Annotated in this window: 50 protein-coding genes and 3 pseudogenes (2 of these 53 only partly in view); 29 read left to right on the top strand and 24 right to left on the bottom strand. The window is 33.1% G+C overall.

Features of this window, described 5'->3' with window-relative positions; translation table 11 throughout:
• The 7 genes and pseudogenes from secA to ABWU65_RS07635 all read left to right on the top strand — a co-directional run.
• A protein-coding gene (gene secA, locus ABWU65_RS07665; protein ID WP_353280602.1) for a preprotein translocase subunit SecA crosses the window boundary here: on the top strand, positions 1–415 show its 3' portion. 2,237 nt of this gene lie to the left of the window's left edge; the window shows 415 of its 2,652 coding nt (coding positions 2,238–2,652); its start codon lies off the left edge, out of view; the stop codon is at positions 413–415.
• Positions 416–635: 220 nt separating this feature from the next.
• Positions 636–944, top strand: coding sequence for a transposase DNA-binding-containing protein (locus ABWU65_RS07660; RefSeq protein WP_038227401.1), 309 nt, complete (start codon positions 636–638; stop codon positions 942–944).
• Between the two features lie 15 nt (positions 945–959).
• Positions 960–1,378 (top strand): annotated as a pseudogene (tnpA, locus tag ABWU65_RS07655) (IS200/IS605 family transposase).
• 130 nt (positions 1,379–1,508) lie between these two features.
• Complete coding sequence (locus ABWU65_RS07650) at positions 1,509–3,335, top strand: phage terminase large subunit family protein (protein ID WP_353280601.1); 1,827 nt, start codon at positions 1,509–1,511, stop codon at positions 3,333–3,335.
• Position 3,336: 1 nt separating this feature from the next.
• The gene (locus tag ABWU65_RS07645; protein ID WP_213863749.1) at positions 3,337–3,570 is read left to right on the top strand and encodes a gpW family head-tail joining protein; all 234 of its coding nucleotides are present in this window, start codon (positions 3,337–3,339) and stop codon (positions 3,568–3,570) included.
• Positions 3,571–3,681: 111 nt separating this feature from the next.
• Positions 3,682–3,897 (top strand): hypothetical protein, encoded by a 216-nt coding sequence (locus ABWU65_RS07640; protein ID WP_353280599.1) that lies wholly within the window; start codon positions 3,682–3,684, stop codon positions 3,895–3,897.
• Positions 3,898–4,076: 179 nt separating this feature from the next.
• Positions 4,077–4,777: pseudogene (locus ABWU65_RS07635) on the top strand (IS6 family transposase).
• 187 nt (positions 4,778–4,964) lie between these two features.
• Here ABWU65_RS07635 and ABWU65_RS07630 read toward each other — a convergent pair.
• Positions 4,965–7,589: a hypothetical protein gene (locus tag ABWU65_RS07630; protein WP_353280597.1), complete on the bottom strand. Its 2,625-nt coding sequence runs from the start codon at positions 7,587–7,589 to the stop codon at positions 4,965–4,967.
• A gap of 492 nt (positions 7,590–8,081) precedes the next feature.
• Here ABWU65_RS07630 and ABWU65_RS07625 point away from each other — a divergent pair, with 492 nt between their 5' ends.
• Both ABWU65_RS07625 and ABWU65_RS07620 read left to right on the top strand, forming a co-directional pair.
• The gene (locus ABWU65_RS07625) at positions 8,082–9,098 is read left to right on the top strand and encodes an ankyrin repeat domain-containing protein (RefSeq protein ID WP_353280595.1); all 1,017 of its coding nucleotides are present in this window, start codon (positions 8,082–8,084) and stop codon (positions 9,096–9,098) included.
• Positions 9,099–9,574: 476 nt separating this feature from the next.
• Positions 9,575–11,269, top strand: coding sequence for an ankyrin repeat domain-containing protein (locus tag ABWU65_RS07620; RefSeq protein WP_353280593.1), 1,695 nt, complete (start codon positions 9,575–9,577; stop codon positions 11,267–11,269).
• 486 nt (positions 11,270–11,755) lie between these two features.
• Here the strand turns inward: ABWU65_RS07620 and ubiA are convergent, their stop codons facing one another.
• The 5 genes from ubiA to ABWU65_RS07595 form a co-directional block, all read right to left on the bottom strand.
• Entirely contained in the window at positions 11,756–12,643 is an 888-nt protein-coding gene (ubiA, locus tag ABWU65_RS07615; protein WP_007302787.1) for a 4-hydroxybenzoate octaprenyltransferase, read from the bottom strand.
• A 3-nt stretch (positions 12,644–12,646) separates the two neighbouring features.
• Complete coding sequence (locus ABWU65_RS07610) at positions 12,647–12,997, bottom strand: ribosome-binding factor A (protein ID WP_006015187.1); 351 nt, start codon at positions 12,995–12,997, stop codon at positions 12,647–12,649.
• Between the two features lie 9 nt (positions 12,998–13,006).
• Positions 13,007–15,328: a translation initiation factor IF-2 gene (gene infB / locus ABWU65_RS07605; RefSeq protein WP_007302788.1), complete on the bottom strand. Its 2,322-nt coding sequence runs from the start codon at positions 15,326–15,328 to the stop codon at positions 13,007–13,009.
• A 7-nt stretch (positions 15,329–15,335) separates the two neighbouring features.
• Positions 15,336–16,889, bottom strand: a complete 1,554-nt coding sequence (nusA, locus tag ABWU65_RS07600; protein WP_149168891.1) for a transcription termination factor NusA — start codon at positions 16,887–16,889, stop codon at positions 15,336–15,338.
• Positions 16,890–16,976: 87 nt separating this feature from the next.
• Complete coding sequence (locus tag ABWU65_RS07595) at positions 16,977–20,051, bottom strand: efflux RND transporter permease subunit (protein ID WP_353280646.1); 3,075 nt, start codon at positions 20,049–20,051, stop codon at positions 16,977–16,979.
• A 161-nt stretch (positions 20,052–20,212) separates the two neighbouring features.
• Here ABWU65_RS07595 and ABWU65_RS07590 point away from each other — a divergent pair, with 161 nt between their 5' ends.
• A complete protein-coding gene (locus ABWU65_RS07590) occupies positions 20,213–20,863 on the top strand; it encodes a hypothetical protein (protein WP_007302791.1) in 651 nt (216 codons plus the stop codon).
• A 3-nt stretch (positions 20,864–20,866) separates the two neighbouring features.
• Here ABWU65_RS07590 and ABWU65_RS07585 read toward each other — a convergent pair whose 3' ends face one another.
• On the bottom strand, positions 20,867–21,604 hold the full coding sequence (locus ABWU65_RS07585; protein WP_007302792.1) for a glutamine synthetase: 738 nt from the start codon (positions 21,602–21,604) through the stop codon (positions 20,867–20,869).
• Between the two features lie 325 nt (positions 21,605–21,929).
• Here ABWU65_RS07585 and dnaA point away from each other — a divergent pair, with 325 nt between their 5' ends.
• Together dnaA and secF are read left to right on the top strand one after the other, a co-directional pair.
• On the top strand, positions 21,930–23,312 hold the full coding sequence (dnaA, locus tag ABWU65_RS07580; protein WP_213863681.1) for a chromosomal replication initiator protein DnaA: 1,383 nt from the start codon (positions 21,930–21,932) through the stop codon (positions 23,310–23,312).
• 157 nt (positions 23,313–23,469) lie between these two features.
• Positions 23,470–24,345, top strand: coding sequence for a protein translocase subunit SecF (gene secF / locus ABWU65_RS07575; protein ID WP_007302794.1), 876 nt, complete (start codon positions 23,470–23,472; stop codon positions 24,343–24,345).
• A 5-nt stretch (positions 24,346–24,350) separates the two neighbouring features.
• On the opposite strand, the gene ABWU65_RS07570 is transcribed toward secF, so the two are convergent.
• Positions 24,351–24,875: a TIGR02281 family clan AA aspartic protease gene (locus tag ABWU65_RS07570; protein WP_007302795.1), complete on the bottom strand. Its 525-nt coding sequence runs from the start codon at positions 24,873–24,875 to the stop codon at positions 24,351–24,353.
• A 113-nt stretch (positions 24,876–24,988) separates the two neighbouring features.
• On the opposite strand from ABWU65_RS07570, the gene yidC reads away from it, so the two are divergent.
• From yidC to nusB, 3 genes are read left to right on the top strand one after another with little or no spacing between them, the layout of a single operon-like run.
• On the top strand, positions 24,989–26,698 hold the full coding sequence (gene yidC / locus ABWU65_RS07565) for a membrane protein insertase YidC (protein WP_007302796.1): 1,710 nt from the start codon (positions 24,989–24,991) through the stop codon (positions 26,696–26,698).
• On the top strand, positions 26,676–27,104 hold the full coding sequence (locus ABWU65_RS07560; protein ID WP_007302797.1) for a 6,7-dimethyl-8-ribityllumazine synthase: 429 nt from the start codon (positions 26,676–26,678) through the stop codon (positions 27,102–27,104). The genes yidC and ABWU65_RS07560 overlap by 23 nt, the downstream gene beginning before the upstream one ends.
• Complete coding sequence (gene nusB / locus ABWU65_RS07555; protein ID WP_353280590.1) at positions 27,104–27,586, top strand: transcription antitermination factor NusB; 483 nt, start codon at positions 27,104–27,106, stop codon at positions 27,584–27,586. The genes ABWU65_RS07560 and nusB overlap by 1 nt, the downstream gene beginning before the upstream one ends.
• 268 nt (positions 27,587–27,854) lie before the next feature.
• Here the strand turns inward: nusB and ABWU65_RS07550 are convergent, their stop codons facing one another.
• From ABWU65_RS07550 to ubiH, 3 genes are all read right to left on the bottom strand, one after another.
• The gene (locus tag ABWU65_RS07550; RefSeq protein ID WP_007301972.1) at positions 27,855–28,211 is read right to left on the bottom strand and encodes a transposase; all 357 of its coding nucleotides are present in this window, start codon (positions 28,209–28,211) and stop codon (positions 27,855–27,857) included.
• A gap of 107 nt (positions 28,212–28,318) precedes the next feature.
• Positions 28,319–28,795, bottom strand: a complete 477-nt coding sequence (locus tag ABWU65_RS07545; RefSeq protein ID WP_019236989.1) for a transposase — start codon at positions 28,793–28,795, stop codon at positions 28,319–28,321.
• A gap of 250 nt (positions 28,796–29,045) precedes the next feature.
• Positions 29,046–30,203: a 2-octaprenyl-6-methoxyphenyl hydroxylase gene (ubiH, locus tag ABWU65_RS07540; RefSeq protein WP_264685463.1), complete on the bottom strand. Its 1,158-nt coding sequence runs from the start codon at positions 30,201–30,203 to the stop codon at positions 29,046–29,048.
• Positions 30,204–30,364: 161 nt separating this feature from the next.
• Between ubiH and ABWU65_RS07535 the strand changes: the two genes are divergently transcribed.
• A complete protein-coding gene (locus tag ABWU65_RS07535; RefSeq protein WP_019236334.1) occupies positions 30,365–31,000 on the top strand; it encodes a hypothetical protein in 636 nt (211 codons plus the stop codon).
• A gap of 225 nt (positions 31,001–31,225) precedes the next feature.
• Here the strand turns inward: ABWU65_RS07535 and ABWU65_RS07530 are convergent, their stop codons facing one another.
• A complete protein-coding gene (locus ABWU65_RS07530; RefSeq protein WP_012481726.1) occupies positions 31,226–31,894 on the bottom strand; it encodes a septal ring lytic transglycosylase RlpA family protein in 669 nt (222 codons plus the stop codon).
• Between the two features lie 26 nt (positions 31,895–31,920).
• Here ABWU65_RS07530 and ABWU65_RS07525 point away from each other — a divergent pair.
• Positions 31,921–32,749, top strand: a pseudogene (locus ABWU65_RS07525) (Mur ligase domain-containing protein); the annotation flags it as partial.
• A gap of 440 nt (positions 32,750–33,189) precedes the next feature.
• Here the strand turns inward: ABWU65_RS07525 and ABWU65_RS07520 are convergent.
• Positions 33,190–34,350: a multidrug effflux MFS transporter gene (locus ABWU65_RS07520; protein ID WP_007302830.1), complete on the bottom strand. Its 1,161-nt coding sequence runs from the start codon at positions 34,348–34,350 to the stop codon at positions 33,190–33,192.
• 16 nt (positions 34,351–34,366) lie between these two features.
• Between ABWU65_RS07520 and ABWU65_RS07515 the strand changes: the two genes are divergently transcribed.
• Together ABWU65_RS07515 and ABWU65_RS07510 are read left to right on the top strand one after the other, a co-directional pair.
• Entirely contained in the window at positions 34,367–34,924 is a 558-nt protein-coding gene (locus ABWU65_RS07515) for a GNAT family N-acetyltransferase (protein ID WP_007302829.1), read from the top strand.
• Positions 34,925–35,177: 253 nt separating this feature from the next.
• Positions 35,178–36,107: an AEC family transporter gene (locus tag ABWU65_RS07510; RefSeq protein ID WP_007302828.1), complete on the top strand. Its 930-nt coding sequence runs from the start codon at positions 35,178–35,180 to the stop codon at positions 36,105–36,107.
• Between the two features lie 99 nt (positions 36,108–36,206).
• Here ABWU65_RS07510 and ABWU65_RS07505 read toward each other — a convergent pair whose 3' ends face one another.
• The 3 genes from ABWU65_RS07505 to prfA all read right to left on the bottom strand — a co-directional run bounded on the left by ABWU65_RS07505 (position 36,207) and on the right by prfA (position 38,125).
• The gene (locus tag ABWU65_RS07505) at positions 36,207–36,335 is read right to left on the bottom strand and encodes a hypothetical protein (protein WP_353280588.1); all 129 of its coding nucleotides are present in this window, start codon (positions 36,333–36,335) and stop codon (positions 36,207–36,209) included.
• Positions 36,336–36,471: 136 nt separating this feature from the next.
• Positions 36,472–36,915 (bottom strand): hypothetical protein, encoded by a 444-nt coding sequence (locus ABWU65_RS07500; protein WP_012481725.1) that lies wholly within the window; start codon positions 36,913–36,915, stop codon positions 36,472–36,474.
• 118 nt (positions 36,916–37,033) lie between these two features.
• The gene (gene prfA, locus ABWU65_RS07495; RefSeq protein WP_353280586.1) at positions 37,034–38,125 is read right to left on the bottom strand and encodes a peptide chain release factor 1; all 1,092 of its coding nucleotides are present in this window, start codon (positions 38,123–38,125) and stop codon (positions 37,034–37,036) included.
• Positions 38,126–38,238: 113 nt separating this feature from the next.
• Between prfA and yihA the strand changes: the two genes are divergently transcribed.
• Together yihA and argB are read left to right on the top strand one after the other, a co-directional pair.
• Positions 38,239–38,832, top strand: coding sequence for a ribosome biogenesis GTP-binding protein YihA/YsxC (yihA, locus tag ABWU65_RS07490; protein ID WP_007302825.1), 594 nt, complete (start codon positions 38,239–38,241; stop codon positions 38,830–38,832).
• Positions 38,833–38,836: 4 nt separating this feature from the next.
• Positions 38,837–39,745, top strand: a complete 909-nt coding sequence (gene argB, locus ABWU65_RS07485; RefSeq protein WP_012481724.1) for an acetylglutamate kinase — start codon at positions 38,837–38,839, stop codon at positions 39,743–39,745.
• A 371-nt stretch (positions 39,746–40,116) separates the two neighbouring features.
• Here the strand turns inward: argB and ABWU65_RS07480 are convergent, their stop codons facing one another.
• The gene (locus ABWU65_RS07480; RefSeq protein ID WP_265025419.1) at positions 40,117–41,640 is read right to left on the bottom strand and encodes a hypothetical protein; all 1,524 of its coding nucleotides are present in this window, start codon (positions 41,638–41,640) and stop codon (positions 40,117–40,119) included.
• Positions 41,641–41,819: 179 nt separating this feature from the next.
• Here ABWU65_RS07480 and ABWU65_RS07475 point away from each other — a divergent pair, with 179 nt between their 5' ends.
• The 4 genes from ABWU65_RS07475 to ABWU65_RS07460 all read left to right on the top strand — a co-directional run bounded on the left by ABWU65_RS07475 (position 41,820) and on the right by ABWU65_RS07460 (position 46,269).
• On the top strand, positions 41,820–43,097 hold the full coding sequence (locus ABWU65_RS07475; RefSeq protein WP_007302822.1) for an adenylosuccinate synthase: 1,278 nt from the start codon (positions 41,820–41,822) through the stop codon (positions 43,095–43,097).
• A gap of 158 nt (positions 43,098–43,255) precedes the next feature.
• Entirely contained in the window at positions 43,256–45,346 is a 2,091-nt protein-coding gene (locus ABWU65_RS07470; RefSeq protein ID WP_264684793.1) for a hypothetical protein, read from the top strand.
• Positions 45,347–45,445: 99 nt separating this feature from the next.
• Entirely contained in the window at positions 45,446–45,682 is a 237-nt protein-coding gene (infA, locus tag ABWU65_RS07465; RefSeq protein ID WP_007302820.1) for a translation initiation factor IF-1, read from the top strand.
• Positions 45,679–46,269 carry a Maf family nucleotide pyrophosphatase gene (locus tag ABWU65_RS07460; RefSeq protein WP_353280583.1) on the top strand — a complete coding sequence of 197 codons (591 nt, stop codon included), beginning with the start codon at positions 45,679–45,681 and terminating at the stop codon, positions 46,267–46,269. The genes infA and ABWU65_RS07460 overlap by 4 nt, the downstream gene beginning before the upstream one ends.
• On the opposite strand, the gene ABWU65_RS07455 is transcribed toward ABWU65_RS07460, so the two are convergent.
• Positions 46,256–48,469, bottom strand: coding sequence for a hypothetical protein (locus ABWU65_RS07455; RefSeq protein ID WP_353280581.1), 2,214 nt, complete (start codon positions 48,467–48,469; stop codon positions 46,256–46,258). The genes ABWU65_RS07460 and ABWU65_RS07455 overlap by 14 nt on opposite strands.
• A gap of 355 nt (positions 48,470–48,824) precedes the next feature.
• On the opposite strand from ABWU65_RS07455, the gene ABWU65_RS07450 reads away from it, so the two are divergent.
• Together ABWU65_RS07450 and ABWU65_RS07445 are read left to right on the top strand one after the other, a co-directional pair.
• Positions 48,825–49,301 (top strand): transposase, encoded by a 477-nt coding sequence (locus ABWU65_RS07450; RefSeq protein WP_019236989.1) that lies wholly within the window; start codon positions 48,825–48,827, stop codon positions 49,299–49,301.
• 107 nt (positions 49,302–49,408) lie between these two features.
• Positions 49,409–49,765 (top strand): transposase, encoded by a 357-nt coding sequence (locus ABWU65_RS07445; protein WP_007301972.1) that lies wholly within the window; start codon positions 49,409–49,411, stop codon positions 49,763–49,765.
• A gap of 166 nt (positions 49,766–49,931) precedes the next feature.
• On the opposite strand, the gene ABWU65_RS07440 is transcribed toward ABWU65_RS07445, so the two are convergent.
• The gene (locus tag ABWU65_RS07440; protein WP_052264771.1) at positions 49,932–51,269 is read right to left on the bottom strand and encodes an alanine/glycine:cation symporter family protein; all 1,338 of its coding nucleotides are present in this window, start codon (positions 51,267–51,269) and stop codon (positions 49,932–49,934) included.
• Positions 51,270–51,907: 638 nt separating this feature from the next.
• Between ABWU65_RS07440 and ABWU65_RS07435 the strand changes: the two genes are divergently transcribed.
• On the top strand, positions 51,908–52,798 hold the full coding sequence (locus tag ABWU65_RS07435; protein WP_007302816.1) for a hypothetical protein: 891 nt from the start codon (positions 51,908–51,910) through the stop codon (positions 52,796–52,798).
• A gap of 144 nt (positions 52,799–52,942) precedes the next feature.
• On the opposite strand, the gene ABWU65_RS07430 is transcribed toward ABWU65_RS07435, so the two are convergent.
• The 5 genes from ABWU65_RS07430 to ABWU65_RS07410 form a co-directional block, all read right to left on the bottom strand.
• Entirely contained in the window at positions 52,943–53,209 is a 267-nt protein-coding gene (locus tag ABWU65_RS07430) for a hypothetical protein (RefSeq protein WP_353280645.1), read from the bottom strand.
• 137 nt (positions 53,210–53,346) lie between these two features.
• On the bottom strand, positions 53,347–54,294 hold the full coding sequence (locus ABWU65_RS07425; RefSeq protein WP_214303391.1) for a hypothetical protein: 948 nt from the start codon (positions 54,292–54,294) through the stop codon (positions 53,347–53,349).
• A gap of 127 nt (positions 54,295–54,421) precedes the next feature.
• Entirely contained in the window at positions 54,422–54,925 is a 504-nt protein-coding gene (locus ABWU65_RS07420) for a protein-disulfide reductase DsbD domain-containing protein (RefSeq protein ID WP_019236345.1), read from the bottom strand.
• Between the two features lie 287 nt (positions 54,926–55,212).
• A complete protein-coding gene (gene groL, locus ABWU65_RS07415; protein WP_007302814.1) occupies positions 55,213–56,871 on the bottom strand; it encodes a chaperonin GroEL in 1,659 nt (552 codons plus the stop codon).
• Between the two features lie 89 nt (positions 56,872–56,960).
• Complete coding sequence (locus ABWU65_RS07410) at positions 56,961–57,251, bottom strand: co-chaperone GroES (RefSeq protein ID WP_007302813.1); 291 nt, start codon at positions 57,249–57,251, stop codon at positions 56,961–56,963.
• 112 nt (positions 57,252–57,363) lie between these two features.
• Between ABWU65_RS07410 and ABWU65_RS07405 the strand changes: the two genes are divergently transcribed.
• Positions 57,364–57,671, top strand: partial view of a YgfZ/GcvT domain-containing protein gene (locus ABWU65_RS07405; RefSeq protein WP_006012580.1) — the beginning only. Its footprint extends 490 nt past the window's final position; the window shows 308 of its 798 coding nt (coding positions 1–308); it begins with the start codon at positions 57,364–57,366; its stop codon lies off the right edge, out of view.

Raw genomic sequence — 57,671 nt, 5'->3', positions numbered from 1 at the left:
AGAATTTTTTACTGAGAAAGAAAAATATTTCAATAGTCAACAAACTACAGATTTGTGGAATACGATAGTGAAACAAGTGATGATCATGACACTTGATCATTTATGGAGGGAGCACCTTTCGGTCTTAGAGAGCCTAAGACAAAGCATAAATTTGCGTGCCATGGGGCAAAAAGACCCACTGAATGAATTTAAACGCGAAGCTTTCTTAGTGTTTGAGTCGATGCTTGAAAAGTGGAGGGAGCTTACCATTCACCGCCTAGCGCACTTTAAGTTGCTAGACAATCAAGAAATAGGCAATAGGTCACGCTCTACTAAAAATAGCAGACTTCCAAAAGTTTCAAGAAATGACAAGTGCCCTTGTAACTCTGGAAAAAAATACAAACACTGTCACGGTGCAGTTGCCGTAGTGAATTAGTTGTTGCAAGCACATTATAGCTGCTATAGCTAACCGAAGTCAGATCTGCTCGAGCACTCTGAAAGACAAAATCAATAGCCGAATTAATATTGGGCCAAAAGGTTTGTAGAGACTTTCTTATGGCGTGCTTGATCAGAACTTCTCAATCGGATTCAAATCTCACTTTTACCCACAAATAAAAAAGTGAGTAAAATGGATACCAAATAAATTTGGGATTAAAATGAGTGAAGTAAGTACAAATGTGCAATATACTGATGGCTTAGGGGATAAATGGCTGGAAAGAGAGTTAAAACACGTTAATTTAGGAGATACAAGACTTAATAAGAGACTTATTAAAACAGGCTATTGTATAGAGGGTAAGGTGTCTGGATCAATTAATCAAAGCTGTAGTGGATGGAAAGAAGCTAAGGGTGCATACAGATTATTTAGCAATGAAAAGCTTAAGGATAAGGATAATTTATTGTCCCAAATTTGGGAGAAAAACCCTGGACTTGAAGTCCATCCTTTTAAGAATATAATTTTAAGGTGAAAAATCTGAAAGAATGTGGAATATTATAGAAAAAGCAGTCACTCTGTATATATATCACATAGTGTGGATAACAAAATATCGATATCCAGTACTAGTTGGAGATATTGGACAGAAAGCTAAAGAAGTTGTACAAGAAGTATGTGCAAATAATCAAGTAGAAATTATCAGAGGTAGAGTTGCGTCAAGTCATGTACACGTATACGTTTCTGTACCCCCATACTTAAGTATTAGTAAGTTAGTGCAGTTAATAAAAGGAAAAAGTTCCAGAAAAATCCAGCAAAACTTTCCAGAGCTAAAAAAGAGATATTGGGTTGTGGGCAGTAGGCTACTTTGTCAGGACTAGCGGAAATGTAACTGACGAAATGATAAAAAATTATATTGAAAATCACTCTAAAAAAGAAGATAAATTTGGTGACTTTCAAGTCGAAAGTTAGCATTCTATGCTCTCTCTCAATCTTTGGATTTTAATCCATAGTGGTTGAATGAACTCGAAAGTGAGAAAACAAGTAGTCCTAATTTAAGTGATGTTGAAGTATCATCTAATGATGGTGAAGAGCTAGCAATATGATATACGCCACATCATTTTCTGAAGGTTTAAAACCAGATCCAGAGCTTAAAGTATCAGAGTGGGCGAATGAGTATCGAGTTCTAGCATCAACTGCAGCATCAGAGCCAGGTAAATGGAGAACAGAAAGAACTCCTTATTTAAAAGAAATAATGGATTCACTATCACCATCTTCACCTGCAGAAAAAGTAGTATTCATGAAAGGAGCGCAGATTGGGGGAACAGAAGCTGGTAACAATTGGATTGGCTACATCATAGATCAGACACCAGGTCCAATGCTGGTAGTACAGCCAACAGTTGAAATGGGAAAGCGTTGGTCAAAAGGAAGATTTGCGCCACTGATTGAAAGTACACCATGTTTAAAAAGTAAAGTAAAAGACCCAAGATCAAGAGATTCAGGCAATACTGTACAAAGTAAGGAATTTCCAGGTGGAATAGTAGTAATAACTGGAGCAAACAGCAGTGTAGGCCTCCGATCTATGCCAGTAAAATACCTCTTTCTTGATGAGATAGATGCCTATCCAGGAGATTCGGGAGGTGAAGGAGATCCAGTTTTACTCAGCATAGCCCGTACTAATACATTTGCACGACGAAAGATTTTTTTAGTATCAACGCCAACGATTCATGGAATAAGCAGAATTGAGAAAGAATTTGAAGCAACAGATAAGAGATATTTTTTTGTTCCCTGTCCGTATTGTAATTACTATCAAGTTCTAAAATGGTCACAAATAAAATGGGAAAACAACGACTCAAGAACAGCACATTATGTCTGCACTGAATGTAGCGGCAAAATAGAAAATCATCAAAAGACAGAGATGCTAGAACGTGGAGAATGGAGAGCTACAGAGGCAAAAGAAGGGGAGAAAAAAGGATTTCATCTTTCAAGTCTTTATAGTCCAGTTGGCTGGTATAGCTGGCAACAAGCAGTAGAGGATTTTCTGCATGCAAAAGAAAGTGAACAATTACTGAAAGTTTGGATAAATACTACGCTTGGAGAAACTTGGGTAGATAAAGGAGAAGTACCAGACTGGAAGCAATTATTTAACAGAAGAGAATTTTTTCAGATTGGCACAGTACCAAAAGGCGAAGTAGTTCTCACAGCAGGAGTAGATGTCCAAAAAGATCGTTTAGAAGTAGAAGTTGTAGCATGGGGAAAAAGTCGTGAAAGTTGGTCAATAGACTACCGAGTATTTGAAGGTGATACTGGAAGAGGAGAAGTATGGGGAAAGCTTTCAGAGTTACTCAATCATCATTTTATCGGTGAAAATGGGCTTGAATACATGATAAGCATGATGGCGGTTGATGCAGGGTATGCAACACAAGAAGTATACAATTGGGTAAGAGGCCATCAAGGCTCTGGAAGAGTAATGGCAGTCAAAGGTGTAAATAAAGCACTAGTGCCACTTAGCAGCCCAAGTAGAGTAGATATAACAGTTGGTGGTCAAAAGCTAAAAAGAGGAATAAAGCTCTGGCCAGTAGGAGTATCGATATTAAAGTCAGAGCTTTTTCAATTACTTAATATTTTAAAAGAAGAAGAGAAAGTGCCAGCAGGATATTGTCATTTTCCTGAGTATGCACCTGAATATTTTAAGCAGCTAACGGCAGAGCAATTAGTCAGCAAAGTGGTGAAAGGATACACCAAACAAGAGTGGCAAAAGGTAAGAGAAAGAAATGAAGTACTAGATTGCCGAATTTACGCAAGAGCAGCATCGATAGCACTGGGAGTAGACAGATGGCCAGAGAGTAAATGGAATAGTTTAAGTGGAAAAATGGAAAGCAAAAAGCCTAAAAAAGTGAGGCAAAGTAAATGGTTGAATGAGAAGTAAAATGTACAATCAAGAATATTTAAGTCAAGTCGAAGAAGCGATAAAGAAGCTGCAAAACGGAGAGCGAGTAGTATCAATTGCATATGGTGACCATGTTGTGAGATATGCTGAAGTTCAGATAAATGACCTGCTAAGCTTAAGACAACGTATTAAAGCTGAACTGAAAGTTGCAGGTGTGAGACCGAAGAGAAGAATTGTGATTGCTACAAGTAAGGGGATTGACAAAATTGTGTAAAAATGTTATAGTTTAAAATTGGTATTTTATAGTTAAAATATAGATCAAAGTCAAGAAAGGCTTAATGTTAATGTAAATTTTGAGGGGGAATTTGCTCACTACCTTATAGAAATGGCAAAAGTTCAAAATAGAACTATAGGAGAAGTTGTAAAGGACCTAGTGGAAGAAGAAATTGAAGCAAGCAAATTATCTGAAGAAGATGATGAAATAGATGAAGTAGATATAAAGTTGGCTAAGCTTTCTCTTGAGCGTGATGCTAGAGGTGATGAAGAAATTAGAAGTGAGGATGTAGATTGGAATAGAATATTATCTGCAAAAACAGTCTAAAGGTGGAGATACAAGGGTTCTGTCGCATCTATAAATTGTGGTACAAGAAGATCGTTAAACTGGGATTATGGGAGTTATAGAGCAATTAGCATGGTTCTGTCGCATCTATAAATCCTGGTATGTAACATTTGTAGGAAAGTAGAAAAGAAGTGATATGATCATCTAAAAAAAAAGCAAAGATGTTTCGTATTAGTTCAAAATTATTGCCATATTTCAAAGGATTTAGCTTTTCAGCAGAGATAATAATGTTATCTGTATATATGAAATGTAGATTCTCTTTGAGCTATCGAGATTTGGAAGAAATGCTGAGTATAAGGGGAGCAAAAATTGATCATGCTACGTTACAAAGGTGGGTTATCAGATTTGTGCCACTGATAGATGAAGCGGTAAGGAAAAGGAAGAAGCAGGTTGGCAGTAGCTGGAGAATGGACGAGACCTACGTTAAATTAAACGGCAAATGGGTTTATCTATACAGAGCACTATTGGTAATACTGTAGACTTTCTGTTGTGTGCTCGTAGAGACAAGTCTGCGGCACTTGCGTTCTTTCGTAAAGCCTTTAGAGAGAATAACCTTCCTGAGAAAGTAGTAATTGATAAAAGCGGCAGTAATACTGCTGCTCTTGATGATTTGAATACAGAAATTTCTGAAGATTGTAGAATCATGGTTTTTCAAATAAAATATCTAAATAATATTGTCGAACAAGATCATAGATTTATCAAAAAACGAATAAAGCCAATGCTTGGTTTTAAGAGCTTCCACTCCGCAAAGATTACCATTACCGGCATAGAAAATATTCGTATGATTCAAAAAAGACAAATTATCGGGGCTAATGATAATGTTTCTACTTTTGAGAATTTTGCTATGCTAATTGCTCTATAACTCCCATAATCCCAGTTTAACGATCTTCTTGTACCACAATTTATAGATGCGACAGAACCGATAACATTATTATCTCTGCTGAAAAGCTAAATCCTTTGAAATATGGCAATAATTTTGAACTAATACGAAACATCTTTGCTTTTTTTTTAGATGATCATATCACTTCTTTTCTACTTTCCTACAAATGTTACATACCAGGATTTATAGATGCGACAGAACCACATTTATTAGTTGCAGCTTCAGCACTGCTCTTTTCAAGTGAATTTGAAGGCCCACTACAACAGTATATGATCGCAGCAGCAACAAGACAACAAGCTCCAACTGCTATTCCTACCGCTAACATTCCTGAGTAAACTGCAATAGCTATTCCTGAAATAATTCCAGCTATTGCTAATGTGAAAGCACATACAGTAGGCCGTTTATTTTTTTCTTTACTTCGTGAAGCATCATTATTTAAATTACCTGGCTGTTGATTATTATTTTGAATACCATTTGTTTGATCTGTTGCTACAACTGAAGTTTCTGAGTGTAATCTTTCTGGAACTAATTGTGTATTATTTTCCTCTAGAAAAATTGACTCATTAACATCTTTAAATTCTTCATCTGTGTCGCTTTCTCTAATAGTTGCACGACTTTTATTATAATTTTCTGCATCAAAAAACTTATCCTCACTATTCTCATCAATTTGAGCTTCCGTTTCTCTTATGGTATTCTCCTGCTGATTAGATGGCTCTTGTGCAAAATCTTGCATTTCTTTTACCTCTGACAGTTTCTCGATGATAAGTTTGTATTCATCATTATTTGGTATATTTCTATTGTAATTCGGTAAAGCATTTTTAATATATTCACTAAAATATTTATTTATCTCTGCTAAAATTTTTTGCTGTTCAAAGGTAATTTCTTCAGGATCATCAATATTTACATTGCACACAGCAAAATCTTTAAGAGCTTCTTTCAATTCTGGATGAGATTCCGCATGTTGAACTAGATTCTTAGCCAAACCTTCCAGAAATGGTTTAATGTTCTCTTCTGTAATAGCATTTTTCTGTTCTTCTAGCTTTAGTTCTTCTTCTAAATAATGATCATATTGTTCCAAGATCTCAGAGCTAATTTCGTCTATACTATTAATAATTTGACTCCATGTACCTTGAATGCAGGCACTGCTACCTTCACCATATGTTGTTGACGCTATATATATTTGTTTTAGAAGAATGAACTCTTTTTGCTCTCTCCAGATCTTTTCTATATCTAGATCACTGATTTCTTTAAATAACACATCTACTTTTTTATTGTCGTCTATATCATTTAACAATGTATGTAGTTTCGTTTTATCAAGTTGTTCTGTATCGAAATCTCCAAGTTCTCTTTTTACTGAAGAGAGTTTGCTCATTACTAAATCTTGGTTTTGTGCAATGAGAGTAACTAGCAATTCTTTTTTTTCTTTCAATGGAATGGAAAAATTATCAATAAGTAGTTTTATACGGCCTATAGATTCAGGTATAGTAATTTTTGCATCATCTTTTGTATAATCATATTGTAATCCTTGTGTAGGATATCCTTGGTCATATTCATCGTGGGAGTTCTTTTTTAAATACTTCTTTTTTAGTGCTTCCTTAACTTTATCAATAATATCCCCAATAAAATCTTTATCATTCGGCACAGGATTATCACCTAATGTTTTCTCCATCACACTTCTTTTTTCTTTGTCATTTACACTAAGAAGATTTAGTCTTATTGGATCATTCTGATATTGTTTAAGTAGTTCTATACTTTCTACGTAAGAAGTAGCTGCTTGCTTTAACTGTTCTTCATCTGCTTTCGTCGATTCAACCAGTTTTTTAGCAAGAAAGTTTGTTTTTTTAACTGCTGGACTTGCATGGACAGATTGACGGTCTTGTACAATGCGCAAGTCATCTCTTTTTTGTTCAGGTCTTTGTTTAGGTATCATACCACGTTCAAAGAAAAACCTTTGCATTCCAGGGTCGTGATTATAGAAATGAGATAGTGTGTGTCCTTGCTCATTTCTTGAATTAATTAGAAAAGGATATTTATCATAGTCATCCAGCAAAACCTCTATTCCCCCTGTATAACCGTGTTGTGCAAGATCAAAAAACAAACTCCTTATAGTGCTTTCATCTAGCTTGCGAACATTACTCTTAGATTTTGCTCTTGCTTGAGACCATAATTTTTTCAGACGTTTACAAAAACCCATAGGTTCGTTATTACCTTCTATCTGAGTAATTTTATCTATGAATTCGCAGTATTTCTCAGATTCGGCTAAAGCTTTTGCTCCTTTTGCATCAATATTATTGTCATTTAAATAAAGTCGAGTAAGCTTTGTAAGATTACCATTAGCTAAAGCTTCTACTCCTTCTGCACCAATATTATTGTAACTTAAATCAAGTCGAGTAAGCTTTGTAAGATTAGCTAAAGCTTTTGCTCCTTCGTTACCAATATTATTGTAACTTAAATTAAGTTGAGTAAGCTTTGTAAGATTAGCTAAAGCTTTTGCTCCTTCTTTACCAATATCATTATCTGCCAAATTAAGTTTAGTAAGGTTTGTAAGATTACTATTAGCTAAAGCTTTTGCTCCTTCGTTACCAATATTATTGCGATGTAAATCAAGTTCAGTAAGGTTTGTAAGATTACTATTAGCTAAAGCTTTTGCTCCTTCGTTACCAATCTTACAAGAACTGAGAGAAAGTTCTATAATATTTTTGTTCTCTTGCAAAAAGCTTATCAATTTATTGATATCTACTTCTTGATCATGCAAACGTAATCTGTTTCCTCTAGTATACTGAATGAAATTCATTTTTACCTTGTTAATATTACTTAATTAATATTTTAACAATTGTCAACTTTACTAATATATTAACTGAACTATATTATAGTTTGCAGAAAATACTGGATTCTATAGCGTTACAATAAATTTGATCATTTACTCTTTTAAAAGACGCAAGAAAAGTGCCTACCTTTGTGAGAGCAGCTCAAATAAAAGCAGGATTGTGAAAATAGAAGCTTGAAATCTTTACAACAAATTTAGACAAATTGGTTCATATGTAAATTTAGCTGAAATAGCCTAATATGGATAGTTTTAGCGTATAGTAAACCTAATATATTAAAAAGTTCGAACGGTACACATGGTAGACCATACGATTCCAAAGAAAACACTTCTCACAGCCCTTGATTTTGGCTGCTGAAAGTAGATATATCGTTTAAATTCTTAACAAAAAGATATACTAAATTAGTAATAATTTATTTAGGAATAGTAAAGAAAAGTCAAGCAAACTTTTAGAGATAATTTATGCCACAACTAGAAGAAACGAAATCAACAGAACTTTTGGATGCTGTTAGAACACTAAATATGAAGGAAATTGTGAGATTGATAGAAGCTGGAGCAGATATTAATGCAAAAGATAAGAATGAACGAACTCCTTTGCATACTGCTGCTGAATATTCCTCTACAAAGGCAGTAAAAGTTCTAATAGAAGCTGGAGCAGATATTAATGCAAAAGATAAGAATGAACGAACTCCTTTGCATATAGCTGCTGTAAAGGGTTATACAGAGATAGTAAAAGTTCTAATAGACTTAGGAGCAGATATTAATGCAAAAGATAAGAATAAAAAAACTCCTTTGCATCGGGCTACTGAAATAGGCTTTACAGATATTTGTGAGGTTATACTAAATCACATAGCAAGACTAGAAGTTGCTGGCTTATATGTAAGTGAGGAAAATTTACAAAAGAAAAATGAATTTATAACCAATTCAACCGAGAGGTATAACAATTATTTACAGCATCTTAAAAATTGTGAAGAAGAAGTTAAAAAGATTAAAGAAAGAAATAAGTCACTATATGACTTTTTGAGGGAAAATGACGTTAATAAAATGGCTGGCATATGGGAGCAAAATGAAAACGTACGTAATGAATTTGATAATGAAGAGAATTTAAAAAAGCTATATCCAGAATATGCACATATTTTAATTAATAAGGCTGATGAAGTAAAAAAAGAAATTTTCCTGCACAATAATAAACCATTGGTGGATTTTCTATCAACACATTATAGATATGATTTTCAAAAGGCGAAATTCTTTGGCATGGAGAGATTTTTTGAGGTGCACAAAAATGACTTTAAAGAAGAAAGAGTAGGAGTCCGAAATAATACACTATTTTACTTTGTAGACTTTAATGTTGAAAAGAGGTACGCTCCTAAACTAAAATTACAGGCGTTTGTAGAGACAATTGGAAACGAGGGTGTAAACAGCAATCTTCATCACCCAAACACTGAACAAACTCAAGGAGCTAGTCAGTCTCTTAATTAAAGAGGGATACATGGAAACCTGCTGCAAAAACAAAAAGAGGTGTTTCTCACTTGTATAAAGTATTTTTAAACGTGATTTTTTAATATCATAATTACTATGAAAACTGGGGCTTTCCTTTTGCAGCAGTTCTTGAGTTCCAGCAACAGACCAATCCATCCCAAAACGAACTCTTCTCTCACTAGCCGGTTTTAGTTGTTGGGAATGGTTGTTTTATTTAAATTTTTAGTAATATATACTATTAAGTCAGTATTAATTCGTTAAGAACTTTCATTAAAGATTATCAAAAAAACTTCTAAATAGGGATTGACAAGTTTTAGAGATGGAGTATTTTATGAAAAGTATATTGAGCTATTAATTTTTTATGTACAATAAATATGATAGTGAAAATATTTTTCTTTATATTATGAGGTAGCTGTTTTATTCAGAAAAAGATTTTTTTCTTACTTTGAAATTGAGTGGTTTTTATCGAGGGTTAAATGATTAATGAATTATTTGCTGCTGTACGTAGTGGAGATGCTAATCAAGTTGCGGATCTTATCAATAAAGGGGATGATGTTAATGCCAGGGACAATAGAGGCAATACTCCTCTACATTTAGCTGTTCTTGCAGATAAATTACAGGTAGTAGAAAAGCTTATAGAGGGAGGGGCTGATGTTAATGCTAAGAATAATCATGGCGCTACTCCTCTGCACTGGGCTGCTCTTAATCAGAATGTCAATATAGTAGAAAAGCTTATAGAGAAAGGAGCTAATGTTAATGAGAAGAATAAATATGACAATGTCCCTCTGCACTATGCTGCAGGTTATGGTAGCTTAAGTGTAATAGAAAAGCTTATAGAGGAAGGGGCTGATATTAATGCTAAGTCCAGTAATGGCGATACTCCTTTGCACTTGGCTACTAAAAATAGTCATTTAGATGTATTAGAAAAGCTCATAAAGGAAGGAGCTAATGTTAATGAAAGAAACAAATATGGTAATATCCCTTTACACTGGGCTGCAAGTTATGGTAGGTTAAGTATAGTAGAAGAGCTTATAAACAAAGGAGCTGATATTGATGCTAAGAACAATAATGGCAATACTCCTTTGCATTGGGCTGTTAAAAGCAGTCATTTAGAAGTAGCTAAATTTCTTATAAGTAAACATGCTGACGTTAACGCTAAAAATAAAGATAGTTGGACATCTTTGCACTTTGCAGCTGCTTATGGCAATTTAAATATAGCTAAGTTCATTCTTGATGAAGAGAATGATGTTGATGCTAGAGGAGCTTTAACCGTAGCAAATACGCTTAGTAAAGAAAACAGCTCAGAAATACTAAACCTTCTAGAGGAAAGAATAAGGAAAAATGAAGAAACTACACAACATTTTATAAGACATAGGCGTCATCGATACTCACAAGAGGAAGGCAGTTCTCTATCAATAGGTGTCCATAATCGCCGTAGTATTGTAAAAGAAGATGAAAATTCATTGCAAAATGATAAAATAGGAGTTACAAGCGGAGCAAGCAAGCCATCTTCATGGATCAATATTTTTGCTTACACTACAGTAGATACTGTTAAAGGTGTTTTTCAGTTTATTTCTTCTCCTTTTAAGGCAGCTATAAGTATGGAACCTTCTAAAGCTATTACAGTTCAAGGTATTGATAACAACGGTGTACTTCTTTTATTAGATGTATTTATAAGGAAAATCACAGGTCAGAAGTATATTTCCACAGTAGTTCAGTCTATATCACCATTAGAAGCACAGGGCTATGCATTAAATATTATAGAGGAATTTGAGAAAGTAGTAGAACAAGCTGCATTAAAAAGTGGGGTATCAATGCATCGGTTAAATATTGATTGTGTAGAAATGCAGAAAGAGGTTACTGCAAAAATCACGGGTGGTAAGTTTAATGAGATTTCAGGATTTTTAAACTCATATGTAGAGCAAGCATGCCACGATAGAGAAACAGGTAAGTTAAGTCCAAAGAAGTTTAACAAATTTATGGTTGTATTTAATAAGGAACTAGATTTAATAGTAAATCAATCAATAGAGCAGATATTACACAATAGAGATAGTACATTAGAAGTTGAAGAACAGCAAATAAACTTAGAGCCTCAAAGTTATTTAAGTAATACTTCTGTTCAAGGTCATTTAATTCAGGATAGAGGTTTAATAAATCAAGGTAAGGCTTAATTCCTTAGCTTTTTGATTTCATCTAGTAAAAGGTTGGTAATTTGATCTTATAACATCAATGGGCACACTAGCCTTTGTTTTGTATGCATTCAACCAATGTGTGACTATTACGCCACCTAAAAAAATAATCATACACTGTCTTCCATAGAGGAAAATCTTTTGCTCTACTGGCAAATACCTTTCATTATGTATTGTATAACATTAATAATTGTTCTTATTTTGTGCTTTCTTGGCCACACCTTGTGCAACTCTTGGCTCAAGAAATTTCCATTCTTTGTCACTTACATCACCTGGTATATATTTTTTACTGATCCTATCATATTATCTTCCTGATTTCCTTTCAAGATATGTTCTAAAAAGTAGAATCCGTTCAGCAGGGTGACAAAATAAGATAGAAAAGACAGCCATAGAAATAAATGGTGTCATCCCCTGTCATCCCAGTACTTGACACTGGAATGACACCATTTTTGCTTCGATATTTACACATTAGCCATGCATCTGAACGGATACAAAAGTAGAATTTAGAATTCTATCTAAAAGGATACCGAAAAAGAGCAGGAGTCCTATCTGGGAATTATTTTTAAATATGGACATGCATTGATTAGAATCGTCTGGATTGAAATTTTTGTGTTGGTGGTGAAATATGAATCCTATGGCAAGTAAAGCAATATAAAAGATGTTATTTAATGATGATAGTATACCAGCGTACAACCATGCCATTAAGGATATTAAATAAAATCTTTTCAACCAAGATTTTGTTGTATTGCCAAAATATAATGCAGTAGATTTCATTCCTAATTTCTCATCATCTTTTTTATCTTGATGAGCGTATATAGTATCATAACTAAGCGTCCAAAAGACGCATCCTATATAAAATAGCAAGGATTCTATGCTAATCTGGTTTGTTATTGCTGCTGAACCCATGAGTGATCCCATGTTGAAAGTAAACCCTAAAAACAATTGTGGCCACCAAACGTAACGCTTTAGCAAGGGGTAGATAACTATCATGCACATTGAAATTATTCCAAGTATAAGAGTAGTTTTATTGGTTAATAATAAGATTACCAGGGCAATAGACAGTAACAGTGAAAGTAAAGCCAAAGCCTGCTTTATGTTTAATGCACCACTTGCAAGTGGCCTATATTTTGTTCGTTCAACGTGCGCATCTATTTCTCTATCGAAGATATCATTGATTATGCACCCTGCGGGTCTCATTAAAAATGCACCTATAGTAAACAAAACAAGGAGAAAAAGAGCCTGATACGATAGAGAAGTTGAGGCTAAAAGAATGCCGCTTAAGCTAGAAAATAGCACAAGCCACAAACCTGTTAAACTGTGTATTCTCATTAATGAGAAATAATGGTTGAAATACATTAATTAAGTGTGATTATGTAATATTTTGCTTACATTGACAAAATTATCGAATGCTAAATCAGGCTTAAAAACTAACTCAGGTATAAATCGCAAATCAACATAACACAATATAGATTTACGTATTGACCATGCAGATTGGTTCATTTCATTAACAACAGTGCTGATATCATCATTATCATTTTGGATGTTTAATGAAGATAACACAATATATACATCTGCTTTCTTCAAATCTTTGCTTAGCTTTACATCAGATACTACTACTTTTTCATTAAGAACATTACCTTCCATTAAGACTTTTGATATTGCCCTATGTAATACCGATGCTACTTTTAGGTTTCTAATTTCCTTTTTCATATTCAACTACTATAACGTCCTTTCTTCTTGCACTAATTGATAAGCTTCCAAAATGTCTCCAACTTTAATATCGATATTACCCTCTAGCGATATTCCGCATTCAAAATTTACACCCACTTCTTTAACGTCATCTTTAAATCTACGTAGTGCTTTTAACTTTCCTTCATGCACCAATTTGCTGCCACGTACTACCTTAATTAGAGAATCTTTTTTTATAACTCCATCAGTGACATAACATCCGATGATATTACCGGCTTTGGATGAATTAAATATTTGCCTTACAGATGCAGAACCAACACGAACCTCTCGTGTAACAGGCTTTAACATTTTAGTTAGATACATCCTCATGTCTTCAATAAGCTCATATATTATATTGTAAGTATGTATTTCTATACCTTTTTGTTTTGCTAATTCTCTGATTTTTGAATCCACTTTTACATTAAAAGCTAAAATTACTGCGCTTGATGCTTCTGCAAGCAGCACATCTGAATCTGTTACTCCTCCTACTGCTTTGTGTAGAATATTTAATTTCACTTGATCTTTACCAAGCTTATCAATTGAGCTTGATATTGCTTCAATAGAACCAGTGACATCGCACTTTAAAACTACAGATAGTTCTTCTGTTTCACTATCATTACGACTGAATATATCTAAATTACTGTCGTCTAAATCTTCTTGCTTTTTCTTGATTAATTCTAACCTGTATTCAACAATTTCACGAGCCTGCCTTTCAGAGTTTACAACAACAAATTTATCTCCAGCATTTGGTACACCATTTAAACCAGTAACTTCAACTGGAGTAGAAGGTAGTGACGCTTTTTCTCTTTGACCAAGGTGATTAACCATACTGCGTACTTTGCTGTATGTTGTACCAACTATCAATATGTCACCAATCTTTAATGTTCCTTCTTCAACTATTAATGTAGCTGATATTCCTTTAGCTTTATCTATTTTGGACTCTATTACCCATCCAAGTGCTCGACAATCCTCTATTCCTTCTAGCGTCATTAATTCAGCAATTAATAAAATTGCCTCTTCTAGTTTATCTAAGTTGATTTTCTTTTTTGCTGATACTGGCACAATTATAACATCACCACCAAGTTCTTCGGGGATGAGGTCATACTGAGGCAAACTATTAATTATTCTTTCTACATCGCCAGGTTGTGATTTATCAATTTTATTAATGGCAACTATAATAGAGACATTTGCTGCTTTTGCATGGTTTATTGCTTCAACTGTTTGTTTCATGATTCCATCATCAGCTGCAACTACTATCACAACTATATTAGTAATATTGGCACCACGTGCACGCATTGCAGTAAATGCCTCATGCCCTGGTGTATCAATGAAAGTAATTTTTTGCTTATTTTTTGTCGTTAATTGATAAGCACCTATATGTTGAGTGATGCCACCTGACTCTCTTTCTGCAACATTGGATTCACGAAATGCATCAAGCAATGATGTTTTACCATGATCCACATGTCCCATAAAAGTAACGATAGGTGGTTTTGGTCTTTTAGGTAAGTTTTCTCTGTTGCTTATGAAGAGTAAATTCTTTTCTTTATCAGCATCACTTACTCGTTTAGCCGTATGACTAAATTTTTTTGCTATTTCGCATGCTATATCTGGATCTACTAGATCATCTACTCTATAGCTCTCCCCAACTTCTTCTTTGAGCATTTTTAGCACATTCTTGCTATCTTCTGCCATACGAATAGATAACTCCCTGATAGTTATTTTGTCTGGTATAATAACTTCTCTTGATATATTTTTACCCTTAGTAAACTTTGATTGTTTACTTCTTATACCAAATTTTTGCTTAAATACAGGGAGGTATTCATTTCTTTCATCTATTGCCTGTGTAATTACTAGCTTAGAATGCTTAGAGTATATATCTTTGCTAGCTTTAAAAGACTTTTTATCATTGTTCTCATATTCAATACTATCTTCTTTTTGTTCAACTGAGTTAGTATTACTTAAAACTTCCTTATTTATTTCTTTAGGTACAGAGTGTGATTCATTTTTATCTTCAACTTCTTGATTGCTTTCTTCTTTTTTTATTTTCTCTTCTTGTTCTCTCTGATTCCTTTCTTTCAGCAAAGTAGCATTCTGTACAGCATTAATGCGGGAAATTTGTTCTTTTTTAGTTAAAGAGCCTAATTTACTCTCGTCAAATAAACTATATTCTTCTGCAGAATGAATTTTTCTTCTTTTTTTTACTATTGTAGTACCAGTACTTTGACTATCTAAAGAGTTTAAATTAATGTCTAATTTAAGCTTGCTTAAGCCTTGTAGGGTTAATTTTTTATTACTGATATCTTCATTATTCATATTGTTTTTATATTAATCCAAGCTTTTTACGTGCTTCTATGATTATTAAATCTGCTGTATCTTTTAGATTGTCTTTATTATTAGTTGAGGAAGAGAGTATGCTACAAAACTCATAATTTGATAAATCTGCTATGTCCTCTAAAGTTTTAATATTATGTTTACTAAGAGCAATTTTATTATCTATTGATAAGGCTAAGTTGATTACATCGTCTTCCATACCTAAATTTTTTAGCTCTTCTATTTTTCTATCATTCTCTGCTTTCAGGTAATTATTTGCTCTATTATGAAGTTCATTTGCAATATCTTCATTGAAGCCCTCTATTGAAGCAAGTTCCTTAATTGAAGTGTTAGATATATCTTCTACACTTGAAAAACCTTCTGTTACCAATAATTGGCCCATAATCTCTTCTAAGTTTAAAGCTTCAGCAAATAAAACTGAACATTGACTAAATTCTTTATTTCTTCTTTCTGATTCTTGCTGAGTGCTTAATATCTCAATTTTCCATCCAACAAGCTCTGAAGCTAATCTTACATTCTGACCCTTTTTTCCTATAGCTAAACTCAATTGATCTTCAGCAACTATTAACTCTATACAATTTTCATTTTCGTCAATAATGACCTTTGATACTTCTGCAGGAGTAATGGCTTTAATAACAAATTGACCCAAATCTGATGAGTAATGTATGACGTCGATTTTTTCACCGTTTAATTCGTGTATAATAGTTTTTATTCTATCTCCTTTAACTCCAACGCAAGCACCTACTGGATCGATATTCCTATCAGATGAAAAAACAGCAATTTTAGATCTTGAACCAGCGTCTCTAGCTATACCTTTAATTGTTATCAATCCGTCAGCAATTTCTGGTACTTCTTGATTCAACAATGCTTCTAAAAAGCCTTCATGAGTCCTAGAAAGAATGATTTGACGTCCATCGTCAGAGCGCTTAACAGCCTGTATGTAAGCTTTAACCTTATCGCCTTCACGAAATGACTCACCACCAATTAAGTTTCGTAAAGGGAGGTATGCTCCAATTCCGTTTATGTCTATAATAAGATCTGAATATTCTACTTGTTTAACGATGCCATACCTCATTTCTCCTACCTTATCTTTAAATTCCTCATATTGCTTTTTTAACTCTTCATTTTTGATTATTTCAGAAATCTTTTGCTGGGCAATTCTTGCTGAAACAAGATCAGTGTTAAGAGAAATCAATTCACTAATAGTATCTCCAACTTTTGCATCTTCTTTTATTAACTTAGCTTGTGTCAACTTAATTAAGTCACACTCATTTTCATTTGATTCATCATTAATGACTTTTAGTTGTCTATATGAGGTAACTTTGCCTGTGTTTCTATCTATATTAACTACAATTTTACTTTTGCTACCATACTTTTGTTGAGCTACTGCTTCGATAGCACTTTTAAGTGCATTTATTATAATATTAAAATCCAAACCTTTTTGAAGTGAGAGCTCTCCCGCTGTTTTTATTACATCAAGGCTTCCAACTATGTTATTCTTGTTGCCTTTCTGATTAACACTGCTTTTACGATTAGCAATCATATAAATAAATCCAATTTAATTAGTTATAATTATAGCTTCAACAGGTAAAGAACGCTATCTTAAATGTTAAATGATTGCTAATTTAAGTCAAGTTTTTTCATGTCTTTGTATGATAAGCAATGCCGGAGTAAAGAATAAAGTTAAGACCGTTGCAGCTAATATTCCACTTGCTATGGTTGCTGAAATATCAACCCACCACTGGCTTGATGGAGCATCATATGTGATTTGTAGCGTAAAAAAACTGATATTTAACCTAGTAATCATCGGTATTAAACCAAGAACTGTAGTTGCAACGGTAAGTAGTATTGGCCTGATGCGAGAAATTGAAGCGTTTATTATACATTGCTTAATGTTATTTTTGCGCACCTTAATTTGCTGATGAAAGGCATCAAGCAATAGTATATTATTATTCACTATAATTCCTGCTAAAGCAATTATCCCCACTCCACACATGACAACTACAAAAACTTTCTGAATAAGAAAGAAAATGAAAAATACACATGTTGTTGATAAAAACACTGCTGTCATTACGATAAATGTATAGTATATGTTGTTAAACTGTGCCACTAGCACCAATATCATCAATGTAATTGCTAATATAAAAGCCTTTAATAAAAATGCTCCTGATTTTTGTTGATCTTCCTTATCACCTTTGAAATCAATCTTTACTCCTTTACTACAGTCTTGAGTAATCGAATTTTGAATGAACTTAACTCTTTCATCAACAAGATAGCCAGTATCAACGTCAGCAGAGATTGTTACTGTGTGTGATCCATCAATCCTACTTAGTTTATTTGCCTTTTTTTCGGGAACGTATTTCACTATGCTACTCATAGAATATGGTCCATTTGCTGTATTAATAAAAAGGTTATCTATAGTTTTCATGTTGCGATTCTTTCTGGGAAAGCGTAGTACAATATCAATTTCTTCATCTGCGTTATTTGGTCTATATTTTCCAATTAATACTCCATTTGTAACCATCTTTATAAAATCACCGATGGTTGCAACACTTACTCCAGAGCTTGTAGCCTTACTCTTATCAATACTCATATTCCACTCTATTTCAGGTGCTGATCTACTATCTTGAATATTTATAAATCCAGATGAAGGTTGGTCCATAATTTTTAGGATTTTCTCTGCTACTGAATTCAAGTTGGATGCACTTCCGCTTAAGTTAATTTGTATTGGCTTGTCAGCTGATGGTCCTGACTTTTGTTCCTGTACATCAATTATTACTCCTTTTATGTTTTGTACACTACTCCTTATATCATTTAGTATTTGCGTAGCTTTGCGCCTGCAGCGCCAATCTACAAGTTCCAATTGAATTTTGGCAATAACGTTGTCTGAAAATTTTCCTGATCGAGCATAAAAAACATAAATTTCCTTTTCAACACCCAAAATACGTTCTTCTACTTTCTTAAGTATCAAATCTCGTTCTTTGGCTGATAAGCTTTCTTTTACTTTAACGCTGATTAAAATGTTATCTGAATCTACATTCGGAAAGAACTTTAATCCAGGACCAAAAGTAAAATATAATATACTAGACAAAAATAAAACAAACACGACAACACATACAAATTTTTTGGGGTGATCTAAGACTTTCTCTAACATACGTACATAAGTTCTTATTATAAGCCCAGTATTTTTTATCTCACCACTTTCTATAGCACTCATTCTTATTATTTCTTTTTTTGAAGTTATGGAAGGTTTACCAAATATTGCACCAAGTGTTGGTATAAAAACCAAAGCCATAATTAGCGATCCAGTTAAAGTTAGAATTATTGTAATTGGTATGTACTGCATAAATTTACCGACTGTATCGGGCCAGAGTAACAGAGGGAAAAACACTGCTAATTTAGTCAATGTTGATGATAAAACTGGATAGAACATATCATGAACTGAGGTGCAAAAGGCTTCTACTTTATCCATGCCACAAATCATCTTTCTATCAGCATATTCGCTGATTACAATTGCATCATCAACCAGCATGCCAACTGCCATAATTAAACTGAAGAGCACAACTATATTTAGAGTAATACCCATGAGGTAAAGAGCCATTATTCCTATTAGAAAGGAGCCAGGTATTGATAGTGCAACAAGAATAGCAGCCCTTGTTCCCATAAAGAGCATTATTATGGTTAATATTAGTAATACGGCAAATATTATACCATTTTCCAAGTCGTCAAGCACATCACGTACATTTTTTGACTGGTCATTCAAATAAACTACTTTTAAATTTTCAGGTAATTGATCTTTTGCTTTGTCTATTAAGTATTTTACTTGATTTACCGTGTCTATTATGTTTTTTCCATTACGTTTTGAAATTTCTAGTACAATGCTAGGTAGTCCATTAATACGAGCAAATCCTTGGTGATCCTCAAACCCAAGGTATACTTTTGCTATATCTTTGATTCTCAAAACTGCATCACTTTGAGATCTAATAGGAATATTCATAATATCTTCTATGTCTTTTAATAACCCTGATATTTTAATCGAATATTTACCGGTATCATTTTCTAGTGATCCGGCTCCTACCAATCTGTTGTTGTTTGATATAGCTTGAAATATCTCATTTGATTGAATGTTATATTTTGTTAGAACTGTGGGCTCAATTATAACTTCCACTGTTTCTTTACGCATACCTGCTACTTCAACTTTAAGAACATTTGGCAGAGATTCTATTTCTTTCTTTAGTTTGCGTGCTATTTCAGTTAAAGTTCTTTCCGGCAAATTACCAATCAAGCCAACGTTTAGTATCGGAAATAAGCTCAAGTTTATTTCATTGATTATTGGAGATTCTGCTTCAATAGGTAATTTTGATTTTATGTTTAAAAGCTTTGAACGGACATTATCGAGCACTTCTTTATTATCATACTCTGTTCTAAATTCGAGTATCATGTGAGCACCATCATTAGTTGCAAAAGCTCTCAATTCTTTTACACCTTCGATGGATCTTAGTTCATTTTCTATAGGAAGCACTAATAGCTTTTCACTATCCTCGACAGAAATACCAGGAAACCCGACAAATACACTAATTATAGGAATCTGTATATCAGGATTGCTTTCTCTTGGCATCTTTATATAAGTGTATGAGCCGAAGGTAAAAATCACGATAAGCAATAATATTACTGTTCTATTCCTCTCTACAAGTAAGCTTTTCATGCCAAACATTATACGTATTTATATCATATTATAGCTAAGATAAATTATATATTAATTAATCCTCATATAGCTTTATGTAAATGATTAAAATTTTTACAGTTTTGCAAGCGTAAGAAAATTTCTATATAATATGACTTTAGTATGGTATTTGAGGGATTATTATGGTAGCAGTTTTAAGTGTGATAGAAGGCAAGAATAAAGCGATCGTATCTGGGTTGGTTGGTGTTTCATCAACTTTAGTATTTTTAACAATGATTCACATTGCTGCAAAGATAGCCATTATAGTTACTGCTGCTGCAGTTACTTACGCATTACTTTCATTGCTTAATAAAGCAAGACCTAAGTCTGTTAAAACTGATGATATGTCAGAAGATGAAGGGTATAGCAGTGTTGATGAAGGTGAAGAAAAAGATACCGTAAAAGAACCAAAAAGAACTGAAACTGAGCTAGAAGAAGAATTAAAAAATAAAAGAGCAGAAGAAGAAATGAAAAATGGACTACCTAAACATATGGATTTCAAAGGTAATTCACTTTCTAAAAGTGCTGATACTACAGATAGTCATTTCGTTTCTAGTGCTACAAATATTGTTATGGAACCTTTACCTAAACACATGGATGCACTTGGTAATCCACTTCCTGAGCAGCCACCGAGCAACCTTACCAATATAGGGCTTGGATCATCTAAAAGTACGCAGAAACTATCTGCTGCAGACTTGCTATTACAGTATGGGAATGTAAATAATGATGTGAGGAAAGTGCTAGAATGGCCAATTACCTCAAAGGAGTTTAATGGGTTAGGGTTTAACAGGTAGTTGCTATATCAAACTCTCCATCTTATATTGAGGATCAGATGCAATGCCATACACTCTATTTGGCGGAGCAATTTTGTTCTCTATACCAAAAACTATACCTTCAATTATTGCTGTGAGTACTTTTTCAAGGTTACAATCTGCTCCAGGAACACGGTGCTCTAGGCGGCATCTTTTGGAATCGTTGCCAAAATAGGGAATTCTTATCGCAGCAGTTCTGTTATTCACTCCCCAACTAATCGTAGTTGGAGTATGAATATCTGGGTACTGAAATCTTAAATATGAATCATCATTTGGAGCAAAAAACAACATATGTTTTTTCATCATTGCACATAATCCACCTATGCTGTGAATCAGGTGGTCACTATATTTTTGCTTATTGCCATAAAATAAGTTATTATTATTTGAATCCATGAGGCTAACATGTACATTTAGTGCGCTGCCTGCTCTATCCAAATAAGGTTTTGCTTTAAAAGAAACATTACCATCGAACTCTTGTGCTGTTCCAATCAGTAATTTTTTTACTAACTCAAAATGCATAATTAAATTATCAGGACTCGTATAACAATCACTTTTTATCTCGTATTGGTTTAAAGAACTCTCTTTCTCACAAAAAAATCCAAGAGAAGCTATTTTATTTTTGATGCTATTCAGAAATAAATATTCTTTTTTTATTCCCTCAGTGTAAAACTCCAGTTCAATACCGAATACAGTATTATGACTCAAATTACTTAATATAATCACAAATTTACTTCAATAAATTTATACTAAATCAGCTATATTTATACAAGTACTTTACTTATTTATCAGTAAATTTAATATCTTATTTATACATAATATATTACTATTTTTTAATAACATACTTCTAATCCTCGGTACAAGCGACATTTACAAATTGATTGTTTTTATTTCAAAAAAATGATCAATTTTAGTGCTTTTATACTCTTTACAACTCGTCAAAAAATCCTCATAATTTTAGATATGTATTAAGTAGTTTAGCTTTTTATCTTACAGTAAGCTATTGATTATCTTGCATCTTTCTGATTATTGTTCTTTCTTGGTGTGGTATATGAACTTAACTAACCCTAAGGTTTTTACTATGTTTTTTGATCAGATTATTACAGTAACGGACCACAATGTTACTTGGGAAAAAATCCAAAATTATCTCCATAATCTCTATGGAGAAGCAACATATAACAGCTGGCTGAGTTCACTAAGATTTATCAGCAACAGAAATGGAGAAGTTTTGTTGTCTGTACCAACAAGATTTATAAAGGAGTGGATTACAGTTCACTACATGGAAAAAATATTGTCATTATGGCAAAGCGAAGATCAAAGTGTATGTTCTATTGATATTCAATTAATTGAAGAAAGAAATTCAAATTCTAATACGATACTAAAAAATAGAGAGGAAAATAATCATAATCTTGGTTCACCACTAGATACCAGATTCACTTTTGATAATTTTGTGGTAGGAAAGTCAAATGAGTTAGCATTTACAGCGGCAAAGCGTGTAGCGGAATCTATAGATCCAATATCAGGAAGCAACCCTTTATTTCTATATGGTGGAGTGGGACTTGGTAAAACACATTTAATGCATGCTATAGCTTGGGACATAGTTAATTCTCCGTCAGCAAAAAGAAAAGTGGTATATTTATCAGCAGAGAAATTTATGTATCAATATATTACGGCGCTGCGGAGCAAAGATATTATGTTATTTAAAGAGCAATTTAGATCAGTAGATGTATTGATGGTAGATGATGTGCAATTTATCAGTGGTAAAGATAGTACACAAGAAGAATTTTTTCACACTTTCAATGCATTGATAGACCAAAATAAACAATTGGTTATATCAGCTGATAGGTCTCCTAGTGATCTTGATGGAGTAGAAGAAAGAATAAAATCACGACTTGGTTGGGGATTAGTTGCAGATATTAATGAAACAACTTTTGAATTAAGACTTGGTATATTGCAGGCGAAAGTGGAACGAATGAATATGTATGTTCCAAAGGATGTCCTAGAATTTTTGGCAAGGAATATAAAATCCAATATAAGAGAACTAGAAGGAGCATTAAATAAGGTTGCTCATACCTCTTTAATTGGAAGAAGCATGACAGTAGAATCAGCTAGTGAGACCCTAATTGATCTTCTTAGGTCAAATCATAGGTCAATCACAATAGAAGAAATACAGAAAAAAATAGCTGAATTTTTCAATATAAAGATTGCAGATATGCAATCTAATAGAAGGCTCCGCAGTCTTGCGAGGCCGAGACAAATAGCTATGTATTTCGCAAAGAAGTTTACGCAAAAAAGTTTACCAGATATTGGAAGAAATTTTGGTGGTAGAGATCATGCTACTGTTATACACGCAGTCAAACAAGTGGAAAATTTCATAAGAACTGACCCAAAATTTGCTGATGAAATCAATCGATTAAAAAAGATGTTTAAGTAGCACTTTATTAATGACAACCAGGCTGTTTTCATTTTTTTGATCAAATATCTTTTTCAAGTAGATTAAGTAAATCAAAGATCATTATTAGTATAAGCTAAGAGAAAATAGCTAGTCGATTGCTTAAAAAGTATATAAAATCACAATTTAAGTAGGAAATATGGCAATTAGACTTATTCCAGATAATCTTGATATAAGATTTAGTAAATATAGAAATTTGACAGCACTTGTTAGCGTTATTCTTATCATTTTTTCAATGCTTACTTTTATGCTGCGTGGAATGAATTTGGGTATAGACTTTACAGGTGGAATTTTGATAGAGATAAAATCTTCAAGCAAGGATGATGCTATTCTCGGTATATTAAAAGAGAGTGGATTTACGATACAGAGTTCAAAAGCTGGTGATAACTTAGTTGTGCGGTTTAAAGATGAGGGAGATGAAGATAAAATTAAAAAGGTTAAAAGTATATTAGAAAGCAAATTAGGTAATTTAGTAACTTATCGTAAAATAGATTATGTTGGTCCACAAATAGGCTCAACGCAGATATTTGAAGGGATATCAGCCATGTTAATTGCAATTATTGGAATATTTTTTTATGTTTGGCTTAGATTTAGCTGGCAGTGTGGACTTGGTGGAATAATGGCACTGATCCATGATGTGATTTTAACTCTTGGCTTTATCAGCTTAACGAGTATTGAGTTTAATATTTCATCAGTTGCAGCTCTACTTACCGTGATTGGCTATTCAATCAATAATTCAGTGGTTATATACGATCGGATTCGAGAGTATAAAAAAAATAGAAAAGATGTAGAAATGGATGAAATAGTTGATGCTAGCATTAATTCTACACTATTTCGTACTATGTTAACTTCAGGTACTACTCTTCTTGCTGCTCTTCCTTTAGTGCTGATTTGTACAGGTGTGGTCAGAGACTTCTGCTTAATCATTTCTTTTGGCATTGCAATCGGCACCTGTTCCGCAATATTTATCTCTGCTCCTATATTGACCTGCAGAGCGTTGATAAGTAGAGTATAGAACGTTTAACTACGATATAATATTAGCTTATTATCCCTAATAGTGAAATGAAAATATCTCAAAAAGCTCATACCAAGTAATGAATGGGACATAGAGTGAGTATTAACACTAGCGTGTACATCATTAATTAAAAAATTTCCTATTTTAACTTGAGGGATGTGAACAACACCAGCTTTTATTTGACCTTTTGCAGTTTCATATATTTTAAAGTCTTGAATGTTTTGTAAGTTAATACCAGCATGTAACGCATCTTTTTGCGATAGAACAATATCAGTTGCTCCGGTATCAAGCAAAAACGTTATATTACGATCATTGACTTGAGCTTGAATATAAAAGTGTCCATCGTATGACTTTGTAAATTCAATACTTCCGCCATTTTGAACCCTTCCTTTGTACGGTAGAAAAGTGCTCAGAAACCTATTGCTTAGTTTATCCCCTTGTGAATCAATAAACATTGCAGTAATGACTATTATCAGTAGCCAAATAACTAGATTTTTTGCTGCATTCATATTATTAAAATTTGAAGCCATAAGAGTAAATTTTTAAGATTAGCGTTAAAAGCTATTATTAAAAATAAGTAAATTTTATTGTTTTAGTACAATATTTAATATATAATTTAAGGAGGTATGTTCGATTTAATTTCATGTCAGAAGCAAAAAATTTAATTTTAGCAACAATTCTTTCTATATTGATTATAGTATTATGGCATATTATTTATGATAATTTTCTTAACACGAGCCAAAGCCAACCATCGATTGAAAATATTGAACATATCGAATCTTCTAACGACCTTGCTCCTATGATATACCAAAATCGTTCTGAAATTATTAATTCTACTAGAGAACAGAGAGTTAATTTAACCAATAACATGCTTGAAGGATCAATTTCTCTGAAAGGTGCAAGGTTTGATGACTTAATCTTAACTAACTACCACTTAGAACCGAGTTCTTCTTCTCCACAAGTGGTGTTATTGTCACCTGCAGAATCAAAAGATGTATATTTCGCAGAATTTGGGTGGCTCGATCCGAATGAAAAGATTAAAGTTCCAGATTCTAAAACAGTATGGCAAGCAGATAAACTCAATCAAAAAGAGGTCAATTTATTTTGGGATAATGAAAATGGCATTTTATTTAGAATGAAAATTAGCCTTGACGATAACTACATGTTTAAAGTTGAGCAAATTATTGAAAACAATACAAAAGATAATGTAGTTTTGGTTCCCTATGGTAAAATCAATCGTAAACGTGATAATATTAACGAATCCTATTGGATATCACATGAAGGAGTACTAGGTGCATTTAACAATAAACTAGAGGAGTGGACATATAAGGATATTTCCAAGAAACGTTTAATAAAGGCCAGCACAAGTGAAAAAAGTTGGTTTGGTTTTGCTGATAAATATTGGTTTACAGCTATCATACCTGAAAAATCTGATCAAATAAATGTAAGTATTAAGCATACGAATGTTAATAACATTGATAAGTTTCAAGTAGATTTTGTTAAACCTTACAAACACATACTCCCTGGTGCAAGTGTTTCTACTCTGAACTACTTTTTTGCTGGGGCAAAGAAGTTGAATTTACTTGATTCTTATAAAGACACTCTTAATATACCTTTATTTGATAAGGCTGTAGATTTTGGTGTACTTTATTTTATAACCAAGCCAGTGTTTTTACTGCTTGAATATTTTAACTTTGTTTTGAAAAATTTTGGCTTAGCAATATTATTGCTAACTTTAGTAATCAAACTTTTGATGCTTCCCTTATCTAATAGATCATATATTTCGATGTTCAAGGTGAAAAGCCTGCAGCCTGAATTAACTCGTATAAAAGAGTTGTACAAAAATGACAGCTTAAAGCAGCACAAAGAGACAATTGCGTTGTTCAAGAGAAACAATGTAAATCCAATGTCGAGCATTTTCCCTATGCTCATACAAATACCAGTATTTTTTGCTCTGTATAAAGTATTATTTGTTACTATAGAGATGAGACACGCCCCTTTTTATTTATGGATTAAGGATCTTTCAGCTTCTGATCCAACAAACATTTTTACATTATTTGGGTTGTTTAATTATAACTTTCCTATTTCTATAGGCATTTTACCTATAATTTTCGGCGCTACCATGATAATTCAGCAGAAGCTAAGTGAGAAAGATCAAACCAGTAAAGATGATATTCAAGTAAATGTTATGAAGTTTTTACCTTACATTTCTGTCTTTATTTTTTCTTCTTTTCCTGCCGGCCTGGTAATATATTGGATATTTAGTAATATTATAACTCTGGTTCAACAATCATTAATAAAGTTGCTTTTAACAAGAAAAGTAGGAATGAATGTCGAAAATACTAATAGTTAATTCAGTTTATTATACTGAAATAGCAAACCTTTTGCTTGAGGGTGCAACTGATAAATTCAAAGGAAATAATATTGGTTACGAGATAATTAAAGCGCCTGGTACGTTTGAGATACCAGCTGCAATTCTTTTTGCGGTCAAAGGCAAGAATACTAATTATGATGGTTATTTAGCTCTTGGATGTGTAATTCGTGGTGAAACTGATCATTATAAATACGTTTGTAAAGGAGTAATCGAAGGCTTAAATGCAATTGTTATGCATCATGCAATACCTCTTGGTATGGGAATAATCACAGCAGATAGTAAAGATAAAGCACTAATTAGAGCTGACAAAAATAAAAAGAACGTTGGTGGCCATGCAGCCTCAACTGTTTTGCATATGATAGATCTACACAATAAATTAAAATAATGGAGGAAAAACCAGTAGATAAAAAATGGCGCATAAAAAGAAGTACGGCAAGATTTCTTGCTGTACAAATTGCTTATTCAAATATTTTTGTAAGTTACAACAAAAGCACTTTTAAATTGGAAAATTGTGAGCTTAAGGACTACATAAGTACGTTGAAAGATATATTTGAATGTGAAGAATTTGAACATCAGTTCTTAGAAAACTTGTTATGTAAGGTTATAAAAAGCAGTGAAGAATATGATAAAATAATAGAGTCTTATTTACACCCAAGCTGGTCACTTTCACGATTAAATCTTATAAGCTTATCTATTTTGCGTATTGCAGTATGTGAGTTAATTGATTTTGATACACCAGCACCAATTGTTATTAATGAATATACTAACATTGCATCTGATTTACTTAATAAACCAAGCGAAATTGGTTTTATTAATGGGTTATTGGATAAGGCAAAAGATGCAGTTAAATTAAATAAAAATCCTTAGTAACTTCTCGTAAGGTATTCGTTCAGTAGGGTGGCAAAATAAGATAGAAAAGACAGCTATAGAAATAAATGGTGTTATCCAATATGATGGCAGTGCTCCTTTTTCTGTCATCCCAGTGCTTGACATTGGGATCGAGATTGCAAGTAATGCATTCGGTTTGGTAAGTATGGATTTTGCGTTATAGAATGAAACACTTTTGGTAAAGAAAACTGGATCCCAGTGGGCTTTGTTGCACAGCTCTTCGGATAGTGGGTAATGTATAATAAATTCATGAAGCTATATCAAACTTAGCCATGCCTATTTCAGTAAATTTGTTAAGCAAATAACACTTGAGTAGCAGTTCCTTCTCACGATTAATCTCAGATTTATTCCTAAAACTAAATCCAAATATTTGCTTCAGTCGCGAGAAAAAACTTTCTATATAAGATCTCTTCCAATAATTTATCTCTTTTTTCCACCTCTTCATACCATCTTCATCATATGACTTTATGAGCTTGATTGTAGAATTTCTCTCATTCATATAATCCAACTTTGGATGCTCTACTGCATTATTTTGCGGAGGAATCCTTGTCTTTATGTCAAGCTCATCGCACAGTTTGTATAACTTCTTTCGATCTATCTGCATATATCGTGCTTATGTTATACTTGGTATCCACTCTTTCAATAAGATCACAGGCTCCATAGTGGTCGGAATAAACTCCACTACTGTATTTTGCAGCTATAACTTTTTTACTACCTATCTCTAGCATTACATCTTGTTTGCTCATAGCGGCGATACTTTCTATCTGTACCATTTGCCTTACTATGGCCTGGAATATTATTGTAGATGCTGATACCTGTACTATCTATAGCAATTTCAATATCTTCCATATCGTTCTTATCAACTCTGCAGTCGTTGATTTTGATATTAAGCTTTTTAAACCTTCTTGAAGCCTGCGAATAGCTGATAATTTGCAAAATTTTCCCTATTTGCTCAAGATATTTCTCTATAAATCCCACTGTTTGCCTAAGACCAATCCTGAATAGATAGGTTATTATGTGAATTAGAATCACTACTTTGTCGCTGTAGACATTGTTGCCACCTGCTACTTTTGGACTATTTTCGTACCAATTTTCAATGGCATCGTTGATATAATGAAAAACATTTCCCCTTTCTTGAAGAAATTTGTTATATTCATTGCAGTTACTGACTTTCATTCTTATTGGCATATTTTTCCTTTGTCGGCTAAATATCTATTTTATAACAAATTCCATCAGTAACTGCCTGTTCTTTCCTTGAGTGGTGCAACAAAGCCCACTGGAATCCAGTTTTTCGTTTCATCAAATTTAGCATAACTCAAGTTTGCTTATAAATTTTTCTGGATGCCAGTGTCTGGGCACTGGCATGACATTATGGAATTTGAGCTCCAGTGTCAACTACTCTAATGATACCTGATTATGATGAAAGAAATCTAATGATTTATATAAACCCCATAGCATGTCGAACGAAGCTTTTTTTAAGAAAATCTGAATTTTCAACTACCATTAAACCAAGATTTCTCAGAACTTGAGCGCAAAGTATTCTGTTGGAAAATATTCTATTTAGTCCATCAGTTGCAAGTGCCATAGTAAAATTATCAAAGTATCTCTCATATGAAATTTTCTTCAATAGATAATTACTGCCAACATCAATGCCAGAGGATTTTGCAGCAGTTATTTGTCTAATAACACTCTCTACATCTCTCATTCCAAGGTTAAGTCCTTGACCTGCAACCGGGTGGATTGAATGTGCTGCATCGCCAATCAGCAAAATTCTGCTTTTATGCAGCTTTCTTGCAAAAGAAAAACTCAAAGGATAGAATCTTCTTTCACCCTCTAATTCAATTTCTCCCAAATAAGAACCAAATCTTTTTTTGAGTTCTATGACAAATTCCTCTTCGGATAAGCTCATCAGCATTTTTGAAATTTCGCATTTTTCTGTCCAAACTATTGAAGAAGTATAGCCACCTTTCATTGGCAAAATTGCAAATGGACCACCAGGAAAAAACCGCTCTACAGCTAAGTTTTGGTGATGTAATTCATGTTTTACATTAAATACCATGCTATTTTGTTTATAATCAAATTTTATCATTGGTATAGAAAACAACTCTGGCAACCTAGAGTTTTTACCTTCAGCACAGATAAATAGTGATGATATCAATTTTTGATCATTATCAAGAGTAACTTCCATGTATCCTTCGTCACAAGAGATTGTTTTATAGGAACGTGGAGAATATATATTGAGTTTATGCAAAAAATTTTTATTGATTGCATTCCATATAATAGCGCTCTTGATTACATAGCCCATTGGCTCTTCACCAACCATTTTATGGTCATAATGCACAGTAAATGGACTATCTCCATCTAATATGCATATATCAAGTATTGGTTCAGTTTCGCCTTCTAAGAGCCGCCAAATCCCTAATTTTTCTAGTATTTTTTTTGATCCTTGAGAAATGGCAAATGCTCGATTATCATCAACTGCACGTGGTAAACTATTTTTCTCAATTACGGCTACAGATACAGAGTCATTACTCAGGCCAATAGCAGTAATAAGACCAATTAGCCCACTACCTGAAATGATTACATCGTAATTCATTTTATTAACCTAAAATTATATTATACCCATTTTGAAAATAGTTTAAACGAACTTTGTAGACACTGAACTTCTCATTACTATCTTAGTTATAACCAAAATAGTAATAAAATATTAATTATTTTACACTAAATTAGGTCTAATTTTATTAAAGGAGCTAGATTATGACTACAGATTGCAAAAAAGAATTACTAAATTGCATTAGCAAGTACAGAGAAGAACTTGCAGAAAATAAAGCAGCAATTAGACAAACTTTAACTAGCGATAAAATTAATATAAGCGATTACTTTTATAAGGGTGATAAAATCTGTAACAAAGAGCTGTTTAACATAGGAAGTGAGTGTCAAGATAAAAAATATGGTAGTCGACAAGAATATACGTATGATGAGTGGAAGGAAAAAATTGAAAAACCTCATGCTAAAGATTTGCTAAAGATGTTACAAAATGAAATCAAAGGTAAAATATTAAAAAGTTTTGAAGATTATGAAAAATATCATAAAAATTCTACTGAAGCTATAAAAAGAGAATTAGACATAGATTCAAAATTAAAGGCAATACTCAAAGAAAAGCAACAACCAGAAACTGATGAAACTCGAGCATATTATGACGTTATACGAGGTTTATATGAAAATAGAGACATGCGCTCTCAACTAAAGTGCAATGATCTTGATTGTTTTAATAGAACAATAGAAGATAATCTATCTCAAAAACAATCCGAGCTAGCTGCTATAAAGGATGACTTTTTGGATAATACGCAAAATATTTTTCAACATATTCAAGTTGAAGATAGTATTTTTTAGAGAAATAAGATTATGCTATTTTTTTTAATGAAATTTCTTAAGTGGTAGATTATTTTTTACAGCTACATCTGAGGTAGCTGTCACTACCTGAAATGTAACAAATAAAATACCAATCTTAAATATTGCTATATTTCACGATAGTTTCTCAATTTAACGCACATGCTTTTGGAACATTCTCATTTGTCAAATAGTTTCTGTCATGCTACACAATCTGTAATGCAGGTTTTAACTTACTTTTACGCAATATTGATCATTCTTGAAAAGCAATCTAACATTTTCTATTCCTTGATTACGAAGCTTTGATGCAGCTGATTTAGCTACCTGAGCGTTTACAAAAAATGCTACATATCCCTTACTTTCTGCATTGTTTTGTTTTGGGTGACGTTTCTGCATTTCTTTTTCATATTGCCTTTTGTAATGAGGAGTATTTTGTATCAATTGTTCTGACCTCTTTCTTAAGTACTCGACTTTTACCTTCGCAAGCCCAGACTTATGAAGTCCTAAAACTTGTGCTGCTTTTTCTGACAAGTCTATTATTCTACCTTCAACAAATGGCCCTCTATCATTAACTCTTATAACAAGCTTTCTTCCATTTTCTAAATTAGTAACACGAACAAAGCAGGGTAGGGGCAAGGTCTTATGTGCTGCAGAAATCAAGTGACGATTAAACACTTCACCGTTAGCTGTAATTGTGCCATGATCTTCTATTCCATACCACGATGCTATTCCTACTTCCTCATAACAGCTACAGTATTTTGGGTGGTAGGTGATACCATTTATTGTATAGCTATTGCCAATTTTATAATGACCTGCGGTGTGATTACACCTATTGCTAAAACTACAACTACTCATCAAAACGAATATTAGACATAGAAAGGCTAGTTTTTTTATCATTGTACTTAGTGAAATGGTTCGATACCATGAGGATTTTAAATTATACTATAATAAATTTAGTAATAAGTAAACGTCTACTGCCAAATATGCACAGCACTAAAAAAGAAGTAATACATATAATCGGTATAGGTGGAATTGGAATGAGCGCAATTGCTGAAATTCTTCATAATTCCAGTTATAAAGTTCAAGGCAGTGATACGCGATCAAACGACAATATAGATAGGTTACAAAAATTAGGTATAGAGGTCTATATTGGTCACGATGCAAGTAGTATTAGACAAGCTCAAATAGTTGTACATTCTTCCGCAATAAAACCTGATAATGTGGAGCTAGTTGCAGCAAGAAATAACAATAAAACCGTTTTGCATAGGTCAGACATGCTGGTTAAAATTATGAAAGGTAAATATGTGATAGCAGTTTCAGGTTCAAGTGGCAAGACGACGACGACAGCTATGATTGCTTCCATTTTTGATCATTCTGGTGCTGACGCCACTGTAATTGTTGGAGGAATATTAAATTCCTATCAGAGTAATGCAAAACTTGGCAAAAGTGACATTTTCTTAATTGAGGCTGATGAGTCTGATGGAACTATGTTAAAAATTCCTGCAGATATTGCTGTTGTAACAAGTATTAATGACGACCATATAGACCATTACGGTACATTTAACGACATCAAAAATGCGTTTTCTAGATTTGTAAACAACGCGAATTTTGCTATTTTGCCTGATTCTGCAGACATCAATCATGATGCGAGTAATTCTATAAAGTTTTGGTTTGGAAATGGTAAAATTAGAGCTAGCAACATCAAACAACACAATAATAGCATAGAATTTGACGTGCTGATTAGTATAAACGAAAGTAATCGTATTCCATTGTCCACTACTCGAGTAGTTGAGAGTGGTGGAATAAAAGCAGCTCTTGATTCGTCACTTCAATGCTTGAAACTGGATTCTCGTTTCAATGTTAAACAAGATACTATAGAATTTAAGAGGACAATCCCTAGAAAATCTCTACATTCAAAAAAAGTAAATCGTACTAATGCTATTTGAACAAGCTAGCGTAAAAGTAAGCTAAATTTTTTAAGGTACAAAAATAGCAAGAAACAGTTGTTTGAAAAAAATTGGAATTTGATTGGATTGCTGAAAATTGGCTCTCAAACTTTAGACGCATGAGCAAGATAATACTCTTTAACTAATATAGATTAGGTGATTTGGAAGAGATACATCTAGAGCAGCCAGCAAAGTTACAATACATATTACCGCAATAACTAGAAATGAGAAGGATCTATATGGTGATTATAGATTTTTCCAGACCTTGAAAACAATAAATAGACAGTAAATTAGAACTACTGCAAAAAAAACAAGAATAGCTACACTGGTTGCTTGACCATCGTAAACGTAGCTTGTTAAGCCGATAAAAATAGCCATGATAGAAGCTCTAATAAATGAAATTGCAGAAGAAGTTGTGCCTTTCATTTCAGGGAAAATATTTAATGATGCATTGAAAATGACTGCTTGACAAATTCCACAGCCAATACAAAAAATAACCATAGACAGCGTTACTAAGTAGTAAGCACTGGGCATGATTATACTGAATATTAAAAGTGATAGGGATCCAATAGCAATTACGCCTGTACCGGAAATTACACACCAAATTGCTCCAAGTTTCTTTAAGATCTTACTGGAAAACAGGCTAATTAGTGAGAAAGACCCAACCATTGCACCTTGATGTAGCGCATAAATAGTGCTGGATAAACCAAAAGTTTCCATATACAAAAAAGGGCCACAAGTAATGAATGACATATAAGCCGCAGAAAAAAGGCTCTGTGCCAAAGACAACACCATAAATTTTGAACTTGATAATAATTTTTTATAGTCTTTCATCATTTTTTTTAGACTAAAAATATCACGGTCCTTTTTTGTTTCTGGTAACAGAAAAAGCAGCAAAACCCAAGAGATGAAACAAAGTATTGCAACACTTGCATAGTTACCACGCCACCCAACAATTTTGTTGATGAAACTGCCTAATACTGGTGCAATTGCTATAAGAACTGTGATAATAGAATTCATGATTCCAATAAATTTTACTGCTTCGTTGCCTTTATAGCTGTCTGCAATAATTGCAAACACAACTACAGATGTGCTAACACCAATGCCTTGAATAAAGCGAGAGATTAAAAGCCAAGAAACTGACAGCGCAAAAACACAGCCAACAGCACCGATGAGTAGCAAAGTGTTGCCTATGATCATCATCCTTCTTCTGCCATAGCATTCAGACAATGGACCAAAAAATAACCCTCCTATGCAAACGCCTAAAAAATTATAAGCAATAGTTAATTGAATTGTGCCTTCCGGTACGTTAAAATAGAGTACTATATCAGGAAAACTAGGTACAGAAATATCAATTTCAATGAACTTAGCAATTAGAGATAGAATTAATAAAAACGGTAGTAACACTTAAAATCTTTAATTAATGAATAAAAATATCACATTTAAAGCGTTGAAAGAAGAACATTTTTCACTATTATTAAAATGGGTAGAAATGCCCCATATAAAGAAGTGGTGGGATACGGATATAAATTGGACACCAGAGTTAATTGAGAAAAAATATAGCAACTACGTTAAAGGATTCAAACGTTTGAAATTTAAGACACAAATTATTGAAAAACCAATGCACGCATTCATTATTAATTGTGATGGAGTTGATATTGGTTATATTCAATATTACAACAAACATGATTTCCCACCTAAACAGATCTATAACACTTTAGAACTTCCAGAAAGTTGTGCTGCTATAGACTGGTATATCGGAGAGCTGAATTATGTAGGTAAAGGAGTTGGTTCACAAGCTTTGAATATATTTTTAAACAAATTTGTCTTTAAAGTTTATGAGAATGCCTTTGTCGACCCAGGTATAGCAAATGTTTGTGCAATCCGTGTTTACGAAAAAGTTGGCTTTAAAAAAATTATGGAAAGTAATAGTGCGATTTTAATGATTAAGGCAAGAATTCCTGAGAACCATTCAAGATGAGTGTTTTTTCAACAATCTACCTAAATTACTAAAAGTGGCTTATAAAAATATACAAGGAGCTTTATACAAACTTAACATAATTTAGTCATAAAAATATCATTATTAAGTCCTATATAAGAACAAATTTTGGCACTCAGTGAATCTTTTTTAACTAACTATGAACTTGATTAATTGGAAAATAAATTTTACTTGCTTTTACAATACCTTAAAATCTAATATCACTTTATCAGCAAAGATATCACAATAGGCTAGTATGTTCTTCACTCTTTTCCTCAAAATATTACCTATTTACATTACAATACTTATTGGTTACTTAGCAGGAAGATATCTTAAAATTGATAGAAATACTATATCTCAAATACTCTTTTATATAGCTAATCCAATAGTGATTTTATACGGAGTATCTCATACAGAAGTTAATTTAAAAGTAATTTCTCTGCCGATTTTGATATGGTTTATAGGTAGTACTATGTCCTTATCAGTGTATTATCTTTCTTCTTTTTTATTTAAGGACAACACGAGAAACATATTAGCGTTTAGCTCGGGCAGCACAAGCATGGGTTATTTTGGTCTACCGATTGCCATGGCTTTATTTGATGAAGATTCAGTGTCTGTGTATGTTGTCTGTTACATAGGAATGGCACTATTTGAAAATAGCTTGGGATTTTATATAGCTGCAAATGGTATCTATACTGCAAAAGAATGCATATTAAAGTTACTCAAACTTCCTTCATTATATGCGATGATTCTAGGCTTCTTTTTAAGTATATATGATATACAAATACCCACTTTTTTGACGGATGTTATGATAAATATCAGAAGTACATTTATCACATTAGGAATGGTGCTGCTTGGAATAAGTATTGCACAAATTACAAATTTTAAAGTAGATTGGAAGCTTGCTTTGACCACTATTGTAGCAAAGTACATATTCTGGCCGTTATTTGTTTTGGGAATTGTCTTACTAGACAAGCATGTTACAGGTATATATGATGAAAGCATCTATAAAGCACTGATGTTACTGGCTATTATTCCAATTTCTGGATCCAGTATAATACTTGCTAATATTTTAAATTACCAACCAGATAAAGCTACTTTATTGCTCCTAATTAGTACTGCAGTGGGACTATTTTATGTTCCACTTATAATATCATTATTTTTTACTAAACTTGTCCCTTTTTAATCAAAAATTTAAGCGCTAGGCCTATTCACAAAACTTGAATTTAGACTAGACTTCTTGGATAATCATAAAAGAAACTAATCCTTTTTTTCCTCTCCTTTCTTATTTTTTTACACAGAATAGGAAGTTATCAATTGATGGAATTTTCGCAATAATGTCAATAGCAGTAAGATTTCCTACACCTTTTAGCAGGTCTATAGTTGAATTTGGATGTTCTATGAGCAGCAACAAATAAATGTAACTTGCCTTTTTCTATATGATGCTATTAACCGAATAGGTATTCGTTTGACATTTCCATATCTTTGTTATCATTAGTAATACTAAAGGGAAAACTAAACTTAATAAGATTTGGAAGCATATTGTTGTTCTATGATTCACGTAATGCTGCTATGCCTTCGTTGCAGACGTTGTCATAAAGTAAATTAAATTCTTTAATATTTGAAAAACTACTACCCCTTAGCGCACTCATTAATATTATTCCACTTTCAACATCAATATCATTAGAAATTAAATCAAGTTTAATAAGATTTGGAAAGTTACCATTCTTTAACAATTTAGTGATTGCTATTGAGCCTTCTGCGCCAATAATGCTAGAAGTTAATTTACACTCAGTAATATTTGGAAGATTAATATTCTCTAATGCTTCATTTAAAACTTCTCCGCACTGAGCATCAATATAACAATTAGATAAAGTCAAGCTTGTAATATTTTGCTTTTTCTGTAAAAAGTTTACTAGCTTTTCCATATATACATATAGATTATTTAACTCTAAGGTGTTACTATTAACATATTGATTAAAGTCAACTTCCATGGTTTCTGTAAGTTATAGAGCTGCTAATTATAGCATAAATTTAAATAATTGTCAACCTTATGAACAACTAACTTTACTTCTTTTTAACCTGATACCTATGCTTTGTTTCAAATTTCCATCAAAAAGTAACATTACCCCCTCCAGTCAACCTTTCTGCTTCATTTCGTGAAATCAATGCCTCAATAAATTCATCTAGTTCACCTTCTTTTATAATCTGTTCTAGTCGATGTGAAGTGAGATTAATTCTATGATCTGTTATTCTTGATTGTGGAAAGTTATAAGTTCTTATACGTTCAGAGCGATCTCCAGAACCAATTTGGCTTTTCCTCATTGTTGACCTTTCCATTTCTTTTTTTTGTCTTTCAATTTCGTATAGCCTTGCTCTCAACACTTTGAGCGCTTTAGCCTTATTTTTGTGCTGCGATTTTTCATCTTGCTGTATTACAACTATCCCTGTTGGCAAGTGGGTGACCCTTACTGCGCTGTCAGTTGTATTCACTGATTGCCCTCCAGGACCACTGGATCTATAAACATCTATGCGTAAATCTTTTTCTTCTATTTCAAAGTCAACCTCTTCTACTTCAGGTAATACTGCAACAGTAGCTGCGGAAGTGTGCAATCTTCCTGAGGATTCAGTTTCTGGCACTCTTTGTACTCTGTGCACCCCTGACTCAAATTTCAGTCTTGCAAAAACTTCTGTTCCATTAATGAGTGCAGAAGCTTCCTTATAGCCACCTATACCTGTATTAGAAATACTTATTGGCTCAAACTTCCAATTTCTTCTTTCTGCATATTTTTGATACATACGAAATAACATCGCTGCAAATAATGCTGCTTCTTCTCCGCCTGTGCCTGCTCTAATTTCTAATATTGCATTTCTTGAGTCATCTTCATCTTTGGGTAATAATGCCAACTTTAGTTTTGCTTTTACTTTCGGTAATACTATCTTTTGCTTCTCAAGAAGTTCTTCTTTTGCTAACTCTTTTATATCACCATCGCTGTTCTCATCTTTCATGATTTCTTCTAAATCTGAAATTTCCTCTTTTAATATATTATATTCATCGATTATCTCGATAATTGGTCTGAGTTCAGAGTATTCCTTTGAAAAACTAACGAATTCTTTTTGACTCAAATTGGTAGGGTTTTCCAGATTTCTCTCTACATCAGAAAACTTTTTTTTTAAGTCTTGTAAATTATTCTCTATATCCATATAGTACAGGTCTAGTTTTCAGCTGTTTAAGTAAGTAATATATACTGAAATAAAAAATTTCTTATATCAAGCAATAACACTATAATTGTCTCGAATATTTCTACCTAAGTATAATGGCAAAACAGATAACATCAATCTGCAGCTTCATATTTGGAGCTTCAGACAAAAAATCATTACCAGATGAGTCGGCTCCAGAGATTGCATTTGCTGGTAGATCAAACGTAGGAAAATCAAGTTTAATCAACTTGCTGATAAACAGCAAAAAAGCTGCAAGAGTTTCTTCTAAACCTGGATGCACTAGACAAATAAATTTTTACTCTATGTACAATGATAAGTTTAGGATTGTCGACCTACCGGGTTATGGCTATTCTTGTGCAAGCAAGGAAGAAGCAGTACAATACTTAAACCTAATTGAGTACTATCTAATTCACAGGAGAAATCTAAAAAGAGTGTTTGTGCTTATAGATAGCAAGGTAGGATTAAAAGAAATAGACAAAGACTTTGTTTATTGGTTAATATGTAATAATATTAACTTTAATATTGTGCTAACAAAAATAGATAAAGTGAATCAGGAAAGTCTAAATGCTATTCTAGAAAATACTCAAAAGTGGGTTAATAATGAACATGTATCAATTCATCAAATAAGCATTCGTGTTAAGCATAAAATCACCAAGGTAAGAGATGAGTTTTTCAAATTTACAAGATAAAAAAATGAAAAGTGATGAATCTTTAAATGGTAAGATGCCATTGAAGGAAAAAACAGAAATATTATTTGAAGTTCTGTCTAACATACCTAAATTTGTAGGCGAAACTTTTATCATCAAATGCAGCAGTGTAATAATCTCAGATGAAACGCTGCTTAGTGCTTTTGCGCATAATGTTGTTCTGTTGAAACAGCTTGGTATAAATCCGGTAGTAGTTCATGACGGAGAATATGAAATTAACTTAGTGTTAAAAATGCTAGATATGAATGATAAGTTTATAAATGGTGTCAGACTTACAGACAAAAGCACTATGAAAATCATTGAAATGGCACTGTGTGGTTCAATTAATAAAAAAATTGTTCAGCATATAAATTCTGCTGGTGGTTCAGCTATTGGACTATGTGGAAAAGATGGCAACCTCATAAAAGCTGAAAAGATAAGCACTACGCTTAGGGAAAATAGATTAAATAATATTGAAAAAATACTAGACATGGGATTTATCGGTAGACCAACTGAAATCAATCCTGATATATTATTCTTTATTGAAGAATCAGATTCTATACCAGTTATTGCACCTATCGGTTATGGAAAAAATGGAGAAACATATCATATTGATACTGATAGCACTGCAAGTGCAATTGCACTTGCAGTTTACGCATCTAAAATGATAATCTTGAGTGATACAGATGAAGAAATAAACAAAGTTGGCAATGGAAGAGTCTTGATTAAAAATTTAAAAGAATCGATTGATTGTGGAAAAATTAAAGGAGAAAAATTTGTTGAAAGGCTTATGTCATATACTAAAATGGTAGAAGAATGTGCAGGGGTTGTTCACATAGTTGACGGTAGAGTACCTAACATTATACTTGATTTATTTACTGAGAATAATTCAGGTATATCAATAATGGATGATTAATAGCTGTACTGCTTATAACCATATGAACATTGAAAATTTGGGAATAGCTTATGTCAAATTCCTATTCTCTTTTCCAGTTTTTTAGGTTTTTTTTTCTTGCAAGCATAATAGTTTCGTATACATAATGAAACCAAATGGTATTTTTAGCTTGATAACAGAGGAAAATAAAGAGGGCTTGGGTGTAACACTCAAATAATGATTTACCTTATGGATACCGCTAGAAAAGTTGACTAAGGTATACAATTCTCTCTGCGTCAAGTTACTCAAGATATCGAATCTACAAACGCTTTCGATTGAGTGTGTTTGATCAATTTGAGTGCTTTAAATGAAAGGCGAAAATTGAGCATACTACGCCTCTGTACACAGTATCTTTAATGCAAATGCCCATGTGATTCCATAGATAATCTCTGTTTTTTTATTTTATCTGTCCATTTATCATTTTCTATATCTTGTTTGTTGGTTGCTCTTTTTTCTTGCTCAACAATTGCCTTATCTATCTTCTGATGAATTGCATCAATTGCATTTTTTTCTTTGTATACTTCGCTTTTTCCTTCAACAATTAAATTGGTAAAAATATTTACAACAAACTGCACTTGATTATGATTAACCTGACCTTTTATCGAAGAAGGTAAAGAGTTTAATTCCATCAATACTTCTGATGCTGTTTTATCTTGAGTGGAAAGCCCTAAATTATCTGCTACTTCACTTATTAATAACTCTCTGTTTTCTTTATTATCTTCTAATTTAGTATAATCACGCAGTAGATCCATAACTGCAGATACTCTGACTTCAATAATATCATCAACGTCTTCACCTCCTAGAGCAACTCCTGATTCCAATAACTTCTCTCTGAGGTTTTTGCTTAAAAGATTAATAAATTCTTCATTTGCATCTGATCCTATGGTTGATATCGTACCATCTAAATAGTTATTTACTTTGATTTGAGTACCTAAGTCATGCTCTATTTGTATTTTTGTCTCATATTTAAATCCTAGTTCTGCACAGAATTTCTGAAAATATTCTTTAATAATGTCAAACAAGCTCTTGCCATTATCTTTATAGTTTTTTAGCTCTTCAGGAATAGTAAGTGATAACTTACCTTCTTTATATATTATACCATTTTTGCTATCTTGAGATTCAAGTGTGAATTCTAATGAGCTGGATAGGTCACATATTTTCTCTTTCGGATTGTTAAGCGTGGTTATAGGCATTGCCATATCAGACTTCACTTTTATGTGGTTGTGATCAGTGCAGTAAATGTTTAGCGCTTTTTTAGGACTATGTGGAATCAAGCTACAACTACTGAGTGCTGCATGAGATTCATTAAATATACCAGCTTCATACCCTGCTTGATTACAATTGGTGACTAGCTCTTCTAAAATAGCATTACTTGGAACTTCTGCCCCAGCGTACCTGAACATTTCCTTGAAAATTTCCTTTGCTAATGCACGGTAATCTTTTTTGGAGAATAGATGATAAGAGCTTCTCCCTGCGTTATAAAATCTCTCAAATTCCTTTCTATATTCATCAATTTTTTTTTCATCAGCAACTGTAGGGCTATTACAATGATTTTCCCAAACTTCAGATAGTCTATCTTGATCAAGCTCTTTAAGTACTGGTTCCATAAAAGCTTTACCTTCTTCAGAGAGGTTATCAAAATTATCACGGTTAAAAATCTCATTTTTATAATCTTTAGCTCCTTCCTTAAATGCAATAATAAAATTTTTATCTATTTCTTTTTCATTAATAATAAAATTCATTCTTTGAAAATCTAAGAACATTGTTTCACCGGAATTCGCTAATTTATTATCTTGATCTGCTCTTAATTTACTAAAATTGAATTCTTTAGCTGTGGCCTTTAATCTAACTACCGGACTCTTCTTTGCCTCTTTCATAATTAACACCTTACTATAAATATGCTGTAAGTTGTACCATATAATGATGAATAATTTTATAATATATAAAAAAGTCGATAGTCTATTTCTTTATTTTAGGGATATAGGAAAGGCGTAGATTTCTCTTTTCATTTGTAGCATGCTGCATTAATATTTACGTATTAATCTAGAAAATAGTGATGAATAATATTGTAATTGTTGGTCTGCAATGGGGTGACGAAGGCAAGGGTAAAATAGTAGATTATCTTTCTGAGAATGCAGATGTAGTTGTGAGATTTCAGGGAGGAAATAATGCAGGGCACACTATAGTAATAGATGATGAGGTTTATAAATTAAATTTACTGCCCTCTGCTGTTTTGAGAGCGGACAAAATATCTATTATAGGAAACGGTGTTGCTCTTGATTCACATGCTCTAGTCTCAGAAATAGAGTCATTGAAAGTTAAAGGAGTGGACGTAAACTATAACAACTTGATGGTATCCGAGAGCTGTCCATTAATACTTAGCGTACATAAGGACAAGGAAAAGCTATTTGAAGATTTAAACGGAAATCACAAAATTGGTACAACAAACAAAGGGATAGGGCCATGTTATGAAGATAAAGTTGGCAGGAGAGCTATACGCCTTTGTGACTTAGAAAACACAGATGAGCTCAATCAAAGAGTGGATGCTCTCCTGAGTTACCATAATGCTATCAGAAAAGGACTTAACTACCAGGTAGTTAAAAAAGAAGAAATATTAAAGGAAATTCAAGAGATTTCAGAAAAAATTCTTTTATATAAAAAACCTGTGTGGAAGATACTAAATGATTTTATGAAAGAAGGTAAGAAAATAATATTTGAAGGCGCTCAAGGCGCATTTTTAGATATCGACCACGGAACTTACCCTTTTGTTACTTCAAGTAATACCGTAGCATCGCAAGCGATAACAGGCTCAGGATTATCCTACAATGCTCAAATTATTGGTGTAGCAAAAGCGTATACAACAAGAGTGGGTAATGGTCCATTTCCTACTGAACAAAATAACGAGATTGGAGACAGCTTATTTTCTATAGGTAAGGAACTTGGAACAGTAAGCAATAGAAGAAGGCGCTGCGGATGGTTTGACGCAGTTTTAGTGCGCCAGGCCGTACAACTCTCTGGAGTTTCAAGCATTGTATTAACCAAATTAGATATTCTTGATTCTTTTGATACTATTAAAATAGGCACTGGTTATAAGTATGGCGGAAAAATGTATGATTATTTACCCGCATCACATTCAATACAAAAAGAATTAGAGCCAATATATGAAGAATTTCCTGGTTGGAAAGAGAAAACTCAAGGCAAAAGGTCAGTTAAGGAATTACCTGCAAATTTGATGAAATATGTGAGAAAAATAGAAGAATTAATAGGTGTACCAATTCATCTAATTTCAACTAGTCCCAATAGAGAGGATGTTATTAAGCTTAAAAATCTATGAAAACGTCTTGTTAACTTTTATCTAATAAAAAACGATACTTGTGTGACTTCAAGCAATCTATTATGCAAAGTAGCAGCGTAAACGTACAGTGAGCAGTGTGATTTTTCTTAAATACATGTTGATTGTTATAATATAAACATAGTTAAAGGAGGCGTATTATGATTGCAGGTTTGACTAAGGGAGACAAAGCAGTAAGAGCGGAAAAAACAAGTGATCAGCCGAGAGAATTGTCAGTTGCAGAATATGTAGTTAAGTCAATACATGACTTGCAAAAATTGCATAATAGATTATGTTCATCACAGGGCAACAATTGTGTTAATGATAGAGAGAAGTTTGTCCAAGATAGTGATGGGCTTGGTATATTTCAATTTCTCAAAAGCTATATTAATGATGCAGAAAAAAATGAGCCTTTCATTAAGAACCTTACTATAATGAAATTTCTTCGCTCAATTATAGAAGATAGGGAACTGTATAAAAAGTTATGCAGTTTCGATGATTTTCTCGATTGTGAGTTAGAAAATTTGAGAGATAAGATAAGCTTATTAGCGCTTTTGAGAGAAAAGATGGACTTTACTGATATACAAAAAGCTTATGGTAATTGGCGTTTTAGTAATCTAATAGGTGATAATGATTTTAAGCGAATGTATGTGGATGAAGCAGTAAAAGAAAGAGAAAAGCCTGTTAATGAGGACTTTGAGAAAAATATAGGTAAATACATAGAGTTAGTAAAGGAAGGAAAAGAAGTTGCAAGTAGGTATTTTGGAAAATGGAAAGAGGACTTTCAAGTTTACTGTGAAGAAATTGACAATAATAATAAAGTTTTGAATATTAACCTTACTCATTACGACAATAGTGAGCCAACAAAGATTAGTGACGTTTTACAGCAAGAGAAAGATATTAAAGAACTGAATATTTATTGCAATAAAAAACATGAAATACACGCTCATAAAAAAGATAAGAAAAGATATTATGAATTTAAAGAAGGTGCATATTATGAAATGACAAGCACTTGGGCTGCAAAAGATGGATCAGGAATGTGTACCATGATTATGAATGTGAGTAGAGATGGCATAACTGAAATACTAAAATTTAATGGTGAAGATTTTGTTTCATCGAAGGAGATTCTAGAATTAATAAAGCAAAACGATGAATTATATATTCAAGGTCTCTCCTTATACGATGCTGTAATGGAATCACTAGAAGAGAATAGGGCTACTCCTATTAATTTTTACAATGAATCTATGGTGGCTTATCAAGGTAAGGAACCAGAGGGGAAGTTAGATCATAAAGTTGATGCTGATAATAGCCTTCCTTCTTCTCCTTCTATTAATAGCAATGCATTGGAAGTCAATTTACAGCACACTGAAACTCAACCAGAAGTTGCTTCACAACAAATAACTGATTTACAAAACAGTTTTGGAAAAGAAGAGCGAAAAAACACAGAATTGCAAACTGAACTGGCACAAAAAAATGAAAAGTTAGCAAGTGTGTTAGCAGAGTTACAAGAGAAAGCACAAGAACTTAAAAATGTATGTGAAGCAAAAGGAAAGCTAGAGGGTAAGCTAAAAGATGTTAATACAGAAAAGAAGGAGTTAGAAGACAAATTAAAAGAAGCAGCACACATAATGAAGGAAAAGGAGCAGTATATAAGCAATTTAAAACTTCAAGTGCAAGAGTTGAAAGATGAGCATAAAGCACAACTGGAATCTTATGAACAAGGGATACACAAACTAGCATGGGAAGTTGAAGAGTTAAGAAGCAAACTAGAGTGTGAGAATGAATGGGATGATAAAGTTGTAGAAATAGCTGATGGACTGGGAGAAAAAATTCATGCTGATGAACAAAGAAGCCTAAATAATCAATTTTATACTCCAACAAGAAATATTTTTAATGAGACTAATAATGAGTCTTGTGTTCCACTGGAAGAAAAGATGACGTTACTCGGATCTTCAAGCTCTGATGGCGGATATGGTAGTGATAATGGTTTATCTTCTAACATGAGTTCTATTGAACAAAGAAGCTTCAATCATCAATTTTATACTCTAGCAGGAAACGTTTTTAGTGAGCCTGATAGTGCCTCACAAAAGAAGACAGAGTTATCCAGATCTTCAAGTTTTGATAGTGGACTTGATAGCGATGAGGAAAGTTGTGATAATGATTTATCTTCTAACATAAGTTCTATAAGTTCTGTTGAGAAGGTGGCAGAGAGTAGAAAAGTAGGTAACTTGCTTTCCTCTCGTATTATATAGAGATAAGTTGCAAGAGGAATACTCACAAAAATCTCTTGTATTGATAATAATTTAAAATCTATAGTAGACTGAAAAAGATTATTAAATTATAATACGACAATGATAAAAGAAGACAAATCAAAAACAATTTTTGAAGTGGAAGGGGCAGTAACTGCTTTACTACCTGCAGCAGAATTTAGAGTGAAGCTGGACAATGAACATGAGATTATCTGTCATGTATCAGGAAGAGTGAGAAGAAGTAAAATACGTATTATTATAGGCGATAGAGTGTTAGTTGAGATGAGTATTTATGATAGGAATGCAAGAAAGGGTAGGATAATAAAAAGGCTAAAGTGATAGAACAATCTCTAGATAATCTTATTCTTGCTTCATCATCAGAAAGGCGAGTAGCCTTACTCAAACAAATAAATATTAAGCCAGGTTTGGTTTTGCCAGCAGATATAGATGAATCGCCTTTGAAGAAAGAACTGCCAAAAGATTACTCAATCCGTATGGCAAAAAGTAAAGCCGAGAAAATACAAAGTGCAAATCCAAATTACTTTGTGCTTGGTGTGGATACAGTTGTTGCTTGTGGTAGAAGGATATTGTTCAAAGCTGAAAACGTTGAACAAGCAGAAAAATGCGTTCGCTTGTTATCAGGAAGAAGGCATAGAGTATACACCAGTGTGTGTTTATTAATTCCTGATCAATCTAAACAGCATATTAGGACTGTAGTTACAATAGTGAAATTTAAGCGTCTCAGCGAACAAGAAATTAAATATTATTTAGCATCAGAAGAGTGGAAAAACAGGGCAGGGGGATGCAACATACAAGGCCTTGCGGGAATGTTTGTATTATTTTTACGTGGTTCTTACTCTTCTGTAATAGGGTTACCATTACATGAAACCAATTGCTTGCTAAGTAATTACTTTAACCTATACTAATACCACTGTCCTTTTTTTGTTTTTCTTCAGCAATAAGTTTAGCCCAGATTCTATTTCTATTTGCTAATGCAATTCTATTGCGATCAGGACTATCATTGCATTCTGTTAAAGTATCTTTTCTTTCCTCTTCTACTATTCCAGCTTTCAGTTGTGCTGCATCTTTTTCTAGCAATTTATATAGTTCGCTATTTTTGTCTATAGTCAGATTAGTATTATCATTTTCTTGTTCTGCTACTTTTCTTTCTAATAACTTACGTACAGGGTCATATTTTTTACCTTCTTTTACTTCTTTCAACATACTTTCTGAGAATAAATCTTTAGTAGCCTGGTCTCTCAATCCTTTATTCAATTTTTCCAATGTATCTTTTGGTTCAATGGTTTCTAATTTCCTCTCTAATTGTTCAGGATTTACCTGAAAATTATCGTGGCTAGTGTAAGTTGGAGATGAGTAACCTGAGTCGTTTATTTCTTCCTCCGCTGCATTGTCTTTTAGCAATCCAGCTGCTAATAAATGTTCTTTTGTTTGTTCACTCATTTTCTTTTGATTTACTGGTTTTAGCGGGAATTTCTGAGTTTCTTTATCCAACCTACTGGTAAATTCCGTAAGTAGGGTATAATCTCTTTGTTCAACATTCATTAGGCTCGCTTTTAACTGTCCAGAATTTACTCGAGATTGTTCATGATTAGAGTGAGTTGGAGATGAATAGCCCGAATCGTTTGTTTTTATATCTGTTGAGCTGTATTCTAGCGATTCATTTTCTTGTTCGGTTTCTTTTTGTTCATCGTTTCCTCTTTCTTCGTTTTCCTTAGTGCTAAGATAATCTTTTTCTTGTTTATAATCTGATTGAGGTTTTGAAAGCGTTATATACTCATCTTCGTTATCGCTCCAACCATCTTCGAAGTCAGAAAATTCTTCACCATACTTACTTGCACTACGTAATAACTCATTTTTTGCTTTCCATGCAAGAATCGAAGCTACATCATTTAGTGATTGCTTATTTCCAGTATTGCTTGATTCTTTAGCGTTTTCATACTTAAATGCACCTTTAACTTTTTTGAATGCAACGTCTTGTGCTGCTGCAGTGCTTTCATTAGTTGTAGGATCAAAAATTGCACCTTTTTGCCGATTATTAGATATTTGCTCACTTTCATCTGATCTTCGGCTTCCAGATGCAGTATATCCAAACGTAGTAAATGTAGACTGCCTATCGTTTTGATTTTGGCTTACAGATTTGGTGAAAGCAGTACTGTTTGAATGATCAGAATATGGAGAATTGTAGTTATTTCCACTATTAATCCGTATTGGCTGATACTCACCTTTTTGCTGATTATTAGGTAATGAACTAGTTCTAGTTGGCAGTGACGGTGGAATCTTTTTAGCAGATGCGTTATTAGAATGTGTAGTGCTAGTCGTTGCATGCTTAAACTTAACTTCTTGATCTTGAGTAGCTTGAACGCCAACACCTTTACTAATATCATTTTCTATGAAAGTTTCAGATGATTGTTGATTCTCTTGTTCTTGTCCTTTCTCCTTGAATTGTATTTGATATAGGAATAAGCCACCTATTTTTACATCTGTGTTTGCTTTTAATTGTTCCTCAGTAACACCATTACGTTCAGTGAGATCTACACCATCTTTATCAATCTTGATTTTGATAGTACATTTTTTGCCATTTTTGTCATGCCAATTCAAAGTCATTTCATATGAACCATCGGTTACAACATAATGCCTTATTCTTTTCTCTCCTTCTTCGGCAACAAAACCGTGCATTCCGCTCTTTCCATCACTATGCAGCGTTGAAAATCCCGAAATTCCTTTCTTCTGACAAAAGTCACTATTTAAAAACTCGCTGATTTTAAACTCTTTTTTGTCATCTCCCAGTGTAATACTTGCGTGATCGCCATATATTGAAACTCCTGCGATATCATCAACATACTCTTTTAACCTTGCTTTAACTTCACTTTCAAGCTTTTGTTCGGCTTTCTTTATCTTGTTCTGCTCTGGAAGAATAACTTCATAAGCTTTATTTTTGTCTTCATCTGTCTCCAAATTCCAGACGGAGTGCTTTATTAGAAACTTTACTGCATTAAAACCAACTCTGGAATTATAAATTGGGTCGTCTTCCTTTTTTATTTCATCGAATAAAGTAAAAAATCCTCGAATGAATTCATGATATTGTTGTGTGCTTTGAGTATTCATATTTTCCCTCACTAATAACCCTCTGCCTTTTAGCCTTAGCTAGTACAATTATTACGGGAATTGATTTAGTTTTTATTAAAGAAGTTGTATTGCTAACGTGATGACATGAGCTATTTTATGTTCACATCAAGCAATTTAAGTTGTCATTCCAGTCTGGAATCTAGATTTTTCTAGACTTGATCCTATAGTCAAATTCATAACTACAAACGTTATAATATAAGAGTAATTTTCACCAAAAAGTATGTCATTCCAGCGCGTGACACTGGAATGGCTTTGTTGCACCACTCAAGGAAAGAACAGGCAGTTACTGATGGAATTTGTTATAAAATAGATATTTAGCCGACAAAGGAAAAATATGCCAATAAGAATGAAAGTCAGTAACTGCAATGAATATAACAAATTTCTTCAAGAAAGGGGAAATGTTTTTCATTATATCAACGATGCCATTGAAAATTGGTACGAAAATAGTCCAAAAGTAGCAGGTGGCAACAATGTCTACAGCGACAAAGTAGTGATTCTAATTCACATAATAACCTATCTATTCAGGATTGGTCTTAGGCAAACAGTGGGATTTATAGAGAAATATCTTGAGCAAATAGGGAAAATTTTGCAAATTATCAGCTATTCGCAGGCTTCAAGAAGGTTTAAAAAGCTTAATATCAAAATCAACGACTGCAGAGTTGATAAGAACGATATGGAAGATATTGAAATTGCTATAGATAGTACAGGTATCAGCATCTACAATAATATTCCAGGCCATAGTAAGGCAAATGGTACAGATAGAAAGTATCGCCGCTATGAGCAAACAAGATGTAATGCTAGAGATAGGTAGTAAAAAAGTTATAGCTGCAAAATACAGTAGTGGAGTTTATTCCGACCACTATGGAGCCTGTGATCTTATTGAAAGAGTGGATACCAAGTATAACATAAGCACGATATATGCAGATAGATCGAAAGAAGTTATACAAACTGTGCGATGAGCTTGACATAAAGACAAGGATTCCTCCGCAAAATAATGCAGTAGAGCATCCAAAGTTGGATTATATGAATGAGAGAAATTCTACAATCAAGCTCATAAAGTCATATGATGAAGATGGTATGAAGAGGTGGAAAAAAGAGATAAATTATTGGAAGAGATCTTATATAGAAAGTTTTTTCTCGCGACTGAAGCAAATATTTGGATTTAGTTTTAGGAATAAATCTGAGATTAATCGTGAGAAGGAACTGCTACTCAAGTGTTATTTGCTTAACAAATTTACTGAAATAGGCATGGCTAAGTTTGATATAGCTTCATGAATTTATTATACATTACCCACTATCCGAAGAGCTGTGCAACAAAGCCCACTGGGATCCAGTCGCACTCAGTTAGTGAGCATAAAAGTATTATGTTAAAACATAAAATTTTTGATGAAGTTCATGAAAGGCTGGATTCCAGACTGGGATGACAACTTAAAATATTGCTTTAGCTCTGTTTTTGCAACTTCAGGTATTTGCTACTCATAGTAAATACTTCTGGATCTTGAGAAGTGAGCTTGAGTATAGCAAGTATGTTTATGAGTAGCAAAGCAGCAATTGAAATATCAGCGATATCCCAGAGTAACTTAACTCCACCGATTGCACCAAATGGAATGATTAAGGTAAAAACTACAGTCCAGATTTTAGTGTATTTATTATCCATAGATACATAGCGTATTGTTTGTTTTGAACAAAAAAACCAAGTAAAGATAGTAGTAAAGGCAAAACAAAACATTATAGCCATAATTAAATAGTCAGTATAGGGCCAATTCATAGCTTTTCTAAAAGCAAAAATGCACATGTTAGTGCTCTCTAAATCAGTAATCCAAGAATCTGTGACAAGCAGTACCATTGCTGTAATGAACACTATGAGTGCAACTATAAAAGGAGATATTATTGTGATTAGACTCTGTTCAATGATAAATTTATTGTTATTTTTTTTAGGAGTAATCGAGGAGTGTACAATTCCTTCGAGGCCAAGTCCTATATCTGTTGCAAAAATACCTCGCAGAGTTCCTACTTGAATAATAGTCAACATTTCTAAAATTAAACCTAAAGATAAGCCAGAGTTAAAGCTACTAGTTGTAAAAAAATTGCTTGTTATTAGTTTTAGAGAAGGAAGAATATTTTCACTAAACTTAAATAATATGATACCGCAAAGTGTGAGGTAACTTACCGTCATTATCGGTATCATAGCCGATATAAAAATTTTAATTTTTTTTAAGCTGAGAGCTGCAACAACAAAAAATATTATGGCCATTACAATGCCGCCAATGACTACAGGTATATCTACCATGCTGAGTGGTATTGATAGAGAATTTACCTGAACAAGGTTACCAACTGTTATTGAAACCATCATCATAATAACTAGAAACACAACTGTAGCTTTTCTAGAATTAAATGCATCAGTCATGTAGGCTACAGGTCCACCTATAAACCGTCCATTTTTTTCTTTTCTGGTTTTTATACTTAGGTAACAAGTAACATATTTTATCACAGAAGTAACAACAATAATTATTGCCATCCATAAAATGGATCCTGGTCCTCCGGTTTTTAGAGCAACAGCAGTGCCTGAAACGTTTCCTACTCCTAAATTTCCTCCTAAGATTGTAAACAGGGCGGCTATAGAAGAAAATTTATTTTCTCCTCTTTTAGCTCCAATAAGTGAAACGGCATACGGTAGTCTAAACACCTGTAACCATTTTAGTTTAACCGATAGGTAAACACCAGCAACTAGTATGAGTAGTATTGTTGGCAGTAAGAAAACAAACTTTACTGTATCCATCTGTAAAAGAGAGATTTTTACTTGAGTATATAGCAAAAGTTGAAAATACCCAACCTATTTTCTATGTATGACTTCGGTTTCATTATTCTAGCACCTCTTAATCTTGTCATACCAATCACAACTGATTGTAATATGGTACAATGTTCATACAATGTCATTCCAGTGCTTAACACTGGAATATTGTGTTTTTACATAAGGTTAGCTGCTTTTATACTTATCAACTTAGTGTCTAATCTGGATGCCAGAGGGCTTTGTTGCATAGCAGGAGAAAAACTAGCGATTACTGACAAAATTCATTATAAAATAGCCATTTAACCGCTTAAGGATAAATATATCATAAAAAATGAGAGTCAGTAACCAAGGTAAATATAACAAATTTTTCCAAGAAATAGGAATATTTTCATTTAGGCAAGGTGTTGATAAGAAGTTTAAGCTACAAGAGCATTAAATATAGTGATGAAGCACGAGAATATCTAAATCACACATATTGAGAAGCAACCTTCAACAAGTGTAGATGGAGCACAAGCACAATCTTTAGCAGGTGAAAAGAAACAACTATAGTTTTCGTTATTGTTTAGTGTTGACCTAGAAGGTCAATACTGATATATACCTCTATATAGCTAATGTGTGGAGGTAATATGGTGGTAGATAATCCAAAAGCAGTTAATAATCAGGATTATTTTGATAAAAGTAATCGTTTTTATTTGCGCCTAAAAGATAATTTTTTTCAAAATGTGAATCCAGGTAGTAAAGTGACTATCGATTCTGAAGAGAAGAACGAAGAAGTTAGTATTGATGATGATGAAAAGTGGTTTAAACACTTTTCTACTGTACTTTCCAATGAAGAAGGACAGGAAAAGTATAGATATGAGGTTAATGGCAGGTATGAATATAAACATGCCAATAAGTACGATAGCAAAAATGTCGTAGGTGCAATTGCTCAGAAAATTGCAAAAGATGTAAAGGAAAGTATAAAAGATAATACTTTAGAATATATAGGAATTAAAGAAAGTAGAAAGAAAGGTAAGATTAAGCCTGCACTCAGAATTATGCTTGGCGATCCTACAAAATCAATAAATGTGGTTGATGTTTTAAATAGTGATATATGCAGAAAATATGGTGTAGATGGAATTACATTATTGCTGCCTAGTAAAAGCAAATGTGAAACAAGGGGAATACGCTGCAGAGTTGATGAGAATGGAACAAGAATTTATGAAGTAGCTAACGGCTCATATTATATGACTTTAAATTGGTATGCTGAAGGAGAAGAGTGTGAAATGAAAATTATCATTAGTGATAATGGTGCTGTAGAGTTTATTGAAAGCAATGGTGTCACTTGGGAGCAATTAGCTGCAAATAAAGAAGTAAAAGTAGGAAGACAATATGAAGCGAAGCCTTTATATGAAGCATTGTCATATTTAAAGCGAGAAGGCTCTGAAGTAATAAAAGGATTTTATCCTTCAACAAGTGTGGAAAGCATACAAATCACTACAGGAGTTAATAAGCAAGCAGCTCTTTCAAAGTTATAATTTTCGTTATTGATTGAAATGAAGCCTTTTGGGGACCAAAAGGCTTCATGATCGAAATTTTTGGAAAGATCTTTATTGGAAAATTCAGGGACAGGAATAACATTTTTAAGCTATCGTATAACTATCACTTGCTCGCTGGGAGCTCTATTTTTCATACCACTCATTTATGAGTTTATTGATATCGGAATCCATAAAATCCTTTAGTGGTTGACTGGTTTTTATCTCGGCATTTTTAGGGATACACCTATCTTTACATATTGCGTACTTTATATGAAAGTTAATATCAACGTATTCCTGATTTGGAATGATATTAGTTTTAAAGGGAAATAACACCATATCTTCATATATGTTACTAACAAATGTAACTTCCCCAACTTTATCTTCATGTTCCTTGGGAGTAGACCAATGAATATCTATATTGTATGTTTATAGCTGAAAGGAAAGAGAGTAGGTATCAAACCTTATAAAAAAGTTAAAATACCTAAGCTTATTTTTGTATCATGAAAATTGTAGCAATAAACCTTTTCTTGAGCGTACATTCAAGAAAATTATAGCACATAATCACTACTGTAGTTATAGCTAGGGAGCTCTTCGTTATCAGTAGTTATCTCATCACTCTTTTGAATTACGCTCTCACTTTTACTAGGAGAACCTAAACATCTCATATTACCAGTGTCAGGAATTATCAACTTTACTTCTTTGTCGGAAGTCCATAAAACTTTATCTTTTAATTCAATTAATTCAGTGGGTTTCTTAGTGAGGTTCTTATAAATTGCACAGTTGTTTTTAGGATCATCTTTAAGCTTACCGTCAAAAGTTAAGAAGTGCTCTAAGTGAAGATAGGGTATTTTAGTATTGTTGCCATCTTTATCTATTATCATATTACTCTTATCAACAATTATTAAAGGTGATACCAATTTTGCAACTATAGTTTTACCTGCACATTCTTTTAGCTCTTCTACGCTACGATCTAATACTAGATTAGGACACGTTGTATTCCAGAAGAAATTTTTGTTATGAAGTGCATTTTTATTAAAATCTTTACTGTGATAACATGCACTTTTATTGTTATTATCAGCAGAGAGCTCATTGTAAGGATAACCCTTACCGCTAGTATTCGTTTTACCTTTTCCACTACACCATATACCGCTAGGTAAAAAGTTTGTATAATCTATTGCATTTCCACACTTTGCATCTTCCTTACATTCAAATGTTATAGCAAAATTTGCTGCATAGTATTCCTTAACAGGGTTTGGGTTAGTATAATGCATGATGTTTTCATTGTGTATTAATTCAGGAAAAAATTCCTCCAATAGGTCCTTTATAAACCAACCAGGTTGACAAATGTGCTTAGTAAGAGTAGAATAATTTGCACGTTTTACGCAGTTGTGCATATCATCTGAAGCGTGTGCTGTAGTAATAATCACACCTTCTATTCCTTCTTCTTTTTTTTGATTAGCAGTTTCATTTATTATGTGTTTACATTGATGAGTCATGATTGTATATCAAAAAATTAATATTACTATATTAACATAATATAGTAAATAATTAATGACTTTAATTGCACATAAGGCTTTTAAAGCTCTTTCTCAACTATAGTTGTTAAGCTCTTGCTTTTTAACCTTACTTCTTGTACCACTCATTTATGAGTTTATTGATATCAGAATCTATAAAATCCTTTAGTGGTTGACTGGTTTTTATCTCGGCATTTTTAGGGATACACCTATCTTTACATATTGCGTACTTTATATGAAAGTTAATATCAACGTATTCCTGATTTGGAATGATATTAGTTTTAAAGGGAAATAACACCATATCTTCATATATGTTACTAACAAATGTAACTTCCCCAACTTTATCTTCATGTTCCTTGGGAGTAGACCAATGAATATCTATATTTGATATGTTACCCTGACAGTCAAAGGAAGTAGGAAGGCCGAAATCTCCAGGGTCTTTGTAATATATATGCCAACCTGGTTTTATTGTAACCTTTATTGCGCCTTCAATGGTAAGGTTTGCTTTATTTATCTTACCAATGAGCAGATCAAATTTTGCAACTTCTTCTTCAGCGCACAATTGAGTGCAAGAAAAAAGTAAAAGTAGGATTGAGTATATACGTATTTTCATAAATACTCTATTTATGAAGAAAATAATTTAAGTTCTATCTATTATAATAAAAATATTATATAAATCATTTATTAATATAATATTATACTAATAGTAATATACTAGCAATTATAACTTTCATATATTATTTTTTTATTTTTAAGCAGTTATAATATTAAAGAGACGTAACAAATATAAATAGTAGTGGCTTTGCATAGAAAATCACAAATTTATTTCCTTTATAAATGTAAGACTTTTTAGAACTAGAAAGATACCTTGGAGCAAGTTGCTCCAAGGCTCTTGTTTACTTAGAATCCACCCATTCCGCCCATTGCTCCTGCACCCATAGGTGATGAAGCATTTTCTTCTTTGTTTGGTAGATCAACTATCATAGATTCAGTAGTAATAAGTGCGCTTGCTACAGACACTGCCGTTTCAAAAGCAATACGAACTACTTTTGCCGGATCAATTACACCAGCTGTTGATGCATTAGCGTAGTTCATAGCCTCAACGTTGTATATAAGCTCTTTATCATTCTGCTTAATCAAATAGTCAATTATAACAGCAGATTCAAGACCAGCATTTTTAACCAATCTTTTGATTGGAGCACTGAGAACTTTTTTGACAATGTTGATACCTATTTGCTCTTCATCGCTTGAAGCTTTTAGCTTATCAAGAGCAGATGCAGCGTAAAGAAGTGCAACTCCTCCACCTGGAACTATCCCTTCTTCAATTGCAGCTCTTGTTGCATGAAGTGCATCTTCTACTCTATCTCTACGTTCTTTTACCTCTACTTCAGTTGCTCCACCAACTTTGAGTACAGCAACGCCGCCTGATAATTTTGCTAAACGCTCTCTTAGCTTTTCTTTGTCATAATCAGAGGTTGAAGTTTCAATCTGAGATTTAATCTGGTTAATTCTAGCATTTACTCTGTTTTGTTTGTCACAGTCGCTGTCTTCACTAACAATTGTGGTATTGTCTTTAGTGATTTTAACATTTTTAGCAGTACCAAGATCTTCAAGAGTCAAATCTTCCATCTTGATTCCAAGCTCATCTTTTATGACATACTTAGCACCTGTTAAAGCTGCTATATCTTCGAGCATCTCCTTTCTCCTATCACCAAAACCTGGAGCTTTTACTGCAGCAACTTTTAGACCACGTAATTTGTTGATCACTAAAGTGCTTAATGCTTCACCTTCAACATCTTCTGCAATGATAAACAAAGGTTTACCAGACTTAAAAATAGCCTCAAGAATAGGAAGTAAAGGTTGAATAATATTAAGTTTTTTTTCTGTAATCAGCAAATATGGATCATCAAGCTCCACGCTCATCTTTTCATTATTTGTAACAAAGTATGGAGAGAGATAACCACGGTCAAACTGCATACCAGTTGTAAGTTCAACTTCTAATTCTTTTGAACCCTTACTCTCTTCAACAGTGATGACGCCTTCTTTTCCAACCTTTTTAACAGCATCAGCAATGCTATTACCAATATCTTTATCACCATTTGCAGAAATTATTGCAACTTGTGCAACTTCATCCATTTTCTCTAAAGAAATTGTGCGAGACATTGATGTAATTTCCTTTAATATCACATCTTTTGCCTTCTGTATTCCATTTTTGATACAAATACGATCATTTCCAGCTGCAATTGACTTTGAAGCTTCCATTATCATATTGCTAGTCAGTATTGAGCATGTTGTGGTACCATCACCAACTTTGTCATTACACTGAGAAGCACTTTGAGCAATGGTGCTTACTATCGCAGAGTGTAATGGTTTTTCAGGCTTTATACCTTTCATTACCTTATAGCCATCCTTTGTGACCTCTGGTCCACCATATGGCTTGCTAATTCCTATTGTATTTCCCCTAGGCCCTGCAGTTGCTCCCACCGTTGAGTCAACCATTGCTGCAACTTCACGAAAGGCTTCTTGCAACTGTTCGCCTGATACTACTATGTTAGCCATTTTTATCACTCCTTAAATTAATAAAAAATTTAGAATATTAAAATACATAATGCACTATATAGCGCATTAGTTTAGTAAAATAGGGATACCTACTTGATAACAGCAAGTAGGTCTGACTCCTTCATCACGACATACTTTTCATTGTCATGCTCTACTTCTGTGCCAGCCCACTGCCTGTAGAAAACCTTATCACCAGTTTTTACAGTTAAAGCTATACGCTCTCCGCTTGAGTTGCGTGAACCACTACCAATTGCTATAACTTCACCTTTAGTAGGCTTCTTTTCAGCACTTGATGGTAGTACAATTCCACCTTGTTTTTCTTCAGTAATAGGCTTTATTAGCACGTTATCATCTAATACATTCAAATTTACACTTGACATTTATGTTTCCTCATTAATAGATTAACCTACAATTCTATGTAGTCATCTAAAGGTTACATTTCAAGGGTTGGAGTTAGTAAAAGTGTATAATTAAGATTTGAACAGAAGTTTTATGGGTTACATACCGCTAGCAAACCGTAGTCTAATATCTTTATACGGACCAGATACGAGAGATTTTCTTCAGGGTGTTATAACAAATGATATTAATAAACTAAGTAGCCAGCAGGCAATTTACTCTTTATTACTCAACCCTCAGGGAAAATATCTGTACGATTTTTTCCTCATTGAGCATGATAAATATATTTATTTGGAGTGTGAAAATGCCCATCTACAGCAAATAATTGAAAAATTAGACTTGCTCAAAACTTACCTTAGAGTGAGGATTAAAGACATTAGTTCACTATATAAGGTTGGAGTTTT

Origin of the sequence: Wolbachia endosymbiont (group B) of Silvanus unidentatus, from assembly GCF_964028615.1 — a bacterium.
Classification (GTDB): Bacteria; Pseudomonadota; Alphaproteobacteria; order Rickettsiales; family Anaplasmataceae; genus Wolbachia.
Note: the sequence above shows the minus strand (reverse complement) of the source record. Positions and strands in the feature narration are given on the sequence as shown.

Bases quoted from the DNA above. Each gene is read 5' to 3' on its own strand.
- ABWU65_RS07660 (WP_038227401.1), top strand. From the start codon at position 636: ATGAGTGAAGTAAGTACAAATGTGCAATATACTGATGGCTTAGGGGAT.
- ABWU65_RS07650 (WP_353280601.1), top strand. From the start codon at position 1,509: ATGATATACGCCACATCATTTTCTGAAGGTTTAAAACCAGATCCAGAG.
- ABWU65_RS07645 (WP_213863749.1), top strand. From the start codon at position 3,337: ATGTACAATCAAGAATATTTAAGTCAAGTCGAAGAAGCGATAAAGAAG.
- ABWU65_RS07640 (WP_353280599.1), top strand. From the start codon at position 3,682: ATGGCAAAAGTTCAAAATAGAACTATAGGAGAAGTTGTAAAGGACCTA.
- ABWU65_RS07630 (WP_353280597.1), bottom strand. From the start codon at position 7,589: ATGAATTTCATTCAGTATACTAGAGGAAACAGATTACGTTTGCATGAT.
- ABWU65_RS07625 (WP_353280595.1), top strand. From the start codon at position 8,082: ATGCCACAACTAGAAGAAACGAAATCAACAGAACTTTTGGATGCTGTT.
- ABWU65_RS07620 (WP_353280593.1), top strand. From the start codon at position 9,575: ATGATTAATGAATTATTTGCTGCTGTACGTAGTGGAGATGCTAATCAA.
- ubiA (WP_007302787.1), bottom strand. From the start codon at position 12,643: ATGTATTTCAACCATTATTTCTCATTAATGAGAATACACAGTTTAACA.
- ABWU65_RS07610 (WP_006015187.1), bottom strand. From the start codon at position 12,997: ATGAAAAAGGAAATTAGAAACCTAAAAGTAGCATCGGTATTACATAGG.
- infB (WP_007302788.1), bottom strand. From the start codon at position 15,328: ATGAATAATGAAGATATCAGTAATAAAAAATTAACCCTACAAGGCTTA.
- nusA (WP_149168891.1), bottom strand. From the start codon at position 16,889: ATGATTGCTAATCGTAAAAGCAGTGTTAATCAGAAAGGCAACAAGAAT.
- ABWU65_RS07595 (WP_353280646.1), bottom strand. From the start codon at position 20,051: ATGAAAAGCTTACTTGTAGAGAGGAATAGAACAGTAATATTATTGCTT.
- ABWU65_RS07590 (WP_007302791.1), top strand. From the start codon at position 20,213: ATGGTAGCAGTTTTAAGTGTGATAGAAGGCAAGAATAAAGCGATCGTA.
- dnaA (WP_213863681.1), top strand. From the start codon at position 21,930: ATGAACTTAACTAACCCTAAGGTTTTTACTATGTTTTTTGATCAGATT.
- secF (WP_007302794.1), top strand. From the start codon at position 23,470: ATGGCAATTAGACTTATTCCAGATAATCTTGATATAAGATTTAGTAAA.
- ABWU65_RS07570 (WP_007302795.1), bottom strand. From the start codon at position 24,875: ATGGCTTCAAATTTTAATAATATGAATGCAGCAAAAAATCTAGTTATT.
- yidC (WP_007302796.1), top strand. From the start codon at position 24,989: ATGTCAGAAGCAAAAAATTTAATTTTAGCAACAATTCTTTCTATATTG.
- ABWU65_RS07560 (WP_007302797.1), top strand. From the start codon at position 26,676: ATGTCGAAAATACTAATAGTTAATTCAGTTTATTATACTGAAATAGCA.
- nusB (WP_353280590.1), top strand. From the start codon at position 27,104: ATGGAGGAAAAACCAGTAGATAAAAAATGGCGCATAAAAAGAAGTACG.
- ABWU65_RS07550 (WP_007301972.1), bottom strand. From the start codon at position 28,211: ATGCAGATAGATCGAAAGAAGTTATACAAACTGTGCGATGAGCTTGAC.
- ABWU65_RS07545 (WP_019236989.1), bottom strand. From the start codon at position 28,795: ATGCCAATAAGAATGAAAGTCAGTAACTGCAATGAATATAACAAATTT.
- ubiH (WP_264685463.1), bottom strand. From the start codon at position 30,203: ATGAATTACGATGTAATCATTTCAGGTAGTGGGCTAATTGGTCTTATT.
- ABWU65_RS07535 (WP_019236334.1), top strand. From the start codon at position 30,365: ATGACTACAGATTGCAAAAAAGAATTACTAAATTGCATTAGCAAGTAC.
- ABWU65_RS07530 (WP_012481726.1), bottom strand. From the start codon at position 31,894: ATGATAAAAAAACTAGCCTTTCTATGTCTAATATTCGTTTTGATGAGT.
- ABWU65_RS07515 (WP_007302829.1), top strand. From the start codon at position 34,367: ATGAATAAAAATATCACATTTAAAGCGTTGAAAGAAGAACATTTTTCA.
- ABWU65_RS07510 (WP_007302828.1), top strand. From the start codon at position 35,178: ATGTTCTTCACTCTTTTCCTCAAAATATTACCTATTTACATTACAATA.
- ABWU65_RS07500 (WP_012481725.1), bottom strand. From the start codon at position 36,915: ATGGAAGTTGACTTTAATCAATATGTTAATAGTAACACCTTAGAGTTA.
- prfA (WP_353280586.1), bottom strand. From the start codon at position 38,125: ATGGATATAGAGAATAATTTACAAGACTTAAAAAAAAAGTTTTCTGAT.
- yihA (WP_007302825.1), top strand. From the start codon at position 38,239: ATGGCAAAACAGATAACATCAATCTGCAGCTTCATATTTGGAGCTTCA.
- argB (WP_012481724.1), top strand. From the start codon at position 38,837: ATGAAAAGTGATGAATCTTTAAATGGTAAGATGCCATTGAAGGAAAAA.
- ABWU65_RS07480 (WP_265025419.1), bottom strand. From the start codon at position 41,640: ATGAAAGAGGCAAAGAAGAGTCCGGTAGTTAGATTAAAGGCCACAGCT.
- ABWU65_RS07475 (WP_007302822.1), top strand. From the start codon at position 41,820: ATGAATAATATTGTAATTGTTGGTCTGCAATGGGGTGACGAAGGCAAG.
- ABWU65_RS07470 (WP_264684793.1), top strand. From the start codon at position 43,256: ATGATTGCAGGTTTGACTAAGGGAGACAAAGCAGTAAGAGCGGAAAAA.
- infA (WP_007302820.1), top strand. From the start codon at position 45,446: ATGATAAAAGAAGACAAATCAAAAACAATTTTTGAAGTGGAAGGGGCA.
- ABWU65_RS07455 (WP_353280581.1), bottom strand. From the start codon at position 48,469: ATGAATACTCAAAGCACACAACAATATCATGAATTCATTCGAGGATTT.
- ABWU65_RS07450 (WP_019236989.1), top strand. From the start codon at position 48,825: ATGCCAATAAGAATGAAAGTCAGTAACTGCAATGAATATAACAAATTT.
- ABWU65_RS07445 (WP_007301972.1), top strand. From the start codon at position 49,409: ATGCAGATAGATCGAAAGAAGTTATACAAACTGTGCGATGAGCTTGAC.
- ABWU65_RS07440 (WP_052264771.1), bottom strand. From the start codon at position 51,269: ATGGATACAGTAAAGTTTGTTTTCTTACTGCCAACAATACTACTCATA.
- ABWU65_RS07435 (WP_007302816.1), top strand. From the start codon at position 51,908: ATGGTGGTAGATAATCCAAAAGCAGTTAATAATCAGGATTATTTTGAT.
- ABWU65_RS07425 (WP_214303391.1), bottom strand. From the start codon at position 54,294: ATGACTCATCAATGTAAACACATAATAAATGAAACTGCTAATCAAAAA.
- ABWU65_RS07420 (WP_019236345.1), bottom strand. From the start codon at position 54,925: ATGAAAATACGTATATACTCAATCCTACTTTTACTTTTTTCTTGCACT.
- groL (WP_007302814.1), bottom strand. From the start codon at position 56,871: ATGGCTAACATAGTAGTATCAGGCGAACAGTTGCAAGAAGCCTTTCGT.
- ABWU65_RS07410 (WP_007302813.1), bottom strand. From the start codon at position 57,251: ATGTCAAGTGTAAATTTGAATGTATTAGATGATAACGTGCTAATAAAG.